Consider the following 54878-nt stretch of genomic DNA (forward strand, 5'->3'; position numbering starts at 1 on the left):
GGTGGCCGCCATCGCCGAGGCCGCGCCGCTGCTGCCGGAGCGCGGGCCGCTCGGCCTCGTCCGGCGGATCCTGCCGCCCGTCGGCCGGGGCGCGAACCTCGTCGCGTTCGTGATGGGCCCACCGCTCGCCACGTACACGGCGGTGCTTCTCGCGCAGACGGCCGTGCCGTCGTGGCACGAGGCGTACCCGTACCTGCCGTTCGTCTTCGCCGGCAGCGCGACGGCCGCCGCCTCCGGGGTGGGGCTGATCGCGGCGCCGCCGGAGGAGACCGGGCCGGTGCGGCGGCTCGCGGTCGCCGGCGCCGCCCTGGAGTTGACCGCGATGCACAAGGTCGAGCACGAGCTGGGCGTGGTGAGCGAGCCCTACCGCGAGGGCCGGGCGGGACAGCAGTTGCGCCTCGCCCGCAGGTTCACCGTGGCCGGGGCGTTCGGCGCGCTGCTGAGCGGTCGCAGCCGCATCCTGTCCGCGCTGTCCGGCGCGGCGCTGGTGGCCGGATCCGTCCTGACCCGGTTTGGCGTCTTCGACGCTGGTAAGGAATCGGCTCGGGACCCGAAGTATGTTGTCGTGCCGCAGCGGCAGCGCCTTGAAGAGCGCGGCCTCGAGCGCGTGGAGAAGGTGACCACGCCGGAGGCCGACTGATGTAAGGACGAACGATGACCGCGCCGACGATGGACCGGAAGGCGGTCCTGACGCGCCGGCGGTGGGGCCTGGTGGTCGCCGCCGTGCTGGTCCAGTTGGCGCTGGGCGCGGTGTACGCGTGGAGCGTGTTCAACACGCCGCTGCAGCAGCAGTTCCACTGGACCAAGGCGCAGGTCGTGCTGCCGTTCGAGGTGGCGATCGGCACGATCTTCATTGGCAGCATGATCGGTGGCCGCATCCAGGATCGGTACGGGCCACGACCGGTGGCGCTGGCCGGCGGGGTGCTGTACGCGCTGGGCATGATGCTGTCGTCCCTGGTGACGTCACGAAACCAGCTGTGGCTGCTGATCCTGGGCTACGGGGTCATGGGTGGCATCGGGATGGGCGCGGCGTACATCACGCCGATCGCCATGCTGGCCAAGTGGTTTCCGGACAAGCGCGGCCTGATCACCGGTGTCGCCGTCGCAGGGTTCGGCTTCGGCGCGGTCATCACCGCCCCCGCCGCGAAGTGGCTGCTGTCTATGGTCCCCCGCAAGACCGAGGTGTTCCTGCCGCTGGGGCTGGCGTACCTGGTGGCGGTGCTGCTCGGCGCATCGTTCTTCCGGGACCCGCCGCCGGGGTACCGGGTGCCGGGGTTCGTGCCGCCCAGCACCGGGCGGGCGGTGGCCGGCAACCGCGCGTACACGCTCGGCGAGGCGCTGCGCACCCCGCAGTGGTACGAACTGACCGCCATCCTCGCCCTGAACGTGACCTGTGGCATCGCCTTCATCTCCCAGGCCGCCGACGCCACGCACGCCATCGCCGGGGTGAGCGGGGCCACCGCGGCGGCGTTCGTCGGCGTGCTCGGCCTGTTCAACTCTGCCGGCCGGGTGGTGTGGGCCTGGCTGTCCGACCGGATCGGTCGGATGGCGGCGTTCATGGGCATGCTCGTGCTCCAGGCGATCTGCTTCCTGGCGCTGCCACGCGCCCACGTGTTCGCGCTGTTCGCGCTGTTCGCCGCGCTCATCGTGCTCGCGTACGGCGGTGGTTTCGGCACCATGCCGGCGACCGCGGCGGACTACTTCGGCACGTCCCACGCGGGCGCGGTCTACGGGGCGATGATCGTGGCGTGGAGCATCGGCGGCGTGGTCGGACCGACGGTCACCGCGCTGCTGTACGAGTGGAGCGGGCACAACTACACCGTGCCGTTCACGGTCCTCGCGGTCCTCGCGCTGGCGGCGGTGTCGCTGCCGGTGGTCACCCGAATGCCGGCGGAGCCGGCTCTGTACCGCGGCGGGGTTGAGCCGATCCCACGGCACTGACGCCTACGCTGCGTTCGTGCGGAGTTTCGAGATTGACGCCCGCGCCCGGCGCGCGATCGACCGGTTCAACGCGGTCATGCAGCCGGAGCTGGACAAGCTGCTCAGGCGGTACGCCGGCGCGCCGGTCGCCGAGGTGCGCGCCGAACTGGCGAAGGTGTGGGGCGCGAACGCGGGGAAGGCGCTGCCCGAGCCGTACCTGACGACCTGGGCGACGTCGATCAGCAACGGCGACCGGGTTCGCCTCTCCTGACCCCCACCTCATGGGAGGTGGGGGTCAGCGGACGATCAGCGTGCAGCCCTCGCGGCGGGGGACCAGTTCGCCGACGACCGGATAGCCCGGCACCTCACCGGCGACGAGCAGGCCGCCCGACGTCTGCGCGTCGGCCAGGAGCAGCAGTTCGTCCTCGGCGACCCCGTCGGCCGAGAGATGCGGGCGTACCCACTCCAGGTTGCGCCGGGTGCCGCCGCTGACGTACCCGGCGGCGAGGGCGTCCCGCGCGCCGTCCAGGTACGGCACCGCCGACGCGTCGACCACGGCTGTCACACCGCTGGCCCGGGCCAGCTTGTGCAGGTGGCCGAGCAGGCCGAAGCCGGTGACGTCGGTGGCGCAGACCGCGCCGGCCTTCACCGCGGCCTCGGCCGCGTCCCGGTTGAGCGTCGTCATCGCGTCCACGGCCTGCGCGAACACCTCGCCGGTCGCCTTGTGTCGGCTGTTGAGCACGCCGACACCGAGCGGTTTGGTCAGCGTCAACGGCACGCCGGGCGTCCCCGCGTCGTTGCGCATGATCCGGTCAGGGTCGGCGACCCCGGTGACGGCCATCCCGTACTTCGGCTCCGGGTCGTCCACGCTGTGCCCGCCGGCGACGTGGCAGCCGGCCTCCCGCGCCACGTCCAGGCCCCCGCGCAGCACCTCGGCGGCCAGTTCGAGCGGGAGCACCTCGCGCGGCCAGGCGAGCAGGTTGACCGCGACGACCGGGACGCCGCCCATCGCGTACACGTCGGACAGTGCGTTGGCGGCCGCGATGCGGCCCCAGTCGTACGCGTCGTCGACCACCGGCGTGAAGAAGTCGGCCGTCGCGACGATCGCGGTGCCGTTCGCGATCCGTACGACCGCGGCGTCGTCGCCGTCGTCGAGGCCGACGATCAGCTCGCCGGGGCCTTCCGGCGGCGCGTCGCCGACCAGCCCCGCGACGACGCTCTCCAGTTCTCCAGGGGGGATCTTGCAGGCACAGCCGCCGCCGTGCGCGTACTGGGTCAGGCGCATTCAGTAACTCTTACTCGTGAGGTTCCGGGTGGACAGAGCCGGGTGGCTGGTGCCCGAATCCCGCGATTTTCAAACGGAACGATCGCCGTACCAACGGGGGACACGCGACGGCGTAGTGGCCCGGGGCGCGCGGGGATGATTCCGCACATGCTGGGCAGCGGGTACGAGATGTGTCCCGGGCCGGCGGGCATACCGCGAACGCACACGATCAGCAAGGAGCGTGACGTGAGCGAGAAGTCCATCCTCTGCTTCGGAGACTCCCTCACGTGGGGCTGGGTGCCGAAGGACCCGCCCGTCCCGAGCGAGCGCTATCCCCGCCAGGTCCGCTGGACCGGGGTGCTCGCCGACCAACTCGGCGCCGGCTACACCCTCGTCGAGGAGGGCCTCAGCAGCCGGACCACCACGGCCGACGATCCCATCGACCCACGGCTCAACGGCGCCAAGTACCTGCCGTCGGCGCTGGCCAGCCACCTGCCGCTCGATCTGGTCATCGTCATGCTCGGCACCAACGACACCAAGGCCTACTTCGGCCGCTCCGCGTTCGACATCGCCATGGGCATGTCGTTACTGCTCAAGCAGATCGCCTCGGCCGCCGGCGGCGTCGACACCACCTACCCCGCGCCGGTGCCGCTCGTGGTCAGCCCGCCGCCGCTTGGCGAGCAGCCCAATCCGTGGTTCCGTGAGCTCTTCACCGGTGGCCAGGCGAAGACGCGTGAGCTGCCGCGGCTGTACAAGGATGTCGCCGACTTCGCCGGGGCGGGGTTCTTCGACGCCGGCTCGGTCATCAGCGCCGACGGGGTCGATGGCATCCACCTCACCGAACAGAACAACCGGGACCTCGGGCAGGCACTCGCGAACCCGGTGCGCCGCCGCTTGGCGGACTGACACCGCCGTTCCGCTGGCTCGGGGAGCCGGCGCCATCAGGAGACGCCTCAGGGCACCTGTCGCGCCGCCGGCGCCGCTGACCTCGGGGCAGAAACCTCCGGGTCGGACTCTTATGCGAGCTTCACGCGGGTTTTATGGAAAACCTACACACCCAGTGGCAGGCTGGTCCTTGGTACGGAGTGCGAGGAACGGATTATTCCTCGGGTTTGACTTCGAGTTCGAGGGAGCTCCTACCGATGAAACCGATTCAGAGAGTGCTCGCGGTCGGTGCGCTTGTGGCCGGGCTGCTGGGATCCGGCGCCACCGCCGCCACGGCACAGACCACCCCGCCGCCGCCGCCGGGTGCCAGCACGAGCGCCTCGCCGTGGTCGGTGGCCCAGATCAAGCACCACGTCGACAGCCACCTGGCCAAGGTGATCGCCCGGGCAACCGCCGCGCGCCAGCGCGTCAACAGCGACTCGACGCTGACGGCGGCGCAGAAGGCCAAACTCAACGCCGACCTCAACAAGCTGATCACCGACGCCACCACGGCCCGGCGGAAAGTGGACGCGGCGAACGACCGTGCCGGTCTTGAGGCCGCCCGGCCCGCGTTGCAGGCGGTCAAGGCAGACCGTCGCCAGCTGTACAAGGACTGGGAGGCCATCCACGGCGCTCACGGGACGGCGACGCCGAGCGCGCCTTCGACCAGCTGAATATCGGATCCAGGAAAGCGGGCCCGGCGGCGCTGCCCCGGGCCCGATGATCTGCGCTCAGGAACAGTGAAGAACCGCGGGATGTGATCCACTCCTTGTTCCGGGACTGCGGTTGCGAATGATCTCGTGCAGTCGGGGAGGTCTGCCGCAGGTACGAGTTCGCACTGTCGCCGGGCTTCTGCCAGTTGCAGGTGGTGGCGGTGAATGCGAGGGGGGCGGGCCCAGCGTCGGCGGCCGATCAGCTGACTGTGCGCTCGCGGCCGGTCCGACACGGCTCTCGGAGCCTGTGGAGAACGGCAAGTACCACGGAGACCCGTGTGGACAACAGCGGAGGAAGATCGCCCCTGCTGTGGGTGTGGCGTAGCTGATCTGTATAGGCTGAAGACCACGACCTTCTGACCTGCGGTAAACCGCAGGTCAGAACCTATGGAGGCGTTCGGGCAGCTGGTGCTCCCCACGGTCTTCAAAACCGATGTGGCCCGGGATCCGGGTCAGGCGGGTTCGATTCCCGTCCGCCTCCGCCACCAGCACGTCGCCCCGGTGACCTGCCGGGACGTAGATCAATGGGGCGTCCTGCAAGACCAGCGCCGGTCTCACCTCGTCTCACGGATATCCGCTGTGGCCCACTGGTTGCGGCAAATGGGCGGCAAACTTCGCTCCAGCGGTCAGGCGCTGTCGTCCTGCTCCGACAGTCCGAGGGCCTCGCCGATGCGGCGGCGCGCCACGTCGTCCTGACCCTCGATGCACTTGGCGTAGACCTTGAGTAACACGTGGACGCTGTGCCCCGCCCACTCAGCCACCTGAGTAGCCGGTACCCCGGCGTTGAGCCACAGTGACACGGCCGCGTGCCGGAGATCGTACGGACGCGCCGCTAGCGGCGATTGCTGTTGCGGCCACCGGTTGCGGCGGGATCCGCTGGTGGCGTTCGTGGTGTCTCCTGGCACCGCCGAAGAGGGGCGGCTTACGCCGGAGGCGGATGGCTGGCTGGCCATTACCGCCGACGGGGTTGGTTGTTCGAGGTGCTCTCAGCCTTGTGGTGAGGCTGGTAAGAGTGGAGGAGCCTGATCACCGGCGGCCGGCGAGTTGCCGCAGGCCCCTCCACCAGTCGGTTCAGCGAATCCAGGCCATCATCGACGGCAAAGGCCGTACTGGGCCGCTCAGTGGAGTCGGGGGAGACCGGCATGTCGGGCCGGTGCGATTGAGATTGGCGGGTGTGGCTCGCATCAGCGGCAGGAAGGCCGCTCGGCGTCTCCGAAGTCGAGGCCAGCGATCCGGCGGGACGGCCGCGCTGGCGTGCTCGACGTGGCCAGAGTAGCACCGGATTCCGACGAGTCAATCCATTGCGATCGCTGGCGATGCCGGGGGTGATCCGGCTGCCTGCCGCGTCTAAAACTGACGATCATCGTTGACACCTGGGTCTCCGGAGACTACGGAGACCATCTATGTCTAAGTCCACCCCTGCGCTGGATCGTGAAGCGAAGCGGCGCCTGGCGATCATCCGCCACGTCGAGGAGGTCACCGGCAACGTCGCGCTGACCTGCCGCTACTACGGCATCAGCCGGCAGGCGTACTACATCTGGTACCGCCGCTACCTGGCCGAGGGGGTCGACGGGCTGCGGACCCGGTCGAAGCGGCCCAAGACCTGCCCCCACGCCACCCGTGCCGAGGTCGTCGAGAAGATCCTCTACCTGCGGCAGAACTACCACTTCGGCCCGGCGAAGATCGCGATGTACCTCAAGCGCTACCACGACATCACGGTCAGCCACTCCGGCGTGTGGCGCATCCTCAAGCGCCTGGACCTCAACCGGCTGCCTGCCTCGCAGCGCTACAAGCGCCACGACAAGCGCTGGAAACGCTACGAGAAACAGCTGCCCGGCCACCGGGTCCAGATCGACGTCAAGTTCATCGAGCCCATCGGCGCGACCAAGACCGGCCGCCGCGGCGGGCGCAACAAGTACTACCAGTTCACCGCGATCGACGACTGCACCCGGCTGCGGGTGCTGCGCATCTACCCGCAGCTCAACCAGAAGACCGCCATCCAGTTCCTCGACTACGTGCTGCAGCGGCTGCCGTTCCAAGTGCAGGTGATCCAGACCGACAACGGCGCGGAGTTCCAGACGGCGTTCCACTGGCACGTGCTCGACAAGGGCATCGCCCACACCTACATCAAGCCGCGCACCCCGCGCCTCAACGGCAAGGTCGAACGGTCCCACCGCATCGACGCCGAGGAGTTCTACCGGATGCTCGACGGTGTCGTCATCGACGACGCCGAGGTCTTCAACGACAAGCTCCGCGAATGGGAGGACTACTACAACTACCATCGCCCGCACGGCGGCCTCGACGGCCAGACCCCCTACGAACGCCTCAAGCAGAAGACCACGACCCAGGCGTAAACGATCACCGTCACTCGCACACGGCTGCCTGCCGCGATCGGGGAGGACTTTCTGTACATCTATCAAGGCGGCCCGAACCGGTCCGCACGCGCCGCCGGCTGGGCGCGTGCCGCCGCTGCCGCTGTCGCTCTGCGGCGTCACGCAGAACGCCCGCCGTCTGGCGCGGAAAGCGAGAAGCCCTCGGGGCCGCCGAAGCACGGACAGCACCAAGGGCACCTGATCGAGGTGAGCCGGCAGCCGGCCGGCGGCGAACTGGGCACGCGGCGTGACAGACACGCCGCGCCGTAGCGCGCGCCGCGGTCCGCAGTGAGTGGTCGGTGTGGGCGTCCCCCGGTGCCCGACTCTCCACGCCACCCGCCCGGCGTCAAGGGCGCTTCGCGTCGGCTACGCCGATGGCCTCCGGCCACCCTTGACCCCGACCGGGCGCCGAGGATCTTGGCACCTGTCCGGGGGACGGGGAAGGTACGGTGAGCCGGAGGGTCTGTCTCCATAGGCGGTCACTGGGCGAGTGCCTAAGGGGCCAGCGCTACGGACACGCGGGTATCGCCGCTGAGCTGGTCGCTTCCCAAGAGCCCGAGGGAACCGGCCTATCAGGACATGCGAAAGTTGGAAATCCCGTCGAGGTCGTCCGCCCACTGTTGTTCGCGCTCGGCGTTGTCCCAGCCCATCACCGCGTTGATGCGGTGCCAGGCGCTCCGGAACGCCAGGATCACGACCTGCACGGCGCTGTCCAGCACATCGAGGTCGACGCCCCAGTGCAGCAGTTCGGTTCCGTCAGGCTGCTGCACTGGCGTCATAAAGTGCATGAGGCCGTAGAGCTCACCGTGTGCCACCGCCGAATATCCCTTGTAGACCGAAACAGGCGGCTCCTTAGTGACCAGGCCAGCGTGCAGCAGATTCGCCGTCTGCTGGGTGGCCGTCAACTGCACCTCGGTCTCAATCTGCGGCGAGAACTTGTTCGGCCACGTGACGGTCAGGTCCAGATCAGTGGCGCGCCTGGTCACACGTGTCTGCTGGTCGAGCGCGTCGTTCTGTTCGGGCCCTGACTCCAGCATCGACTTGGCCTGCTCGCCTGCCTGGCGCGCGCTGGACAGGCTTAGCACCAGTTCCCGGCACACGCGCGATACGTGGACCACAGCCGGGATGCCTTGATCGCGGCCACTGCCCAATTCGAAGGCTGTGCTCTCGTCACCAACGACAAGCGTCTGGCTGGACGGGCTCGGGCTCGAGGTGTCCCTGTGCTATCCAGCGCCGAACTCTTCGCCCGAATCGGATTCGCGTCACCATCAGTGAGCGGCGGCCAGTAGCTTCGCGTGCGGTGTAGCGGTGCCTGTAGCAACGAGCACGGACCGCGATGGATGTCAGCGGCAGGAACAGGCAGCCACACTGAGCCCACGGACGGCTTGGGGCCTGACTCGGACAACTGCCCGGAACTTACAAACGAGGGGTCACCTCAACCAGAAAGGCGACCGGCCTGCCCGGACAGGGGGTCGATCCCGTAGATCCGACCGTCGGCGGAGAAGTGGCCTCGTTCTGGAAGTCGGTCTACTCCCGGTTGCGGCGTCCCGACCGCTCTGCATCTTCGCCGCCTGGTCTGGTCATCTGCTGTCAGCGCGTGACGCGACCATGGTGTGGTGGTCGGCGCATTGCGGTTCCGCCGCCGGGCGCGAAGAATACTCCGCCATGGATTTGCCGAAGAGCAGGACGGCGTACCGGCAGGCTGAACGGGCGTTCGACAAGCTGTCGGCATTGGCTGACGCCGCAGGTGCCGACGAGTTCCGGGACGAGTTCGTGTCCTGCATCGGCATGATCCAGCGCGTCGGCCCGATCCTTTACAACGAAACGAAGGGACACCGGACGGCGACCTTCGGCGCCTGGTGGCAGACGACCGGTCAGGATCCGCTGTTCCGCTTCATGGCCGATGTTCGAAACGCCGAGTTCAAGCGGGCTGAGAACCGTAAGGTCGCCCACCATGACGTCGTTGTCCACGAGGTGGTCACTGTAACGGACGCCGTGCATGTAGCGGTCATCCGCGATGGGAAGGTGGTGGAGGAGCACTCTCACAGCGATCCGTTGCCGCCCCCGCCGGTCGTCCCCGAGCCGACCCACACGGTCACGTGGTACTTCAGTGGCGGCACCTATGACGGACAGGAAGTGCTCGGGCTACTGAGGCAGTACCTGGTCTGGATTCGGGACGTGCTTATTCCAACGGCCGAACGCCTCACCCCGTAGGGATACAGACGGTGCGGCCCCCAGCGAAGGTACCCAGTCGTAATGCACGGGCGAGCGAAGTGGTCGGGTGGCCGGCGGTACAGCACGGAAGTACAGCAACCGGGCCACCCGTACCGAGCCGAACCAGACCGCGCCGCATCGGTTGACCTCGTATCCACCTTCGCCAGATCGCGTTGCCGATCTCTGGGGGTCAAGGGGTCGTCGGTTCAAATCCGGCCGTCCCGACAGCGACAATCGGCCGTTGACGCGGGGAGTTTCACCAGGTCAACGGCCGTTGCCGTGTCTGCCGGTGACCCGCTCCAGTGATCTAGACGGCTCGGAGTTGGGGACCGTTTGGGGACCGGCGCACCGCGAGATGGGCACTGAGCGCCGTTCCGGCTTCATCGATGGAGCGGCGGTCCGGATGTAGGTACCGCTGAGTCGTGGTGATGGCGCCATGCCCCGCGATCTTCCGGAGCACGTGGACCGGCACGCCCACGTCACCCCGGTGTGCCGCAGGTCGTGACGGCGCAGGTGCTCGAACCCCTGGGCCGCCTCGACCTCATCCCAGGTGCGTGGCGTCGCGCGGCACCGTCGAAGCGGCGTGTGGCGGCCATCCTCCCGAGAGCAGGTCCGCCGGGCGGCGGTGCGGTGCGCGGGCCGGGATCAGACCGCTCGTCGGGTCGCGCGCAGCACGACGTCGTTGACGTGGTGGGTACTGGCCGCGCCGGGAGGCCGTGGCCGGGTCTCGTGCGTCTCGACGTGCCAGGTATCGGGGTCGGCGGTGAGCGCGGCGGCGATCTCGTCGACCCCGACGAACGCCCCCGGGTCGTACATCCGGGTCTGGGTCGCCGCGTCCACCGGGTCGCGCAGGGCGGTGAGGTCGTGATGGACGACCAGGAGTGTGCCGCCGGGGGCGACGGCATCGAGCAGGCTGCGCAGGCCGCGCTGGTCGGGCGTGCGCTTGAACGAGCCGTACTGCAGTGAGACCAGGTGGAAGGGCTCGGTGCCGAAGGGGGTGGGATCGTTGGCGTCGCTGCGTACCAGATGGATGCTGAGCCCGCGGCGCTCGGCCTCGGCGCGTACCCGGGCGAGTGCGTTGCCGGAGATGTCGGTGGCGGTCACCTTCCAGCCGTGTTCGGCCAGCCAGAGGGTGTCGGCGCCCTCGCCGGTGCCGACGTCGAGCGCCCGGCCGGGGGGCAGGTCGGTGACCTCGTCGACGAGTGTGCCGTTGGGGTTGACGCTCCAGACACGGTCCGGGCCCCCGTAGCGGTGGTCCCAGTCGATCTCCTCGCCCGAGGACCGAGCGGCGTCGCGCAGGTCCTCCTCGGCGAGGCTGAAGGCGATCATGGCGCCTACCTGGCTGCCCTGGGCCGCCGACGGCAGCACCTGCAGGCTGGGGTCGGTGACGTTGCCGGCTGCGTAGATGCCGGGCACGGCGGTCTGGCCACGCGGATCCACTGAGAGGACATCGCCGGCGCCGGTGGGGTGAGCAGTGGTGGTGAGCCCAACCCCGGCCAGCATGTCGGCACGGGCATGGAACCGTGGATTGACCACGACGGTGTCGGCCTCCAGGACGCGACCGTCGACGAGCTCGACTCCGAAGACCTCGTCGTCGGGCCCCGTAAGGACGCGGTTAACCTCGTTGCGCTCGATGACGAGGCCCGAGGCGGCCAGAGCGTGCAGGACCTCCTCGTTGAGCCCGGTGGGGTCGTGCAGCACGACGGTCAGCCGGTCGGTCAGGTGCCGCCACAGCGGGGTCGGGTGCATACCCAGGGGGTGGGTGATGATCTGCACCAGGCGCTGGTCGCGCACCTCGAAGCCGTGGCAGAACGGGCAGTGCACCACGCCGCGACCCCACTGCGCGGCGACGCCGTCGATCGCGGGCAGTTCGTCGGTCAGGCCTGTCGCGGCGAGGACACGGCGGGCCACCAGCGCATGCCCACCGGTGAGGTCAAGCCGGAACCGACCGTCGTCGCGACGGTGCACCGCCACGACCCGGCCGGTGAGTACCTCTCCGCCGTACGTGCGTACTTCCTCGCGCCCGACCGCCATGAGTTCGCCGGGCGCTGCCCCCTCGTGCCCCAGGTAGCCGTGCATGTGGACGGCCGGGGCGTTGCGCGGGGCTCCGTCGTCGACCACGATCACGCTGCGCCGCTGGCGGGACATTTGCAGGGCGGCAGCGAGCCCGGCGGCCGAGCCGCCGATCACGGCGACATCACAGTGACGCTCCATGGTCGGATGCCGAGCGTGATGGTCGGCGTGGTGGTCGACGCCTTCGGGGTCGACCAGCTGCTGGCTATCGGCGGCGTGCTCGCTCATGGGTGTGACGCTACGGCGTCCCGGCGATCTGAGCAAAGACCCTTGCAGAATTAGCAAGAGAGGGCCAGGATGGGGACATGAGCGAAGTCGCGGACGTCGAGGCCCTGGCCCGCTCGCGTCTGCGCAGCTTGCGCAGCACTCTGGGATATTCCCTCGACGAGTTGGCCGAGCGAACCAACCTCAGCCCGTCCACCATCAGCCGCGTCGAGACGGGCAAGCGCACCCTGAGCATTGACGTGCTCGTGCCGCTGGCCAACGCCCTGCAGGTGAGTCTCGATGTGCTCTTCGAGGTGCCGACCGACGACGACGTCGTCATCCGTCCCGTCGCGCACAGCAGCGGCGCGCGCACGACATGGCTGCTGAGCCGTCCAGACGGGCGCACGGTTGCGATGAAGATGCGCCTCGAGCCGTCCGAAGTGCCGCCCAGCCAACGGGTGCACCCGGGCCACGACTGGTTTCTAGTGCTGGAGGGACGCGTGCGGTTGTGGCTGGGCGAGCGACAGATCGACGTCGACGCGGGCGAGGCGGCGGAGTTCGCGACGATGGTCCCGCATGCGATCACAGCACCGGGCGGTCCAGCCGAGCTGATCATGGTTTTCGACCGCGACGGACAGCGCGCGCACGTACACCAGTGAAACTCGGCAGGCGACGGAGGCCGAGCAGCGGTACAGCACAGAAGTACAGCAACCGCGTCGACCGTAGCTGGCCGCATCGGGCCGCAGGCGCCGCCTGACCTCGTCCCCGGCCGGTAGCGACCTCTCTGCCGATATTTGACACGGAAGCGGTCAGCTGAGCCGCGTGTCGGCGGGGAACACTCACGCCTGCGGCGAGCAGTTGCAGCTTCTCGTAGTCCTCCGTGCGGCGGGGGAGCGGTGAGTGTGAGCAGTGCTTGGGGCTGGTCCTCGGTGAACAGCACCTGGCAGCGGGATTCGATCCGGTGAGTTGGCCGCAAGCTCGTTTCTTAATCGCGTGGTGGCGACGCTAGTGCCGAACCCAGCCAATGAAGCGTGCGTGCAGGTCGCCAGCGGGAATGTCGCCGAGATCGGAGCACGCGTCGATGAGGGCTGAGCCGAGCACCAGAGTGAGGCTGACGGGTGCGTCGGTGTACTGGGCGAGGAGTTGACGCCGCCGTGTCGGACAAGGCCACGGCAGGGAGCAGCCCCCGCAGATCCAGCTACCGCGCACCGGCAGATGGCTGGTCATTGGGTACGCCGTGACTTCGTGGAGGATTCCGCGACGATTGGATGTCCGGTGCTGTTGCTGTGACTTTTTGCGGCAACCTCGACGCTCGGTCCGGTCGCGGCCCAGGGGCACGACAGGCACGCGGCGGTGCCCGGCAGGAGGGGTAGCCTCACCCACCGTCGACTTGGTCGCTCCACGGATGTCTCCCTCTGATGCGGTTGGAGGCGGGGCATCGCCGGCCTGGCGTCGATCGCAGCGGACCGGCGCGCCCCGCCTGGGACTCACGGCGCCAGAGGTTGCCGACCTTCCGGGATCCGCGCCGTCCCGAAGAAGACGTTACTGAAGTAACTGGAGTAACGGAAGGTACTGGGCAAACGTCTTTTAGTGCAGTTGGTGGGGATGGGAGAATGTCGCTGCCGACCTTCTGGAGCTCCTATGCCGATCCCGCCTACCGCCCGACAGATGGCAGACGACATCGCGGAGCGAATCCGCCGTGGCGAGTACTCGCCCGGCACGAAGCTGCCGCCCGCCCGGGAACTCGCCGACCTGTACGCGGTGTCGCTGTCGACCGCCCAGCGTGTCCAACTCATCCTCAAGGAACGCGGCCTGGTCGTGGGGCGCCAGGGCGATGGCGTGTACGTGGCGGAGGGCCGCTAGCCGAGGTCGAGTTGAACGGCCATCGGATCGTGATCGGAAGGCTCCGTGGAACTGGGGACGTCAGGGGAGCGATGAGCCGTCGAGTGAGTGCCGTGGCGCCGGTGGCGGCAAATCGGTGGCATCGAGTGTCTGTCCCTCAGCGTCCGCCCTGCTGACACTGGGTCCACGACTCGGTCTTCAAAACCGATGTGGCCCGGGATCCGGGTCAGGGGGGTTCGATTCCCGTCCGCCTCCGCCACCAGCACCGACAGCCGAGGGCGCCCGGTTGGACCGGCGCTTGAATCGCAGCACGCCGTCGTCGATCCGGCCGTACCGTAGCGCCACCACGTCGTGCGCGTAGCTCATGCCGAGCCGCCACGGCGCCCGGGAGCCGGCTCTCGGGAACTCGTCGATGGAGCGCAGCACGTACCCGGCCGCGAAGTCCAGCAGCGGCTGTTCCGTGACGCCCAGGTCGTCGTTGGTCGGGACGCACTGGTCGTACCCGTGGGCGTCCAGGTGGCGCAGCAACCGGACGACGTACTCGCTGACCAGGTCGGCCTTGAGTGTCCAGGACGCGTTCGTGTACCCGATGGTGAACGCGAAGTTCGGCACGCCGGACAGCATCATGCCCTTGTACGCCATGGTCTCCGGCAGCGAGACGTCGCGGCCGTCGACGCTGAGCTGCATGCCGCCGAACGCCAGCAGGCGCAGCCCGGTGGCGGTCACGACGATGTCCGCCTCGAGTTCGGCGCCGGACTCCAGCCGCAAGCCGGTCTCGGTGAACTCCTTGATGCGGTCGGTAACCACCGAGGCCTTGCCGTGCTTGATCGCCTTGAACAGGTCGCCGTCGGGCACCACGCACAGCCGCTGGTCCCACGGGTTGTAGTACGGGGCGAAGTGGGTGTCGACCTCGTACCCCGCCGGCAGTTGCTTGATCGCGGCCTTGCGGAGCATCGACTTCACCAGTTTCGGCCGGCGCTGGCTGAGCTGGTAGAACAGCGTGCTGAGGGCGACGTTCTTCCACCGGGTGACCGGGTACGCGCGGCGTACGCCGAGCACGCTGCGCAGCCCGTTCGCGATCGGGTCCTCCGCCGGTAGGGCCGTGATGTAGGTGGGGGAGCGCTGCAGCATCGTCACGTGGGCGGCCCGGTCGGTCATGGCCGGCACCAGCGTCACGGCCGTCGCACCGCTGCCGATCACGACGACCTTCTTGCCGGTGTAGTCGAGGTCGGCCGGCCATTGCTGCGGGTGGACGACCGTGCCGCCGAACTGCTCGATGCCCGGGAAGTCCGGCGTGTGGCCGGCGTCGTAGCGGTAGTAGCCGCTGCAGACGTACAGGAAGTGAGCGGTCAGCCGGACCGGTTCGCCGTCGTGGACCGCCTCCACCGTCCAGCGCGCATCATCCGTGGACCACGATGCGTGGGTCACCCGGTGCCCGAAGCGGATGTGCCGGTCGATGCCGGCTTCGGCGGCGGTGTCACGGATGTACCGGAGGATCGACGGTCCGTCCGCGATCGCCTTCGCCTGCGTCCACGGCCGGAACCGGTAGCCGAGGGTGTGCATGTCCGAGTCCGACCGCACGCCGGGGTACCGGAACAGATCCCACGTCCCGCCGATGGCGTCGCGCGCTTCCAGGATCGCGTAGGACCGTCTGGGGAAAGCCGACTGGAGGTGGTGCGCGGCGCCGATGCCGGACAGCCCGGCGCCGACGATCAGCACGTCGACGTGTTCGGTGGTGGTCATCGCACCGACTCCCGCTGCCGGCCCCGGGCTCGCGACATCACGCCGGAGATCACGGAGTAGTAGTGGGTGGGCGTGATCCGGGCGAGCGCGTCGAACAGGTACGCGTCCGGGCCGACGAGGATGCGCGCCTTACCGCGCTCCACCCCGTGGTGGATGATCTGCGCCGCCTTGTCCGGCGAGGTCATCGTCATGGCCTCGAACTGTTCCGCCATCTGTTCCTTGGTTCTTCCCAGCCCCTCGGGATCCTTGCGGATCCGCGCGTTACGGGCGATGTTCGTGGTGATGCCGCCGGGGTGCACGGTGACGGCGCGTACGCCGGTGCCACGCAACTCCTGGCGCAGCGCCTCGGTGAAGCCGCGGACGGCGAACTTCGCCGCGCAGTAGGCGCTCTGGTAGGGCATGCCCAGCAGACCGTACACGCTGGAGGTGTTCACGATGGCGCCGTCGTCCTGGCGGGCGAGGATCGGCAGGAAGGCCCGGGTGCCGTTGACCACGCCGTGGAAGTTGATGTCGTGCAGCCAGTCGTCGTCCTCCGGTACCGCGTCGAGGACGGACGAGGTCACCGCGACCCCGGCGTTGTTGAACACGGCGGCGAGGGGTGCCGGCAGCCACGCGCGTACCTCGTCGGCGAACCGGAGTTGGTCGGCCGCGTCGCGGACGTCGAGGACCCGGGTGAGCGCCGGACCGCGCAGCGACTCCGCGGTCTCCTTGAGCCCGGCTTCATCGAGGTCGGCGATGGCGACGGGCGAGCCGAGCGCCGACAGTCGCCGGGCGAGGCTGCGGCCGATGCCCGACGCCGCGCCGGTGATGACCACCGGGCGGCCGGTGATCCTAGAAACTGGTCGAGGCATCGGTGCTCCTTGCCGGTGCGGGACGCCCGCCACGACGGGCATGATCGTCGATGAGGCCGAGAAGGGTCGGCCACGCGCCCTCCGGTAGATCGTGGCCCATTCCGCGGATGGTTTCCAACCGGGCGCCCGTGATCGCCCGCGCGGTGGCCGCTCCGCCGGTCGGATGGACCATGCGGTCGCGGTCGCCGTGGATCACCAGCGTCGGGGCGGTGACCGCCCGCAGCTGCGCTGTCCGGTCACCGGAGCGGAAGATCGCGCCGAGTTGGCGGCCGGTACCCGCCGACGAGGGATCGCGGTCCCAGCCCACGCCGGCTAGCTCACGTACAAAGGCCTCGTCGAACGGGAAGCCGTGCGAGCCGATGTGCCGGAAGATCTGTACGGACCGGTCCATCGCCGCCTGCCGGCTCTCCGGCGGGCGTCCGGCCATCAACCGCCACGTGGACAGCGCGGGCCGTCCGACGCGGCGCGCTCCGGTCGTCGACATGATCGAAGTGAGCGTGCGCACCCGGTGCGGATGCAGGGCCGCGACGGTCTGCGCGATCATGCCGCCCATCGAGATGCCGACGAGGTGAGCCTGGCCGTACCCGAGCGCGTCGAGCAGGCCCACGGTGTCGATGGCCAGGTCAGTGAGGTCGTACTGCTCTGCCGGCCAGCGCCTGGTCATGATCGCGGGCAGGCTGGGCGGGCGGAACCGGAGGTGGGTCGAGGCGCCGACATCGCGGTTGTCGAAGCGGACGACCCGGTAGCCCCGCGCGGCCAGCTGCTCGCAGAACGCCGCCGGCCAGCTGTGCAACTGCTGGCCCAGTCCGGCGACCAGGACGAGCGGTTCGGCGCCGGGGTCGCCGAACTGCTCGTACGCCAGGGTGATGCCGCGCCCGACGTCGACCATCTGCTCGGTCATGACGCCACCTCGCTGCGCTCGGCGGTCGCGGTCGCGAGCGGCGGCGCCACCCGGCGGTGCACCACCGCCAGGCCTCCCTTTGCCGGGGCATTGGCGATGCCGCGGGAGTGCCGTCGCTCGTCGGGTTCGTCGGTCGGTTCCAGCGTGAAGTCGCGCAGCAGCGTGCGCAGGACGACGTTCATCTCCATGTTCGCGAACGCCGCCCCGATGCAGCGCCGGGTGCCGCCGCCGAAGGGTATCCACTCGTACAGGTCCGGTTTCGTGTGGAGGAAGCGCGACGGGTCGAACCTTCGCGCGTTCGGGAAGACCGCGTCGTCGTCGTGGATCAGGGCGATGCTGACCATCACCGTGTACCCCTTGGGGATCGTCCACCGGCCGAGTGGCAAGCTCTCGGCCTTCACCTTGCGCCCCACGATGTCGATGACCGGCCGGGTGCGCTGCACCTCGACGATCGTTGCCTCGCGCAGCGCCTTGCCGCCCGCGTCCACCTCCGCGACCAGGTCGCGCAGGACCGCCGGGTGGCGGCGGATCCGTTCGATCGCCCAGGCCAGCGTCGTGGCCGTCGTCTCGTGCCCGGCGGACAGCAGGGCGAGCAGCTCGTCGGCGATCTCGCTGTGGCTCATCGGTGAGCCGTCGTCGTAGCGGCTCTGCACCATCATCGCGAGGATGTCGTCGCGCTGGTCGAGCTGAGCGTCCTGCTCCGCCTTGGCGATCAGTCGTTCCACGATGGCGTCGTACTCGCGGCGCATCGCCCAGAACCGGCCCCACGGGCTCCACCGGCCCCAGTCGACCGTGGGGACGGGGAGCACGGCCAGCCGGGAGCCGAGCGTGACCATCGCCGGAAGCAGCTCACGGAGCTGCGTGAACTCCGCGCCCTCGGCGCCGAACACGGCCCGCAGGATGACATTGAGCGTGATGCGCATCATCGACGGCATGGTGGCGAAGGCCCGGCCTTCCGACCAGGAGGCCAGTTCGCGTACCGTCTCCTCCTCGACGATCGTCTCGTACGCGGCGAGCCGGCGGCCGTGGAACGGCGGGACGAGCAGCTTGCGTCGCCTGCGGTGCTCCTCCCCGGTGAGCGCGAACATCGAGCCGGGGCCGAGGACCCGCCCGAGGTTGGGCTCCAGATTTTCGGCGACGTCGGTACGGGTCTGGAACAGTTGCTTGATCTCGGCGGGGTCGCTGATGACCACGGAGCGGCCGAAGACCGGCATGGTGATGGTGAAGGTGTCACCGTAGCGGTCGCGACGCCGGTACATGCCGCGATTCGGCGCGGCCAGCGCGTAGGCGACCTGCATGAAGCGCGGAGTCGACGGGCCTGGAGGAAGCGTCGCAGTTGTCATGGAGCCAGCACCTTCCCGGCGTGGTACGGGGGCGTACCAGTCGCACGGTACGCTGGCGTACCGTTGCATTCAAGGGCTTCACTGGGACGGGGGGTATACCGTGACCACGGTGACGACCGCACGACTCCAGCGCCTCGCGGAGAGGGCGGCGAGCGTGTCCGACGACGGGGGACCCTTCTGCCGGCGCCTGCTCGACGGCCTCGCCGAGTCGATCGCGGAGGTGGGCTACCGCAACACCACGGTCGCCGACATCGTGCGCCGTGCGCGGACCTCGCGGCGGACCTTCTACGAGCACTTCTCCGACAAGGAGGCCTGCTTCGTCGCGCTGCTCACCGGCGCGAACACCGAGATGATCCGCCAGATCTCCGCCGCGGTCGACCCGAGCGTCCCCTGGGCGAGCCAGGTACGACAGGCGATCGAAGCCTGGATCGCGTCCGCCGAATCCGCGCCCGCGATCACGCTGAGCTGGATCCGTGACGTGCCCGCGCTCGGCGCGGGGGCACGCCGGCTGCAGCGCGACACGATGGAGGACTTCATCGTCATGATCGAGACACTGTGCGACACCGACGAGTGGCGCTCCGCCGGCGCCGGCCCGGTGTCCCGGCAGCTCACGATCATGCTGCTCGGCGGGCTGCGCGAGTTGATCGCCGCCACCGTCGAGGACGGCGGACGCATCGGCGACGTCACCGAGGTCGCGGTGCAGGCGTCGATGGCCCTGCTCGGTCCGCGCAGTCAGGGCGGCTAGCTGGCCCGGACGTTGTTGCGGTACCAGCGGCGCCCGTGCAGTCGCTGGAAGTTCCAGGCGAACGCCGCGACCGGGCCGCGGCGGTGCAGCCAGAACGTGGGCGGGGGAGTGAGTGAGGGCTGCTGACGGCCCAGGGTGATGTCGGCGAGCACGATTCCCTCGCCGTCATGGCGGCTGCGCTCCGCGAGCACCGTGCCGTCGGCGTCCGTGATGAGCGCCGAGCCTTCGAAGTGACCCCGGTAGCGCATCGGCATCCACGGCATCGCGCACTCCAGGGTGCCGGCGTGGGCGGCGTGGATCACCGGCGCGCCGACGAAGCGCGCGAACGTCGCCGCGGCGGTCCGGGCGGTGGCCTCGTTGTCGCGCTCCCACCGGCGGTACCCCGGCATCCACGGCGGGACCGACCACCAGCCCGACCCGGCCATCACCAGGTCGACCCGCTCGCGCAGGCGGCGTACGGTCTGCGTGCGCATGAGCTCCCAGCACACCGCCGCGCCGATCGTGTGCGTACCGGCGTCGATCACACCGTCGTCGTGGCCGCCGACGTAGAACGCGTTCTCCCACATCGTCGGCAGGTCCTTGTCGTGGACACCGATCACGCCGTCCGGTCCGGCGAGCACGTACTTGTTGCGGACGTGCCCGTCGGTGTCCGCGCACATGAACGAGCCGCCGACCATGGCCTCGAACCGCGCGGCGAGGGAGGTCAGCAGCTTGGTCGCCGGGCCGTCGATCGGCAGCGCGGTGTAGGCGAGGCGCTCGTCGAAGCCGATGCCGGTGGTGAAGAACTCGGGCAGCGCGATGATTTTCGCGCCGGCTTCGCCCGCCTGGGTCGCGAGGCGCTCACATGCGGCCAGGTTGGCGTCCACATCGGCCAGGACGGCTTCGAGTTGTACTGCGGCGACTTTGACCATGGCCCACATGGTTGACAAGGTCGCCGGATTTGTAAAGAGCTGGCTCGACCCTACTGCTCGTCCTCGGGCGGCTCGGGTATCCCGGTGGCGGCGCCCCGGCTGGCTTCGCTGATGCCGCTGACGACCGGTCCGCCGGTACCGGTGCCCGGGTGACCGGCACCCGCGGTCGCCTGGCCGGGCTCCTCCTTGTACACCTTGCGCTTCGTCTGATCGCCGGGGGTGACGTTCATGCCGCCCTCGGCGCTCGAGGGAACTTTGTCGGGGCGTTCTTCGGTACTCACGGTTGGCTCCCCACGATGTCCTCGATGAAGACCGTGCCCGGTGGGTCCGTGGCCAAACCCTCCGTATCGATCTCACCCCTGGACCGACGCCGAGCGCGCACACTGAATGCCCGGGACCGACGGGTTGGCCGCCGGCCCCGGGCGGTCCGGTCTCAAAGATCAGTTGTCGGTACCGGTCTCTTCAGGTTCGATGACCCGTACCGGCGTGTTCTTGTCGGTGGTGGTGCCGTCACCCAGCTGACCTTGCGAGTTGAGCCCCCAGGCACGGGCGGTGCCGTCGGAGCGCAGGGCCAGGCTGTGCAGAGCGCCGCCGGCGGCGGCGACCACATCGGTGAGAGCAGGGCTGCTCGGCAGCGCGCTACCGAGTCCATCGTCGGGCTCACCGCCCCGGTCGCTGTGCCACCCCGGTGTCGTTCCCGGGTCGACCGGGCCGCTGCTCGCGTACCCGCTCTGGCCGCCGGCCATGAGTAGCACCGTGGCCAGCACCGACATGACGGCAACCACGGCGGATCGCCGGTATTTGCCGATCAGCACAAGAGGCGTCTTGTCTATTCCTTCTTCCGTGGGCATCTGCCCATTTCTCCCTCCTTGAATGAGGACGCGGTAGCGCGATCGCCGCACGGCCCGGCATTCGGCAATTGAGTCAGGTGTATTAGTGGTCCACCTGCGACTCTGGTACGCGCGGCTTGACGTAACTCCGGCCGGCGTCGGCGGATTCATTCACGCGCCGTTGCCTTCCGGCGGCTGAGCGCCGCCCGTACTGTCATCGACAGAAGGTAATTTCTTCGTTACGTTGGAGGTTTCCATGCGGCGCGTCGGACCGATTCTCGCCCTGGCCTCGGCACTCCTGCTCATCGCCTCACCAGCGTCGGCGTTCGCGCATAACGCCGTGCACAACGCGTACCTGCACGCCGTACTCGACGGGCTGACGTTCGCTGTCGTCGCCGCCCCCGTGGCGACGGCCCTGTTGTGGGGCGAGCGCCGCCGCGGGCTGCTGCTGGCTCTCGTCACCCTGGTTCAGCTACCGGTTGCGGTCATCGCCTTCGTTCCGATCGCCAATCCGCTACTGCACCTGATCCTGCTGCCGGCGGCGCTGGCGCTGACGGCCTTCTCGCTCTGGGCGGTACGCCGCCTGGGCCGTCAACCGGAAGGCGGCCGTCAGCCGGAGGGCGCCGGCGCGCTACGCCCGGCCGGGGACTGAGCGGGCAGGCTGGCTGGCTCGGTGGATAGGGGATCACCGAGCCAGCCGCCACGACCGTCGCCGACGGCGAAGGCCACGACCCGTTCCCCGTCCCGGACCACCCGGACATCCGGGCAGCCGGGCCGGGGCTCCTGCCACCCGCCGTCGACGCGCACGCTGTGCCAGCGGCAGTGGTCCTCGTCCACGAAGCCCCAGGCCAGCAACAAATCCTGGCCCCGGTAGCGGTAGCAACCCACCGACTCCACTCGGCCGGCGCAGGCCCGGCGCAGGAACCGGGCCGACAGGCCGGGCACCGCCACGCCTTCGAACTCCGCGGCGTCGACCACCCGGTGGACTCGGAAGCCGGTCAGGTCGGGAATGTCCACGCGGCCCATTCTCGGCCGAAACCGCCCGCCTCATGGTGAAAACCGGCAACTCAGAGCCTGCGCCAGGTCGGCTGTCAGGTCGTTGACGTCCTCCAGACCGATGGACAGCCGGACGAGGTCGGCGTCCGGGCGCGCCTCGGCCGGTACCGGGCGGTGCGTCAGGGACGCGGAGTGCTGGTTGCTCCCCGGTAGAGGTGTGCTGCCCGCAGCCGCCGACCGCCGACGGGCGTCCCGACAGTTGTAGTGTCTGGTTGTGTCAACGGCATCCCAGTCTCAGCCGCCGCCGGGGGATACACGGAGGCGCGTTCCGCGTACCGATGCCGTCCTCGCCGACCCGCGCCTCGCCGCCGCCACGGCGATGCTGGGCCGGCCTGCAGTCAAGGCGGTGGTGAACGCCGCGCAGGAGCGGGCCCGGCGCGGCGAGATCGCGCCTGAGGAGGTCGCCAACGCCGCGGCCGCCGCCCTGCCGCAGGGGCCGTCGAGCCTGCGCGGCGTCGTCAACGCCACCGGCGTGGTCCTGCACACCAACCTGGGCCGCGCTCCACTGTCACCCGTGGCGATCGCCGCGGTCGTCAAAGCCGCCGGCCACACCGACGTCGAACTGGACCTCACCACCGGCCGGCGGGCCCGCCGCGGTCGCGGCGCCCTCGACGCGCTGCGCGTCGCCGTCCCCGCCGCCGCTGGCGTGCACGTCGTCAACAACGGCGCCGCCGCGCTGGTGCTCGCCGCGACGGCCCTGGCAGCCGGCCGCGAGATCATCGTCAGCCGCGGTGAGCTGGTGGAGATCGGCGATGGGTTCCGCCTGCCCGCCCTGCTCGAATCAACCGGGGCGCGACTGCGGGAGGTCGGCACGACCAACCGGACCGCCCTCGCCGACTATGCGGCGGCGGTCGGGCCGGACACCGGCTTCATCCTCAAGGTGCACCCGTCCAACTTCGTCGTCTCGGGGTTCACCTCCGCCGTGGACGTAGCCGACCTGGCGACCCTCGGGGTCCCCGTCGTCGCCGACATCGGCTCCGGCCTGCTCGCCCCCGACCCGCTGCTGCCCGACGAGCCCGACGCCGCGACGACCCTGAATGCCGGCGCGGCGCTGGTGACGGCCAGCGGCGACAAGCTCCTCGGCGGCCCGCAGGCCGGCCTGCTGCTGGGCGACGCCGACCTGGTGGAGCGGCTGCGCCGCCACCCCCTCGCCCGGGCGCTGCGCGTGGACAAGCTCACCCTCGCCGCCCTCGAAGCGACGCTGCGCGGGCCTGAGCCGCCGACCTGGGTGGCGCTGCGTGCGGCGCCAGCTCAATTGCGGGTACGCGCGGAGCGGCTGGCCGACGCGCTGGACGACGTCGACGCAGAGGTCACCCGTACGGCGGCGGTCGTCGGCGGCGGTGGAGCGCCCGGACTGGAACTCGAGTCGTGGGCGGTGTCGCTGCCGGAGCGGCTCGCGCTGCCGCTGCGCACCGGTGAGCCGCCGGTGCTCGGCCGGGTCGAGCGTGGCCGGCTGCTGCTCGACCTGCGGTGCGTGCCACCAGACCTCGACGACGCCGTGGCCGCGGCGGTCAGGAAAGCGGCATGCACGTCATAGCCACCGCCGGACACGTCGACCACGGCAAGTCCACGCTGGTACGCGCGCTGACCGGGATGGAGCCCGACCGGTGGGCCGAGGAGCGCCGCCGCGGCATGACCATCGACCTCGGCTTCGCCTGGACCGCGCTGGACTCCGGTGACGTGGTCGCGTTCGTCGACGTGCCCGGCCACGAGCGGTTCGTGCCGAACATGCTGGCCGGCGTCGGGCCGGTCCCGGCGGCGCTCGTCGTGGTCGCCGCCGATGAGGGGTGGATGCCGCAGTCCGCCGAGCACCTCGCCGCGCTCGACGCCCTCGGGGTACGCCACGGCCTGCTCGTCATCACCCGCAGCGACCTGCTCGACCCGTCCCTCGCCGCCGCCGACGCGCAGGAACGCATCGCGGCGACGTCTCTCGGTCAGGTCGAGACCGTCGCGGTCAGCGCTGTCACCGGCGCGGGCCTCGACGACCTGCGCGCCGCGCTGGGCCGGCTCGTCGCGCGGCTGCCCGAGCCCGACCTCGACGCGCCCGTACGGCTGTGGGTCGACCGGTCCTTCACCATCAAAGGCGCCGGCACGGTCGTGACCGGCACGCTCGGCGCGGGACGGTTGCGCTCCGGCGACGAGTTGGAGTTGGCCAGCGGTCGCCGGGTACGGGTCCGCGGCCTGCAGTCGTTGGGCGCCGCCGCGGCGGACGTGGCCGCCGTGGCGCGGGTCGCGGTGAACCTCCGCGGCGTGGAGCGCGACGAGGTGGGGCGGGGGGACGCCCTCGTCACGCCGGGGCGCTTCCAGCTCACCGACGTCATCGACGTCCGGCTGGCCGGCGACCCGGTCGCCGACCTGCCGGCCACCCTGACCCTGCACGTCGGCTCGGCCGCCGCCGCGGTACGGGTACGGCCGTTGGGGGAGGACAGCGCCCGCCTGCGGTTGGCCACCGCGCTGCCCCTGCGCATCGGTGACCGGGCGCTGCTGCGTGACCCGGGCCGCCACCACGTCGCCGGCGGGGTGACCGTCCTCGACGTGTCGCCGCCGCCGCTGCGCCGCCGGGGAGCCGCCGCGCTCCGCGCCCGCGAGCTGTCCACGATGGACGGCAGCCCGTCGGAGGCGGGCGAGCTGCGCCGCCGGGCCCTGGTGCGGCGCTCTTCGCTGGAGCGGATGGGTGTACGGGTGACGGCGGCGCCGGTCGCCGGTGACTGGCTCGCCGACCCCGACCACTGGTCGGCGCTGCGCCAGCGGCTCAACGCGGAGGTGACCCGCTACGTCTGCGCACATCCCCTGGAGGTCGGCGCGCCGGTAGAGGCGCTGCGGCACGCCCTCGACCTGCCCGACCGGGTCCTCGTCGACGCGCTCGTCGCCCCGCCGCTGGTGGCCCGCGACGGCCGGATCGGCGTGGCGGGGCAGGGGGACGCGCTGCCGGAGCGGGTGGCCCGGGCCGTCGACCGGGTCCGGCTCGACCTGGCCGGCCAGCCGTTCCACGCCCCGGAGGCGGCCCGCCTCGCCGAGCTGGGCCTGGGGCCACGCGAACTGGCGGCGGCGGTACGCGCCGGAGCCCTGCTGCGCGTCGCCGACGGCGTCGTCCTGCTGCCCGGCGCGGTCGAGGAGGCGGTGGCCGTCCTGGCCGGCGTGCCGCAGCCGTTCACGCTCAGCGACGCCCGGCAGGCGCTCGGCACGACCCGGCGGGTGGCGGTGCCGCTGCTGGAGCTACTGGACCGGCGGGGCGCCACCCGGCGGCTGCCCGACGACCGCCGGGTCATCGCACCGTAGCCGCCGCGGCGCCGGCGCGGGTGGAGTTGACATTGCCACCGGAAGGTACGAGATTGCACACCACCAGCTGACCTGTCCGAGGCACGGAGGTTGCGTCACAGTGCGCCTGACCCGGTCGACCACTCACACCGTGTGGGATCGCGCCATCCCGCCCGCCGCGCGCGTCGTCCCGGGCGACGAGGTGACGGTCGAGGTCGCGAACTCCTCCGGGGGCCAGCTGGCCAAGGACTCCACCGTCGCGGACGTGGCGACGCTGGACTTCAGCAACGTCAACCCGGTGACCGGGCCGCTGGCGGTCGACGGGGTGGAGCCCGGCGACGTACTCGTCGTGGACATCCTCGACATCGACGTGGACAGCTGGGGGTGGACGGCGAACATCCCCGGTTTCGGCCTGCTCGCCGACGACTTCCCAGACGCTCACCTGCGCATCTCATCGATCTCGGCCGGGTCAGTCGAGCTGCTGCCTGGGCTCGTCCTCCCCAGCGTCCCGATGATCGGCACCATCGGCGTCGCGCCGCCGGCTGCTGAGCCCGCGTCGGTCGTCGTGCCCACCCGATTCGGCGGCAACATGGACATCCGCCACGTGACAGCCGGCGCGCGGCTGCTGCTGCCTGTCGGCGTGCCCGACGCCCTGCTGTCCCTTGGCGACACCCACGCCGCCCAGGGAGACGGCGAGATCTGCGGCACCGGCATCGAGACAAGTTCGGTCGTGCGGTTCCGCGTGGACGTCATCCGCGGCCGAGCACTGGCGTTCCCGATCGTCGAGACCGACCCGCGCACCGCCCGGGCGGGGCGGGCAATCGCCGTCACCGCGATCGGCCCGGATCTCATGCAGGCCACCCGGGACGCGGCACGCGGGCTGGTGGACGAGATCGTGCTGCGCACCGGCCTGGCCCCGCTGGACGCCTACCTGTTCGCCAGCGTCGCCGCCGACCTGAAGATCTCCGAGGTCGTCGATGCCCCGAACTGGGTGGTCTCGATGCACGTCGAGCGTGACCTGCTCACGTGACCGACGCGGCCGAGCCGCAGACCTGATTGGGTTTTGCCGCTCGCGGGTATGGATGCATCGACCGTTGGATATTCCCTCTCGAAGGAGAGTACTGCCATGGGTATCGGTGGAAGCATCCTGCTGATTGTTATCGGCGCGATCCTGACGTTTGCCCTGAATGTTCAGCTCGGCGCCGTCAACCTCGACCTGGTCGGCTGGATCATGATGGCCGCCGGTCTGCTCGGTCTGATCATCACCACCTACATCTGGAGCAGCCGGCGCCGTACGGTCGTCTCCGAGGGCCCCGCCGGCTACCGTCGGGTCGAGGAGCGCACCGACCCGTACGAGCCGATGTAACGGCCCTCAGCGGCCGGCGACACTGCGGGCCGTCTCGGCGATCGCGATCGCGTCGATGCCGGCGGCCTTCAGCAGTTCGTCCGGGTTGCCGGACGCGGGCAGCGTACGTACGGCGAGGTGGGTGACCGGCACCGCCTGCTCGGACAGGGCCGACAGGACCGCCTCGCCCAGACCCCCTTCCGGGTAGTGGTCCTCGACCACGATCACCCGGCCGCCGGTGGCGCGCGCCGCCTCCCGGACCGCCTCGCGGTCGATCGGCTTCACCGAGTACAGGTCGAGCACCCGGGCCCGGATGCCGGCATCGGCCAGCAGGTCGGCGGCGGCGAGGCAGTTGTGCAGGGTGACCCCGGCGCCGAGCAGCGCGACGTCGTCGCTGTCGCTGCCGCGCACCTGCTTGCTGCCGCCGACCGGGAAGCTCTCGCCGTTGTCGTACAGCACCGGGTAGGAGCCCCGGGTGGTACGGATGTAGTTGACGCCTTCCCGGTCGACCATCTGCGTCACGAGCGCGGCGCAGGACACGGCGTCACTGGGGTAGAGCACCGTCGAGCCGAGGATGGCGCGCATCATCGAGATGTCCTCCAGGCCCATCTGGGACGGACCGTCCGGGCCGATCTCCACCCCGACGTGCGAGCCGGCCAGGTAGATGTCGGCCTGCGAGACCGCTGCCATCCGGATGAAGTCGTGGGCGCGGGTGAAGAACGCCGCGAACGTCGCCGCCCACGGCCGGTACCCGCGCACCTGCAGCCCGACCGCCGCGGCCACCATCTGCTGCTCGGCGATGAACATCTGGAAGAACCGGTCCGGGTACTTTTCCGCGAAGTCCAAGGTGTGCGTGGAGTTGCCGACCTCGGCGTCCAGCACGACCACATCGGTACGGGCGCCGAGCGCGACCAGCGCGTCGCCGAACGCCTTCCGCGTGGCGACCTTGTCGCCCTTCTTGTAGGTCGGCAGCGTCACCTGGCCGCCCGCGGTTGCCGCGCCGGCGGGCGTACCGGGCTCGGGCAGCGGCCCCCGCACCCGGAGGTTGCGGACGCCGCCGAGCTCGGCGACGGCCTTCTCGGCGAGGTCCGGCGGCAGCGCCTTGCCGTGCCAGCTCGCCTCGTTCTCGACCTGTGGCAGGCCCTTGCCCTTGATGGTGCGCGCGAGGATCGCCGTCGGCCGGTCGATGCCCCGGACCTGCCGGTACGCCTCGTCGATGGCGTGCAGGTCGTGGCCGTCGATGACGACGGCGTGCCAGTCGAACGCCTCGAACCGCCGCCGGTACGCGTCCATGTCCCACTCCAGCTCGGTCGGCCCGCGCTGGCCCAGCCGGTTCACGTCCACGATCGCGGTCAGGTTGCGCAGCCGGTAGTAGCCGGCCTTGTCGATCGCCTCCCACATCGAGCCCTCGGCCATCTCGCTGTCGCCGCACAGCACCCAGAGGTGCAGCGGCAACTGGTCGAGGCACTGGGCTGCGAGGGCCACGCCGACCGCGATGGGCAGGCCCTGGCCCAGGGAGCCGGTCGCCACGTCGACCCAGGGCAGCGCGGGAGTCGGGTGGCCCTGCAGCCAGTTGCCGAATCGCCGGTACCCGTTCATCAGCTCCTCGTCGGAGATGACGCCGGCCGCTTTGAACATCGAGTACAGCAGCGGCGACGCGTGCCCCTTCGAGAAGATCAGATGGTCGTTCAGCGGGCTGTCGGGGTTGTCCCAGTCGTAGCGCAGGTGCCGGGCCATCAGCACCGCCATCAGGTCGGCGGCGGACAGGCTCGACGACGGGTGCCCGGAGCCGGCGGCCGTGCTGGCGCGGACCGAGTCCACCCGCAGCTGCGCGGCGAGCTCCCGCAGCCGCTGCATCTCCTCGTCGGCGAGGGTGGTCGTCTCACATCGGACCGTCGTCGTCATGATTGCCTCCCCGGACCCGTCGCCGCGCGGCGGCTTGCGACCGTGCTGCCTACCCGGCATGGGGAGCGTCAACCGTCTCCGGTCACGTCGAGGACGGCCTTCCCGCTCACCTGGCGGCCGCGCAGCGCCTCCGCCGCGTCGCCGGCCCGGTCCCACGGGCCGCGCCAGCCGACCTCGACCTTCAGCAGGCCGTCGGCGATCCAGTCGAGCAGCGTGGCCAGGTCCTCGCCGATGTCCGGGCCCAGCGTGAACGACTGCAGCGTCTTCGCCGGTCCGACCGTCGAGTACGGGGTGAAAATGGCGGGCTCACCGGAGGTCCAGCCGACGCTCTGCAGGTTGCCGCCGGGCGCGAGCATCTTGAACGCGTCGACGAGGTGCTCGCCGCCAACGTTCTCGATGACCACGTCCACCGGGTCCTCGAGCCCGGCCAGGCCGACGATCACGTCGTCGGCACCCAGTTCCAGCAGGCCGATACCGCGGTCGGACGAGCCGACCGACGCGATCACGTAGGCGCCGCCGAGCGAGGCGAGCTGGACGGCGAACCGGCCGACCCCGCCGGCCGCGCTCGTGACGAGGACCCGCCGGCCCAGGATCGGACCGGCGGCGCGCAGCGCCCGCAGCGCGGTCACGCCGGCGACCGGCAGCGCGGCCGCCTCGGCCAGGTCGACGCCGTCGGGCACGGTGGCGAGCTCGGACACGTCGGCGACACGCCGCTGCGCCCACCCGCCGTCCGGGCCGCGGGTCACCACGCGGCTGCCCGCCGCCGGCCCGGTGCCGTCGGCGGCGGCCTGCGTGACCACGCCGGCGGCGTCCCAGCCGAGGACGGTGCCGGGCGGCGCGTCACCACTGCGGGCCCGGTTGAGCTCGCCCCAGTTCAGCGACGTGTGGTGAACCTCGATCAGGACCTGCCCCGGGCCGGGGACGGGCTCGTCAGCCTCGCCGAGGCGCAGCGACGACGGGGCGTCAGGGTCGACCACCAGGGCACGCATCGCCATGCCGGTCCACTACCCGGGCTACGCCGTCCAGTCCCGTGATCATCAAGAGTTTGCGGGCCTATGACGCCGCCAACTCTCGGTGATCATGAAGACTCGGGCGGGAACCCACCCGTCGCGACCGGGCCCCAACTGTCGACCGTCACCCGGATCAGGCACTTGCCCTGCTCGGCCATTGCTTCCCGGTACTCGTCCCAGTCCGGGTGCTCGCCCGCGATCGACCGGTAGTAGTCGACGAGCGGTTCGAGCGCGTCGGGCAGGTCGAGGACTTCGGCGGTGCCGTCGACGTGTACCCAGGGCCCGTCGAAGTCCTCGGACATCACACACATCGACACCCGCGGGTCCTGGCGGAGGTTGGCGACCTTCGCCCGCTGCGGGTAGGTGGAGATGACGATCCGGCCTTCGGCGTCGACGCCGCAGGTCACCGGGGAGGACTGGGGGCGACCGTCGCGGCGCTGCGTGATGAGCACGCCGCGGTGGCGGGAGGCGAGAAACTCGGTGAGGCGGGCGCGGTCGACGGTCGTGTTCGTCGCGTACTTTCGGGCCATCCGCCCAGCCTACGTGGCCACCTGATCGACCTCGGCGAGCATCAACCGCAGGCTCTGTGAGCGCTTGTCGATGGGCAACCGGTTGAGCGCGGCCCGCGCGTACGCCTTGCCGACGTTGAGGTCGCCCGCCTTGGCCAGCATCAGTCCGCGGTGGAGTTCGATGTGGGTCGCGAACCGGATGAGCTCGGGTGGGCGGGTCCGGTCGGCCGCGTCCTGCTCCGCGACGGCGGTCGGGTCACCAAGGCGGCTCAGCAGCATCGACGCGAACGTGTGGAAGCGCCATTCAGGGACGGTGAAGTCGGAGATGCGGTCGTGCGAGCCGGCGACGTCGAACACGCGTCTGGCGTCGTCGAGCAGGCGCAGCGCGTTCGTCCGGTCGCCGTGCACGGCCGCGGCCTGCGCCCGGGCGACGAGCGCCGTCAGCCTGCCCACCGATGGCTTGTCGTCGATCGCGAGCGCCTGGTCCGCCAGTTCCGTGGCGGTCGCCAGGCGGGCGCCCTCGTACGCCAGTGCCAGCGCCGCCCGGCCTCGTACCCACGCCCGGACGCCGACCATCTCCGATCGGTCGGCCGCCAGCGCCGCCAGCCGGTACCAGGACACTGCCTCGTCGGTGTCGCCGGTGGTCTTGCCGAACGTGGTCAGCAGGCGCGCGGCGCACTCCCACAGTTCCGGCGCGTCCAGATGCTGCTGCAGCACGACCAGGTCCGCGGCGAGTTGCTGCTGGAGCATGTCGGCGCCGCACGTCATGTACTGCTGGCCGTAGTCCTCGACCCGATTCTGCCAGTAGTCGACCGAGCCGCCACCGCGCAGCGCAGCCGTGAACCCCTTTTTGATCAGTTCGGTCACGGACGTCGACGCGACAACGGTCGCGGCCATGCCGGTCAGTAGTCCCCTGCGATCCACCGCATCCCCAAGCGCGCGCTCGTACGCCAACACCACGTCCGGGGTCACCGTCCGGCGACCAGCCTCGATGTTGGACAGGTGCCCCTTGCTGAAGTTCGTCCGGGCGGCCATCGCCCGAAGGCTCACCCCCGCCGCGTTCCGGGCTACCCGTAACTGTGCGCCAGTCTTGGTCATTGGCGTCCGTCCACACGTGTGTTGAAGACGATTGAAGACCGTTGAGACATTCAAGTTGCGCTCTGTAAACGTCACGCTACATCCGGGGGCGCGGCCGCACGTTGTTTCTTCGGAAAGTCCAAGCGCCGCGCAGGTAGCCAAAGGGGTGGCGGTGATGGAAGACAGCGACATCGCGCGTATCAAGGCCACGCATCGGCCCCGATTCTGGTGGTTGGGGCGGGCGGCTCGGCTCGGCTGCCGCTGTGGCAGCCGGGACTATCCGTGCAGTGCGCTGGCGACGGCGCTCGAGGCGGAGCGGAGAGCGGCGCAGCCGATCCTGGAGCAGCAGGTGACTGATCTGCTCCGGCGTCAGTACGACGGGTCGACCACGCACGGCGCGGGCGGGTGGGCAGGACGTGAGGAGGGCGCCTCTCTCACGGAATAGACCGTAAGAGAGGCGCCCTCCTCACGTACAAGGGAAAGTCGCCGCAGATATCAGAGGGCGAGCTGCTGACCCGGCAGGATCAGGTCCGGGTTGCCACCCACGACCTGGCGGTTGAGCTCGTAAACCGCCTGCCATCCACCCGCGATGCCCTGGCTCTGGGCGATCGACGACAGGCTCTCGCCGGCCTGGACCACATAGGTGCGGCCGGTGGCCTGCGCCGGTGCGGCCGGAGTGGCGGGCGCGGCCGGCTGGGCCGGCGTGGAGCTGCTCTGCGTCGAGTTGCTCTGCGACTGGCTGCTCGACTGGCTCCGGTTGGTGGTCTTCTTCGGGGTGTAGCTCTGCGAGGAGCCGCCCCGCGAGCCGCACACCGGCCAGGCGCCCATGCCCTGGCTCTGCCGGACCTGCTCAGCGATCGCGATCTGCTGCTCCCGGGTCGCCAGGTCGGCGCGCTCGGCGTACTGCTTGCCGCCGTGGCCGGCCCAGGTGCTCTGCTTGAACTGCAGCCCGCCGTAGAAGCCGTTGCCGGTGTTGATGTGCCAGTTGCCGCCGGACTCGCACTGGGCGACGGCGTCCCAGTTCACGTTCGAGGCGGCGTTGGCGGCCTGTGCCGGACCCAGCAGGGTCGCCGCGCCGGCCGCGCCGGCGGCGACGGCCCCGAGCGCGAGGCGGCCAGTGACTCGCCGAGCGGTCGACGGCTGCAGGTGGCGTGCGTGGTATCGGTTCTTTGCCATGAAAACCTCCACGCCTACGAGGTGAGCTGTCGGGTTCGGGCCGAGGAGCCCGGCCGCGCTGCGCGGCTTCACCCCGAGGTACGCAACGATTCGGGTGCGTACCGGGAAACGGTGGGTCCCCCGCTCCTGCCTGGTTGACGACGTTCCAGCGGCCGGCGGCAGGACTCGGCGTTACCGACCGTGGTGCCCGCGGTCGCGGACGCAGCCGACCGTAAGCACGACCGGTGTCTGTGGACAAAGATCTTGGGAAGATCGTGACTCTCTTCACGATCTTCGTCTCAGATGATGAAAGATATATACGGAGTGTAATGAAGTACTCCCCTCTCCGTATGGGGCGGTTCGCTGGGTGGGGGAGCTATTTATCCACTCTGGCCCCTTTTTGCACCGTCTACGCGGGATCGGGCTGCCTCTTCTGGCGACCGGGGCGGTTACAAATCGCCGCCCCCATCGTTGTGTCTAAGTGCATGGATGCAATGAGGAGGGGCCGTGGGTCGTCACTGGTTACTCGTGGTGCTCGTTGTCCTGGTTGTCGGCGGTAGCGTCGCGACGGCCGCCGGGCTGTCGACGGCGAAGCTCCGGCGACCGGCGCGCCATCGGGCCCGGGCGGGACGCGCCGCCCTTCCCGCGCTGCGATCGGCCGCCGTCCCCGCGCCGCGCTCGGCGGTGGAGGACCACCGTCCCCGCATGACGAACCGTCCCCGCATGACGAGCCGCCCCCGCATGACGAACCGCCCCCGTGGCGAGGCGGCGGAGTGCGCCCGTCGGCTCGACCACAACCGGAGTACCCGCAGATACAACGCGCTGGCCGATCGGGGGCACGGGTACGTCCTGTGACCGCGGTCGTTTTGCAGGCATCGGTGCCGACGATGCCGTTTAGGTGACCAGAGCGGCGGGAACAACACTCGGCGTGACGGGTTCTGTGGTGATCTTCGACCCGGCGCCGCGGCTGACCGTGACGATTGAGATGCGCGCCGACGAGCCGGACCTTACGGCCAGCCTCGCCCGGGACGAGAGCATCCACGATGCGATCCGCACCGGCGCGGCCGCCGGTGCGGTGAACGTGACCCGGCGCGGGCTGGGTAGCGGGCAGCGCGACGCGATCATGGCGCTGCGCGAGCGGGTCCGCCTGCAGCCCCTGCGTGCGTCCGGCGCGTCGACCGGGACCTGGGAAGGGTCCCACGTGCAGACAAGCCCCGAACAACTTGCGGAACGGATCCGGCCCACATGACACGGGTACTGGTTACCAATGACGACGGCATCGACTCGCCCGGCATCGTGCGGCTGGCCGCCGCCGCCCACGACGCCGGGCTGACCGTGGTCGTCGCCGCGCCGTGCGCGGAGGCGTCCGGCAGTTCGGCGTCGATCACGGCGCACGAAGAGGACGGGCGGGTGTACGTGGCGGAGCGCAAGCTCCCGGACCTGCCCGGCGTCGAGGCGTACGCCGTCGCGGCGCCGCCGGCACTGATCACGCTCATCGCGACCCGCGGCGCGTTCGGAGACGCGCCGGACCTCGTCCTGTCCGGCATCAACCGGGGCGCCAACACCGGGCACGCGATCCTGCACTCCGGTACGGTCGGCGCCGCGCTCACCGCCGCCGCCAACGGGAGGTCGGCCCTCGCGGTCTCGCTGGACGTGGGCCTGTCCCCGGCCGGGCCCCCGCACTGGGAGTCGCCGGCGCGGTTCGTCGCCGACCTGATCCCCGTGCTCTGCCGGGCGGACTCGCCGGTCGTGCTCAACCTCAACGCGCCCGACGTCTCCGCCGACGAGGTACGCGGACTGCGGCGCGCCAAGCTGGCCTCGTTCGGTATGGTGCAGACCCAGATCGAGGTCGATGGCGGCTACGTACGCACGACCGTCGTCGACGAGCCGTCCCTCCACGAGCCGGGCACCGACGCCGCCCTGCTGGCCGAGGGGTACGCCACGGTCAGCGCCGTCTGCCCCATCTTCGAGGTCCCCGAGGTCGACCTCGACGGGGTCGTCGAGGCGGTCGGTCAGTCCAGGCGGTGACGGGAGCGCGGTGCGGTCGCGCTCACCCCTGGCTCGGCGTTAGCACCGCTGAACGTACCGACACGCCACCGCCCGGGGCTGTTCGGTCACCCGTCCCGCGTCGAGGTCCTGCGCGAGGCGCACGTACTGGGCGTGGGTCCAGATCAGCGGGGTCGCCGACATCGTGCCGGTGCCCGGGGTGAAGCCCGGGGCGCCCGAGGGCGGGTTGTCGTCCCAGACCTGCTCGGGCAGCATGGCGCCGGTGCTGGCGGTACGCGCCATCGTGGCGAGCTGGGTCCGCGCGCCGGCCAGGTCGCCGGCGGCGATGGCGTACTCGCCCCGCTCGCCGTTGAAGATCGGCCAGCCCCGGCCGCGGGTGGCCCGCGAGTCGGGCGGGAAGTTGTAGTTCCACGGCTCGCCGGTGAGGGTCTCGCCGTACCCGTCGAACGAGAAGCGGTGCCAGAACCGGCCGCGCGGTGTGTCGAACGAGATCTGCCGGTCGACGACGGCGAGGCTGTTGCGGACGGTAGCGTCGGCCGCCGGCTTCACGCCCAGCCGGACCAGCTCCAGGAAGCTCGGGTCGACGACGGCGCGCTGGTCGACGGCGGACGGGCCACTGTCGCCGATGGAGTACGTGGTGCCGGCGTTCGGGTTGCCGTCCTTGGTCAGGCGCAGGTAGTACGGCTTCGGCGAGTACGGCCCGGTGCTGGTGACCGTCCACGCCTCGACCTGGCGCTGCCAGGAGTCGGCGGTCTGCAGGTACCGCTGCTCGGCGGCGGCGTCGCCGTTGGCGTGCGCGATCCGCGCCGCGCAGACCAGCCCGGCGATCTCGCTCGCGATCGTCGCGGGCGAGTAGCCACTCTGGTTCTCCCACCGCTCCTGCGGCGTCCACGGCGCGGCGTGCCCGTCGCCAGCGAAGCCGACCAGGAAGTCGGCCGCGGCCTTCACGTGGGTCCAGGTCGCCGGGTCGGTGCGGCCCAGCTGGTCGGCCAGCACGATCGGGTACGCGACCTCGTCGAGCTGGAGGCTGCCCCAGACCGGCCGGCCGTCGACCGTGGTGTTCTGCGGGAACGACCCGTCGGGCTTCTGCTGCACGGTGAACAGGTAGTCCAGGGCCCGGTTGGTGCCGGCCCGGTCACCGGCGGCGATCAGCCCGGTCGCGATCTCGTACAGGTCGCGCGACCACACCAGGTGGTAGGAGTCGGAGACGGTCTGCTGGCCCCACACCCACGGCATCGACGGGGAGGCGATGAAGGCGCCGGGGTGCGTCTTGTCCTCGCTGGCGGCCAGGACCATCGTGGACACCCGGTAGACCTGGCGCTCCTCGCGGGTACGCAGGCTGCCGGGCGCGTCGCGCAGGGACCGGGCGTACCGCTGCCAGCCTCGCGCGTACGCCGCGGCGACGCGGGCGAACCCGGCGCGCAGCGACTCCGTACCCGCCCGCAGTGCCGAGCCGGTGTCGGGTCCGAAGCCGAGCGCCAGGTCGAGGTGGCGCCGGCCGGGCAGGCCGGTGAGGGCGGTCTTTCCGGTCTGCACGACGTTGCCCGGGGTGCTCGCCCGGTCGTACGTCGCGTCCAGGCGGCCGTCGGCGACGAGGTCGGTCCAGCCGTCGCTCGACCCGAGGTACCCGCTGGAGGTGGCCACGAAGTCCGGGGCGGCGACCAGCGCGCTCGCCGTCTTCGCGTCGCTGGCGACCAGCGCCCGGCCCGATGTCGCGCCGGTGTCGTCGGAGCCGTCGTTCGACAGCGCCGGGTCGTGGAGGACGTACAGCTGGCGGGCCTTGCGGTCGGTCGACGTGAAGTCCACGCTGGCCGCGACGGTGGCCCGCGCCGGGTCGGTGACGTACGTGGTGGTCAGCCGCCAGTGCCCGGCGCGGTCGGTGTCGGTCTGCCGGTAGGTCAGGCCGCGGGTGTCGTCGACCGTGGTGGCGTGGTCGGCGGCGTCGGCGACCTTCACCGCCCGGCCGTCCGGCTCGACGACGACGAACTCGAGGCGCCGGGCGCTGGGTGTGTTGAGGTCGGGGTAGTAGACCTCGCTCAGGCCGCCGGCGCCCGACAGGGTGAACCAGACCTTGCTGGCGCGCGCGCCGTACGCCGTGCCGAAGCCGACCTTGTTCGCCGGGGTCCAGGTGGCGGCCGCGCCCGGCGCGCCGGGCGCGGGTCCGTCGGCAGGCGCCGCCCCTGCCGCGGAGGCCGGGGCGAGGGCGAGGGCCAGTACTGCGGCGGCGGACGTGGGCAAGCGCTTCAGTCTCATCCGAACGCTCCCGATCTATAGCCGTATAGACATCGGTCGGTACACCTCACGGCCAGCCGCCCCGCGTGATCCAGCTCAGTTGGAGGGTTGCGGCGCCCCCACCGGGCTGCGGTGCCCGACCCGGTCGACGGCCCGTACGCCGAACAGCACGTTGTCCTTGGACAGGTCGAGCGTCGCGGACGTGACATCGCCGACTCCGACGACGTGGGTCCAGACCGGCGCCGTGGTTTCCCGCCACAGCACCTCGTACCCGGCCAGGTCGGGCTCTGGCCCGCGCTGCCAGCGCAGCGTGGTGTCGTTGGTGAGTCCGGACGTGTCGATCGTGACGCCGTGGGGGGTGCCCGGGCCCTGGGCGAGGGACCACAGCGTCGCGGCGGTCACCTTCGCCACCCGGGTGATGTACCCGAAGTCGCAGAACTCCGGCAGGTCGCCGTACTGGACGCCGTTCTCCACCCGGGTGTTCTGGTGTTCGTGGGCGAAGTTCTCCCGCGGTTCGGTGAAGCGGCCGGCCGGGTAGCCCTGCTGCAGGAACGGGATGTGGTCGCTGCCGCGCAGGTACCGGTCGCGCCGCCAGATCACGCGTACGGTCATCCCGGTCTGGTCGTTGCACGCCACGTCCTGCACGAAGCGGGCCAACTGGCGGGACGGGCCGTCGTTCTCCCCGCCGACCGACTGCCGGATCGCGGTCTGGGCGGCGGTCTCCGAGGTCGGCACACCCTCGACGAAGAGCCGGATGGTGCGGGGATCGGGCGGGCTGCCGTCGTGCGCGTCCGGAGTTCCCACGATGTCGAGGCTGAACATGCCCTGCACGTCCACGCCGGCCGTCTTGAGTTGCCGCGCCAGGTGGGCCGACCCGTACAGCCCCTGCTCCTCGCCGGCCACCGCGACGAACATGATGGTCGCCCCGGTGCGGCGGGTCGCCATCACCCGCGCCAACTCCAGGACCGCGGCCACCCCGGACGCGTCGTCGTCCGCGCCGGGCGCGTCGCTGGTGGCGTCCGTGACGTCGGTGACCCGTGAGTCGTAGTGGCCGGACACGACGTAGACCCGGTTCGGTGCGGTGTCGCCGCGCAGGGTCGCGATCACGTTGGTGATCCGGGTCGGCGCCGGAATCCTGGGTGCCGGTTGCTGGATGAACGACTGTAGCTCCACCGTCATCCGGCCGCCGGACGCGGCCGCGTACCCGCGCAACTGCGCGTGGATCCAGTCGCGCGCGGCGCCGATACCCCGCCTCGGGTCGTCCTGACTGGACAGTGTGTGCCTGGTGCCGAACGCGACGAGCCGGCGGACTCCTGCCTCGATGCGATGCTGATCGAGCTCGCGTAGCAGGGCCCGCAGTTCCCGGTCGGGCGGCTGCGGGGTGGTCGGTCGTCCGGGGCCGGGACCCGATGTGGTGCGGTCGGGGGTGGTGCGGGCGGTGGCCGAGGCCGGTTCGCCGACAAGCGGTGTCGCCACTGCCGCCGCGGTCCCGGCGGACGCGGCCAGGAACGCCCGTCGTGTCGGGGTTGCGCGCCGCACCTGGGGGGATGGGAGGTTGTCCATGGCTGGCATCGTCGCCGTGGCCTCGGGTCAAGTCCATGCGCCGGGAGATTGACATCCGCATTTATGGATGGGTGACCGCATCGGGAGCGAAGGAGTCATAGATGGCTGCGCACCTGTGCAATTGACGGGGTGACGAACGGAGAGACGCCGTCGTTGCATGCGCGTAAAGTCAGATGCGTCTTCCGGTTGGCGCCCCAGGGCACCGGCAGGCTGCCGCCCGAAGGCGAGCGCAAGGAGCCACCGCCGCAGATGCGGGCCGTGATCGACGATGAGTTGGCGCTGTAGTTCAGGGCGCCCGACGCTCCGCCCTGTTACAGCCTTGGCTGCAGTCGCCGAGGCGACCCATAGTTGCCCAGGGGGTTCGGTATGGACCTTGTCGATGTCTACCGACAGAGCCTCGCCGAGTTCATCGACCGGGTGCACGATGTGCAGCCCGAGCAGTGGCCGGACGCCACCCCGTGCCCGGGTTGGGATGTCCGCGCGCTCGTCAACCACGTCGTCAGTCAGGACCGGTGGACCGTCGAACTGCTGGCCGGCGCCACGATCGCCCAGGTGGGGGACCGCTTCGCCGGCGACCTGCTCGGCGCCGACCCGGTCGGCACCGTCATCGAGGCGGCCAAGCGGGCCGAAGAGGCGGTCACCGAGCCCGGCGCGCTCGACCGCATCGTCCACCTGTCGAGCGGCTCGACACCGGCCGAGGAGTACGTCCGCCAGTTGCTCGCCGACCATCTCATCCACTCCTGGGACCTCGCCGCGGCGATCGGGGCCGACCGCCGCCTGGACCCCGAGTTGGTGCGGATCTGCGGCGAGTGGTTCGGTGGATACGCCGAGATGTACCGGCACGCGGGTATGATCGGCCCGGCGGTGGCCCTGCCCGAGCCGGTGGGGGAGCAGGATCAACTGCTCGCCGCCTTCGGCCGGGACCCGGCCTGGTCGTCGACGCCCATCTAGCGAGGGGCGGCAGACCCCAAGGTCGGCAGCAGGGTTGACACCTGCCCTCCAGTGCGCGCCTGGTCGGGGTGTGTTCATCGGATTGTCACCGCACGGTTACTGTCCCGGTGTTCGGTACCGGGACAGTGGATCGTCCGACGCCCGACTTTCCGACCTCCCGGCCTCCGGACATCGGCGTCGCAACATCGTCCCATCGCACGTCAAAGGCAGGCCGCCGTGTCCGAGTCCGTCACCGACCCCGTCGCCGGCCCGCTCGCCGAGGTCGTCGCCGACGTCCTGCCCGCCGACGTTCCCGAGGCCGTCATCGGCGAGGTCATCGCCGAACTGCTGCCCGCCGAGGGCGCGCAGGTGCTCACCGACGACCCGGTGGACACCGTGGCGGCCGTCACCGAGCTGGTGGAGGCCGCGACCCGGCAGGTGTTCGCCCCCGACCCGCTGGCCAACCCGGCCGGGGTGCTGACCGAGCCGACACCCGCACCGGAGCCGGCCGACCCGGCGGCAGCGGCCGCCGTCCGTGCCGGCGTCGACATCCGCCTGATCGACACCCACGTCGACGTCGCCGCCGCCGTCAGCGTCCTCGACGCGGTCTTCGCGCCGGGCGCGGGACACCACTTCTACCCGCCGAGCCTGCTGCGCAACCTGCTCGCCGCCGGAGCGCCGGTACTGGTGGCCTGGAGCGGCGAGGCGCCCGTCGGCGTCGTCCTCGCGTTGCCGGGGTGGACCGTCGACGGGCGGCCGTTGGTGCAGTCCGGGCCGATGGCGGTGCTGCCCACCTCGCGGGGCCGCGGCGTGTCGGTCGCGTTGAAGCTCGCCCAGCGGGCCTGGGCGCTCGAGCGGGGTGTCACCGAGATCCGCTGGACGTTCGACGCGATGGCCGCGGTCAACGCCAACCTCAATCTGCGCCAGCTCGGCGCGACCGTCGAGGCGTTCCTGCCCGGCTACGAGGGCCTTCGCGACGCGTGCAGCCCCACCCCGCTGCCGTACGACCGGCTGCTCGTCGCCTGGCACCTCACCAGCGAGCCCGCCGGCGGCGACGCGGTGCCCGCCGGCGGCGACGCCGAGCCGGTATGGGCGGTCGTTGCCGGCGGCGACGGGCTGCCGGTGCTCGACCCGGCCTGGACCGCCGCGCCCGCCGCGCTGGTCGCGGTGCCGGCCGACATCTCCACGCTCCGCCGGGACGACCCGGCCACCGCCACCGCCTGGCAGCACGCGGTCGGCGGGGTGCTGCAGGAGGCGCTCACGGCCGGCTGGCGGGCCGGCTGGGATCCGCGCGGCGGTTACCGGCTCACCGCGCCCACCTGCTGACGGGCCGCCGGGGTGCGCGCACCCCGGCGGCCCTTGGCGTAGCTGTCGGCGCTATCTCCGGTACTCGGCCCGCTGCTGACACTTCATGCACAGCGGCGCCTGTGGAATCGCGAGCAGCCGCTCGAGTGGGATCGGCGCGTCGCACCGGGCGCAGCTGCCGTACCGGCCGGCGCCTATGCGGTCGAGCGCAGCGTCGATGTCGTCGAGGGCCTGCCGCGCGCCGGCCTCGACGGCGGCCGACACCTCGACCCGGGCGATGTCGGCGCCCACGTCGAGCGAGTCGCCCCGGCTGTCGCCGACCGTCTGCTGCGAGGTGAGCTGGGCGAGCTGGTCGATCCGGAAGCGCCGCTGCTCTTCGAGCATGGCCCGAAGCTCGGGCAGGCGGTTGACGACCTCGGCGTACTGGCCGGTCTTAGGCATGGTGGTGCTGGACATGGCCGCCTCCGTGACGGACAACTGGTGCTGGGGAACCACCCGGCCTGTCCAGCCGGGCGTGATGTCAGTGGTTGCGCGTGCGCGCGGAGTGAAGGTGCCCGCGAGGCGACGGTGGCGCCCGACCCCGGTGCGGCGACCGTGCCGTCGCCGGCACGGCGCGCCGCTGCGGCCGCGCGGCCATGCAGGCCAGTACGAGCATGAAGAGCACGCCGCCCACGGCCACCAGCGCTGGCGCGGACTGCGCCGTCGGCAGCGCTGTGGGGGCGAACACGTGCGTGGCGGTGGCCGTGGTGGCTGCGGACTGTGCGTGGCGCATCGCCCGCAGTTGAACCGTCCGAAGCTGCGCGGCCAGCGACCGCTCGGCGGGCAGCGGCGCGTGCGGCACCACCCAGAGGGCGGCGGTCGCGGCCACCGCCACGACGAGTACGCCCGCCGCTGCGAGCCGCTTACCAACCATGACCATCATGATGAGGGCGGCGGCTGGGAGATTGCTGAAACGTTCGCTGTGAACTTGCTGAGCGTTTCGCGCCGCGTCGTCCGATCAGTTGACAGTGGTGAGCGCTGCCGGCCCGAGTACGAACTCCGGGTCGATCTGGTCGGCGAGGTCCTCGCCGACCCGGTCGTTGGCCCAGGCCTTCGCGTTGCGCAGGTGGAACTCGGCGGCCTGCGCGGTGTAGCGGGACCAGTCCTTGGCGCACGAGTCGACGGCCCCGCGCATCGTGGCGAGCGCGTCGGCGTTGGCGGGTTCGAGCTCATTGATCGGCAGGAACCGGCCGCGCTCGGCGGCCTTGACGTAGGCCGACCGTCCGATCCAGGTCAGCAGGTCCGCCCCGACGTGCTCGCGCAGGAACGCGACGTCGGAGTCGTCGTCGACCTTGTTGCCGACCACGGACACGCGCACCCCGAAGTCGCGCGCGTACCCGACGTACTGCCGGTAGACCCCGACGCTGCGAACGGTCGGTTCGCACACCAGGAACGTCTGGTCGAAGCGGGTGAACAGGCCGGACGCGAACGAGTCCGCTCCGGCGGTCATGTCGACGACCACGTACTCACCGGGCCCGTCGATCAAATGGTTGAGGACCAGTTCCACCGCCCCGACCTTGGAGTGGTAACAGGCGACGCCGAGGTCTTCGGCCGCGAACGCGCCGGTGACCGCCAGGCGCACCCAGCCGACCGGGCGTACCAGCCGGTCGTACAGCGGATTCGGGGTGTCGACGTGGAGCAGGCGCGAGCCGCGCCCCGGCGGTGTCGTCTTCACCATCGTGGCCGCGGACGAGATGCGGGGGTTGCTGCCCCGCAGGTACTCCTTGATCTCGTCCAGGTGGTCGCCGAGGGCGGGTGGCCGAATCCCCTCGGGCGCGCCCAGCGCGGCGGCGAGGTGCTGGTTGATGTCGGCGTCGATGCCGAGCACCGGCGGAGTCGTGCCGCCGGTACCGGTGAGGTGGCGAAGGAACAGGGCGGCCAGAGTGGTCTTGCCGCTCCCGCCTTTTCCGACGAAGGCAATCTTCACAACCGGTAGTGATATCCGTTTTCAACACCGGGGGCAAGTCGAGCGCGCCGACAGCCGGCGGCGGGGCTCAGGCCTGCCGGGCCACCAGGTTCCAGTACTCGTTCGGCAACTGGACGGTGACGTCGAAGAACTCGGTCCGCACGGTCTCGCGCAGCGTGTTGAACACGGCCCTGGCGTACTCGCGCGCCGAGGGCGGCGGCAGCAGCGAGGAGCGGTCGGTGGGGATCCGGGAGCGCTCGGCGATCCGGAAGAGGAACTCCTCCACCGGCATGCGGCTCGTCGAGTCGTCCCACCGGGCTGCGCCGCGCTTGAGCGGCGGGTGCAGCGCGACGGGCAGGTGGGTCAGCAGGTCCTCGATCTCGCCCGGCCCGATGCGCTCGCCGAGCGTCTCCAGGACGGCCTCGGTCGCCCGCCGGGCGATGTCCTCGCTGACCCGGGCCCGCCGGGCGACGCCGGCCAGGAACGTGTCCAGCGAGGCGCCGCCACCGGCCGTCGGACCCCGGGGCAGCAGCGGCACGTAGTCGTTGGACAGCCGGCTGACCACGTCGTCGTACTCGTCCGGGGTCAGCGCCCGGCCGAGCGCCATGAAGACCGCCCGGACGTGCCGCTCGGCCGTGGCCGGGTCCGTGAGCTCGCGCTCGGCGACCCGGCGGAGGAACTCGATGACGTCGAACGACTGCGCGGCGCCCGCCGAGAAGAGCCAGCCGCCGAGCTCCGGTGGCAACTGCGGCACCACCTGCCGGCACTCGTCGCGGCCCAGGTGCTCGCCCAGGGTCGCGAGGGTCGCGTGCGCGGCGCGTTCGGCGTGTTCCCGGTCCGTGCCGATGGCCTGCTCGACGAGGGAGATGAACTGCTCGTAGTCCACTGTGCAGCCATCCGCTAGCTCTGGGGGACGTCCACATGGACCAGGGGCGTGTCGACCAGGTGCTCGGCCAGGAACCACGCCTGCAGCTCCCCGGTCCGGATGACGCCCGACACCAGCAGGTCGTTGGTCCCGTCGTCGCCGAGTTCGGCGGCCCGCGCCGCGATGTCGTGCGCCTCTTTCAGGATGATCTCGTGGGCCTCCAGCAGGCGGGACAACATCGCCGGCACCTCCTCGGCACCGTCGGGCGCCCGCGGTATCCGGGTGATCTCCGCGGCCTTGCGCGGATCGCCGACGGCGATCCCGCCCAGCGTCTGTACGCGCTCGGCCAGCAAGTCGACCAGTTCGCGTTGTTCGTCGGCGTGCTTGTCCAGCAGGAGGTGCAGTTGGTAGAACGTCACGCCGCGCACCAGCCAGTGGTGCTTCTTGTACAGCGAATAAAGGATCTCGGTGTCCGCCAGGATCTGATTGAGCCACTCGCAGGACCGCCTGCGGGTCTCGGTGGGCAGCGCGATGGGAAACTCCCGTACGGTGCCGAACGCTTGGATCTCCCGGCCTTCCCGGTGCAGCCAGGTCTGGCTTCGGATCTCGGTGGCGGTCATAGCCGCTCCACTGCCCCGATCCCCGCGGTCGTAACCTGGGCCGATCCGGGTGAGAAAGGGGGTAGGCCCGGCTTCGCGGGGGTAGGCCCGGCTTCGCGGAGGTAGGGCCGGCTTCGCGGGGGTAGGGCCAGGTGATGCCGACCCGGCCCAAGGTGCGAATCTCGCGGGCGATGGGCATCCCGCTCACCCCGAAAGCCACCCGGTACTTCGAGCGCCGGCCGTACCCTCCGGGGGTACACGGACGCCGGCGGCGCAACCCGAGCGACTACCGGCTCCGCCTGCTGGAGAAGCAGCGCCTGCGCCACCAGTACGACGTGCGGGAGCGGCAACTGCGCCGGGTCGTCGACGAGGCGTTCAGCAGCCCCCGCCGGACCGGTGAGGTCCTGATCGAGCTGCTGGAGCGGCGACTCGACGCCGTGGTGTTGCGGGCCGGCTTCGCCCGGACCATCTACCAGGCGCGCCAGATGGTCTCGCACGGCCACTTCGAGGTGGACGGGCAGCGGGTCGACATCCCGTCGTACCGGCTGCGTCCGGGCCAGACCGTCCGGGTCCGCGAGGCCGCCCGGGACAAGCCGCCGTTCGTGCTCGCGGCGGCGGGGGCGAACGCGCCCGCCGGCCCGATCCCGCCCTACCTCGACGTACGGATGCCGGAGCTCGCCGTCACCCTCGCCCGGGAGCCGAGGCGCGAGGAAGTGCCCGTAGTCTGCGACGAGACGATGGTGGTGGAGTTCTACTCGCGCTGAGGGTGGCGCGGCTACCGCTGCATGTGCGGTACCCGCTCCGCGGCGGTGTGGACCGGGTTGAACAGGTCGTCGGGCTGCGGGGTGCCGGCGGGCTGGAAGACGTAGCGTACGAACTCCCAGTCAGGCTCGTTCTCCGCGCGGCCCGGCCACTGGCCGAACGCGTCGACGCCGACGACCTCCCTGACCCCGGTCGTGTCGTCCTCCACGATCGCCCAGACGGTCACCGGAGATGTGCGGGTCTGCTCGGGCCGCAGCCCCCAGCGCGCGTACCAACCCGCGGGCGCCGGTTCGATCTCAACGATCTTTCTCACGGTGGCGTCCTCCCTACGGCTGTCCTCAGGCTGTCGTTGCCCCGGCTGGCGGCCGCTAATCATGCGATCACCGTCCGCACGCCTGATCACGGCGCGAGCCGGCGCGAGCCGGCGCGAGGCATGAAGCTCACGGCGACGGGTAGTGCCGCGACGTGCGTATCTGCACCTGGAGCGGTCGCCGGCGGCGATCAGGACGGTGACGGTCGTGGCGGTCACGTTGAACGAGCGCTCGTACGAGTTCGCGAAAAAGCTGATCGCAGCCGGGCACTTCGTCCTGGACGACCGGGATGCCTGGAGCGAACATCAACCGTCGGCCCGGCAGGAGAACGAGTTCATCGCCGAGCACGGGTTCGGCGCGTACCAGAAGTGGTTCCTCGGGGTGGACGACGAGGAGCCCGAGGACAGGAAGGACCGATACAAGTTTCCGTACGGCGACTTCACGCTGGTCCACCGATGCGGCGTTCTCTCCGCGGAGGTCCGTGCCGGCCAGTACAAGTACAGCGACATCGAGGTGGCGGCGGCCCACCTGCACGGGATGCTCGACGCCCCGCGGTAGGGCAACCGTCGCCCGCACAGTAAAGCCCAGCACAGAAAGGAACGAGTCGAGATGGCCGGTACTACTGGGTATCACTCGTTCGACACGACGGTCGACAAGACCAACCGCCTTCTGAAGGAGATCGAGCAGCAGTACGGGTGGCCGAAAGAGCGTCGCAACCAGTCGTACGCCGCGCTGCGCGGGACCCTGCACGCGCTTCGCGACCGGATGACGGTCGAGGAGTCGGCTCAGTTCTCGGCGCAGCTACCGATGCTGGTCCGCGGCCTGTACTACGAGGGGTGGGACCCGACCAACGTGCCCGTGAAGATGGGCCGGGAGGACTTTCTCAACCGGGTGCGGCAGGAGTTCCCCTACGAGGTGCAGGGCGGGACGAACGAACTGGTCACGACCGTTATTCAGGCGCTCAAGCTCTACGGCACCGAGGGGGAGTGGGACCACATCAGGGCCAGCATGCCGAAGGAGCTCGCCGCGGTCGTGCCGTAGCGTCCGGCCACGGCGGCGGGGCCCGCGATCGGGTTTCGTAGGCTGTCGCCGTGATCGGAACATGCTGACCGACGGCCGGACCGAGGTGGAGTCGGGCGTCGAGGGGCTGCGCCTGGCCGTCGGCGACGACGGCGTCGCCGTCTTACTGATCGACCGGCCGGCGAAGCGCAACGCCGTGACCCTCGCGATGTGGCAGGCCCTGCCCGGTCTGCTCGCCGCCCTGGCCGCCGACCAGAGGGTACGGGTGCTGCTGCTGGCCGGTGCGGGCGAGGCGTTCTCGGCCGGGGCGGACATCGCCGAACTGCTCCACGTGTACGGCGACCCGGAGCGCGCCGACGCGTACCACGCGACGAACGTCGCGGCCGAGGAGGCGCTCGCCGCGTTCCCCCGGCCGACGATCGCGGTCATCGCCGGTCCGTGCGTCGGCGGCGGATGCCAGCTCGCGATCGCCTGCGACCTGCGCCTGGCGGAATCCGGGGCCCGGCTCGGGATCACGCCGGCGAAGCTGGGCGTCGTGTATCCGGCGGTACCGACCGCCCGGCTGGTGCGCCTGGTCGGGCCGGCACGGGCCAAGTACCTGCTGTTCTCGGCCGACCTGGTCGAGGCCGAGCGCGCCGCGGCCCTCGGGCTCGTCGACGAGGTGGTGCCGAGCGGCGGGTTGGCCGACCGGGCGCTCGCCCTGGCGCGGACCATCGCCGGTCGCTCGCCGCAGACGCTCGGTGCGGTCAAGGACGTCGTCAACGCGGTGCTGGCCGGCAATGATCCGCAAATCGCCGTCGAGCCGTGGGAGCGCAAATCCCGGTACGCTCCGGACGTACCGGAGGGCCTGGCCGCCTTCGTGGAGCGGCGCCCGCCGAGGTTCTGACGCGCCGGCTCAGACGGCTGGTGCGTTCGCGACCTGGAACATGCCCTTGCCGCCGAGTTTGGCCGTGTACATCGCCTCGTCGGCCCGCTGCAGCAGGCTGCTGGCGTCGTCCGCGTCGGCTCGAACCACCGCCACGCCCACGCTCGCCCCCACCCGGACATCGTTGCCGGCCACCCGGAACGGCGCGCTGATCGCCTGGACGATGCGTTCGGCCGTCGTCGTGTACCCGTCCGGTGGCGCCTGCTCGAGCAGGACCGCGAACTCGTCACCGCCGAGCCGGGCCACCACGTCGGTCGACCGTACGCAGCCGCGTAGCCGGGCCGCGACCTCGATCAGGATGGCGTCGCCGGCCGCGTGCCCGAAGCGGTCGTTGACCGGCTTGAAGTCGTCGAGGTCCACGAGCAGGACGGAGACCCTGCTGCCGTCCTGGCGGGATCGCAGGACCGCCTCGCCCAGCCGGTCGAGGAACAAGGCCCGGTTGGCCAGCCCGGTCAGGCTGTCGGTGAACGCCATCTCGTGTAGTCGCGTCGCCAGGGCATCGCGCTCCTTCAACAGTTGCGCGTTGTCGGCGAACGCGGCGAGCTGGCGGGCCACCACGAGGCCGGTGCTGGCGAGCGCGCCGACCAGGACGACCCAGGCCCGCAGGTCGAGGCCGTTGACGGCGAGGGTGACGGTCAGCAGCCCGTACGTGGCGGCGATGGCCACGTACGGCAGGAGGCTGTAGGGGCGCTCCCGTGCGGCGCGCCGCATGCCGGGCCCGGACACGTACCGCTTGTTGTACTGAGCGAACGCCACCATCAGGAGCAGCACATGGACGATGAGCGTCGACGCGAGGATCCAGGAGGCCCGGTCGGTGCGGGCCAGCACGGGCCCGAGCGCCCGTGAGGCGCCCTCCACGGCCGCCGCGATCGGGCTCACCACCCCGACGTGCCAGTTGAACGGCGAAGCGCCGCTCATGAAGAGCCGGCCGAGCGCGAACGCGATCAACATGGCGGCCAGCGGGCCGGCGGCTACCACGCTGAGTTCCCGGACGAGGTCGCCTTGGTCGAGTTGGATGCCCGACACGGTCCCGAAGAGGCCGATGGCGGCGGCCGCCATGATCAGGGTCGCGAGGTCCAGCCAGTAGCAGAGACGTTCGCGGGCCGACCGGTGCGGGATCGGGTACGTGAGCACCACCGCGCTCAGGACCAGGCAGCCGACGCCGAGCGCGATGGTTCGGACGATTCCGGTCCCGGTCTGCGAGGCGATCGAGTGGGGGTCGATCACGGAGCCGTACAGCTGGGCCCACTCGCCGATCGCCCACACCACGCCGCAGATAGCGAACGTGATCCAGAACCGCCGCTGGGGGTCGGCGCGGTCCATGATCCGGCTCGCCCGGTAGGCGTAGAAGGCCATCGTGGAGGCGCACAGCGCGATGGACAGCCAGGCGCTGATGACCTGGAACGTCAGGCCGCCGAGGTCGAGCAGGTACATGCCGACCAGGGCGGTCGCCGCCACGGCGACGCACGCCAGGAAGGGGTCGCGTACCCCGAGCCTGTTCATGCAGCCTCCAGTGACACAGTGCGCCGAGTGCAAATACGAACAGTTACACCATCGCCATGCCATCGACTCGTGGAGCACTGGGCTGAGGTTTTTCCGCCGGAATGCTGCGCACGGTGCAAGGCGACCATGTCGGCGCTCCAGGCGGCTGTCAGGCTGACTCGCGGACGACCAGTTCGGTCGGCAGCACCGTGGCGGGCTCGATGGTCTCGCCGGCCGCGAGGCGCAGCAACTGGCGGGCCATCGTCCGCCCGAGGTCGACGATGGGCTGGCGGACCGTGGTCAGGGGTGGCTCGGTGTAGCGGGCGAACTCGTTGTCGTCGAAGCCGACCACGGCGACGTCATCCGGTACCCGCCGGCCGGCCTGGCGCAGGGCCCGCATGGCCCCGTCAGCCATCAGGTCGGAGGCGGCGAAGACCGCGTCCAGCCCGGGGTCGTCGGCGAGTAGCTGGCGCATGGCGGCGATGCCCGACTGCCGGGTGAAGTCGCCGATGGCGATGATCGAGCGACGGTCGGAGTCGCGTAGCTCGGCGCGGTAGCCGTTGAGCCGGTCGATCCCGGCGGTCATGTCCTGCGGCCCGGCGATCGTGGCGATCCGCCGCCGGCCGGTGTCGAGCAGGTGGCGTACCGCGAGTCGGGCGCCGTTCTCGTTGTCGGCGTCCACGTAGGGCACTGACGTGTGCCCCATCGGGCGGCCATTGACCACGACCGGGATGCCCATCCGGGCGAGGGTGCCGGGCAACGGATCGACGCCGTGCATCGAGGCGACCATGACGCCGTCGACGTGCCCGCTGATCGTGTACTGCTCGACCCGCTCGTGGCTGGCGCCGGAGTTGACCATCATCAGGACAAGCTGTTTACCGGCGGCGTCGAGTTCCTGGCTGGCGCCCTGGACGATGCTCGGGAAGAACGGGTCGTCGGAGAAGACCCGCCCGGCGGACTCGGTCAGCACCAGGGCGATCGAGTTGGTGCGCTGGGTGACCAGGCTGCGCGCCGCCTGGTTGGGCACGTACCCGAGGTCGGCGACCGCGCGCAGGACCGCCTCCCGGATGTGCGGTGCGACGGTCGGAGAGCCGTTGACGACCCGGGAGGCGGTTGCGCGTGACACCCCGGCCCGGGTGGCGACGCTCTCCAGGGTCGGCCGTTCGCGACCGGGCGCCCCAAGGCTCATGCTGTCCTCCCGTCGGTCCGGGCTCGTGGCCCGAGAAGTCCCTACCCTCCATCGTGCCGTGCCAGTCCGCGAAGGTGGGCGGGCGGCCGTCGGCATGATCAGTGTACCGGCGACCGAAAGCGCTCTCTGACATGTGGGCGATCTTCGCTTTTCAGGATGCCTCGTCGCGTGGATGCGCTCGATCAGAACACGTCGTCGGTAGAGGTATTGACATGGGTCACTCATCCATGCACGCTCTACACCACCTGTGAGAGCGCTCTCACCTCGGTGTCACCCCTGCCGCCGGGATGTGTGAGCCGGCCCGCCGCGCGGCGGAGCGCAACCCCCACGGTGCACAGACACGAGGAGTCTTCATGCGCGTCGCGACAACCCGGCGCTCGGCCCTGGTCTTCGGGGTCGGCGCCATGCTGGTGGGCTCGATGCTCACCGGCTGTGGCAGCAGTTCGGACAGGCCGGCCGACAGCAACGGGCCGGTCACGCTGACGGTCAACCTGTTCGGAAACTTCGGCTACAAGGACCTGTACGCCGAGTACAAGAAGAGCCACCCGAACATCACCATCAAGGAGAACATCACCGACTTCAACGGCCACCACAAGAACCTGCAGGCCCACCTGCTCGCCGGCGCGGGCACCGCCGACATCGAGGCCATCGAGGTCAACCAGGTCGTCGGGTTCCGGCCGCAGGCCGCGAAGTTCGTCGACTTCCTGTCCTACGGGGTCAACAGGGACCAGTGGGTCGAGGCGACGTGGCGGCGCGCCACCGGCCAGGACGGGACGGGGCTGTTCGGCCTCGGCACCGACATCGGGGGCCTGGCCCTGTGCTACCGCGCCGACGTGTTCAAGGCCGCCGGATTGCCGGCCGAGCGGGACGCCGTGTCCAAGCTGTTCACCGACTGGAACTCCTACATCGAGGTCGGCAAGCAGTTCCAGGCCAAGACGCCGGACAAGAATGTCAATTGGTTCGACGCCGGAAGCAACGTCTTCAACGCCATCGTCAACCAGTCGCAGAAGAACGCCTACGACGAGTCGGGCAAGGTGATCGTCGAGGCGAACCCTGTGGTCAAGCAGGCGTGGGACACCACCGTGGCCGGGATCCAGGCCGGCGAGTCGGCCGGGCTCGCGGCGTTCAGCCCGCAGTGGAACACCGGGTTCCAGAAGGGACAGTTCGCGACCGTGACCTGCCCGTCCTGGATGATGGCCTACATCAAGGACAACGCCCCGGAGACGGCGGGCAAGTGGGACATCGCCAAGATTCCCGGTACCGGTGGCGGCAACTGGGGCGGCTCCTACCTGACGGTGCCCAAGGCGAGCCGGCACCAGCAGGAAGCCGTTGAGCTGGCGAAGTGGCTGACCGCCCCCCAGCAGGAGAAGTGGCTGTTCACCAACAAGGGCAACTTCCCGTCCGACCAGGCGCTGTGGAGTGAACCGGAGGTCGCCGGGTTCACCGACCCGTTCTTCAGCAGCGCGCCCGCCGGCAAGATCTTCTCGGAGTCGGTGAAGAGCCTGAAGCCGCAGATCACCGGCCCGCACCAGGGCGAGATCGGCAACGCGATCGGCAACGCGCTCCAGTCGGTCGAGCAGGGCAAGGCCACTCCGGACGACGCCTGGAAGAGGGCCCTCGCGGACGTCAAGAACCTCGCCGGCTGAGGCCGCGACCTTCCCCTCTGTGTCAGGAAGGTGCCCCGCTCGCCGCCCAGACGGGTAGCGGGGCACCCTCCTGCGGCGAATCGAGGAGCCCGCCATGGCCGTGTTAACCAAACCCCGCGTGCGCGCCACGCACGTCGCCCCGAGAGCCCGGCACGGCCTGCGGTACCGGCTCGACGTCAAGGGCGCGCCCTACCTGTACATCGCTCCGTTCTTCCTGGTCTTCGGGGTGTTCGGGCTGTTCCCGCTCGTCTACACCGGCTATGTGTCGCTCACCGGCTGGCGGGCCGACACCCCGGGCAGTGAAGACACGTTCGTGGGTTGGCGCAACTACGCGGATCTCGTACACGATCCGTTCTTCTGGAACGCCGTCAAGAACACCATCGGCATCGGCCTGATCTCCACGGTCCCGCAGTTGCTGATGGCGCTCGGCATCGCGCACCTGCTGAACTACAAGCTCCGCGGCCGTACGTTCTTCCGGATGGGCGTGCTGCTGCCCAACGTCACGTCGGTGGCCGCCGTCACGATCATCTTCGTGCAGCTGTTCGGCCGGGATTACGGCATGATCAACTGGTTCCTGGGGTTGTTTGGGATCGGCCACACCGACTGGCAGGCCGGCACGCTCTCGTCCTGGATCGCGATCTCCGTGATCGTCACCTGGCGCTGGACCGGCTACAATGCGCTCATCTACCTCGCCGGCATGCAGGCGATCCCCTTCGAGCTGTACGAGTCGGCGGCGCTCGACGGGGCGAGCCGGTGGAAGCAGTTCTGGATGATCACCGTGCCCATGCTGCGGCCGACGATCCTGTTCACGGTGATCGTGTCGACCATCGGTTCACTCCAACTGTTCGGGGAGCCGCTGCTGTTCAACACGAGCCAGACGCCGACGACCGGTGGGTCACAGCACCAGTTCCAGACGCTCGCCCTCTACACCTACGACCAGTTCTGGCAGAAGTTCAAGTACGGGTACGGCGCCGCGATCTCGTGGGCGATGTTCCTCCTCATCGCGCTGTTCGTCGTCGTCAACCTGGTCGCCGCCCGCCGGATGCGAGGAGCTGACGCATCGTGACCGCCGCACCCCTGACTCTTGGTCGACGCCGACGTGCGCGACACCAGCTCTCCGCCGACCGGGGCACCTACCTCGTCCTCGGCCTGGTCCTGCTGCTGTCGATCTTCCCGATGTACTGGACCCTGGTCGCCGCCTCGCACGACAACAGCGCCATCAGCAAGACCCCACCCGCGCTGCTGCCCGGCCCGCACTTGCTGGACAACGTCCAGAAGGTGTTCGAGCAGACCGACATGCGGCTGGCGTTGAACAACTCGCTCATCGTGTCCGCCGTGGTGACCGTCTCGGTCGTGTTCACCTCGACCCTGGCCGGGTTCGCCTTCGCCAAGCTGCCGTTCCGCGGCAAGGGGGCGCTGCTCGGGATCGTGGTCGCGACCATGATGGTGCCGCCGCAACTGGGCATCATCCCGCTGTACATCATGATGGCCAACTGGCTGCACTGGGCCAACCACCTGCAGGCCCTGATCGTGCCGGCGGCGGCCAGCGCGTTCGGGGTGTTCTTCATGCGGCAGTACCTGATCACCGCACTGCCGACCGAACTACTGGAGGCCGGCCGGCTCGACGGCTGCTCCACCTGGCGGCTGTACTGGCATGTCGTACTGCCGATCGCCCGGCCGGCCGCGGCGGTGCTGGGCCTGCTGACGTTCATGGCCACCTGGAACGACTTCTTCTGGCCGCTGGTCGTGATGACCCAGCAGAATCCCACCGTGCAGGTGTCGCTGTCGGCGCTGCAGGGCGGGTACGTTCAGGATTATTCGCTCGTACTCAGCGGTGCCCTCATCTCGACGCTGCCGATGCTGGTGGTCTTCGCGTTGATGGGTCGCCAGATCCTGGGAGGCATCATGCAGGGAGCGGTGAAAGGATGACCTCGACGGTGAGGCCGGAGGCGTCCGTTGACGGCCGGCTGCGGTTCCCGGCAGCCTTCATGTGGGGTGCGGCGACGGCCGCGTACCAGATCGAGGGCGCGGCCACCGAGGACGGGCGTACGCCATCCATCTGGGACACCTTTTCCGCCACGCCGGGCAAGGTCCTCCACGGCGACACCGGCGCGGTGGCCGCCGACCACTACCACCGGCTCGGCGAGGACGTCGCCATCATGCGCGAGCTGGGGTTGAACACCTACCGGTTCTCGGTGAGCTGGCCGCGGGTACGGCCGAACGGGAGCGGTCCGATCAACCCCGCCGGCATCGCGTTCTACGACCGGCTCGTCGACGAGCTGCTCAACTCGCGAATCCGGCCGGTCCTCACGCTGTACCACTGGGACCTGCCGCAGGAGTTGGAGGACGCCGGAGGCTGGACCAACCGGGAGACCGCGTACCGGTTCGCCGAGTACGCCGCGCTGGTCGCCGAGCGCCTCGGTGACCGGGTCGGCGTGTGGACCACGCTGAACGAGCCGTGGTGCTCGGCGATGCTGGGGTACGGCTCCGGCGAGCATGCGCCCGGCCGTACCGACCCGGTGGCCGCCCTGACCGCGGCGCACCACCTGCTGCTCGCGCACGGTCTGGGCGTACAGGCGCTGCGCGCCTCCCGGATCGGCGCCGACGCCCAGGTGGGCCTGGTCATCAACCCCACCTCGGTACGGCCGGTCAGCGCCTCGGCCGATGACGTCGACGCCGCCCGGCGCATCGACGGCCTGATGAACCGGATCTGGATGGATCCGGTGCTGCGCGGGCAGTACCCGGCCGACGTGCAGGCCGACACCGAGCACCTGACCGAGTGGGACTTCGTGCACGACGGTGACCTGGACACCATCGCCGCGCGGATCGACCTGCTGGGCGTCAACTACTACCAGCCGATGCTCGTCGGCGCAGGGGAGCCGCCCGGGCCGGTCCCCGTCGGCTCGAAGGACGCGGTCCCGGCGCCGTCGCCCTGGCCGGGCAGCGAGCACGTCCGGTTCCTCCAGCCGCCCGGCCCGCTCACCGACATGGGCTGGACGGTCGACCCCACCGGGCTGCGGGAACTGCTCGGCCGGATCCGCAGCGACTACGGCGACATCCCGATCGTCATCACCGAGAACGGGGCGGCGTACCCCGATGAGCCGGACCCCTCCGGCCAGGTGCACGATCCGGAGCGGGTGGAGTACCTGCGCGGGCACCTGACCGCCGCGCACGAGGCGCTGCGCGCCGGCGTGGATCTACGGGGGTACTTCGTCTGGTCGCTGCTGGACAACTTCGAGTGGGCGTGGGGCTACTCGAAGCGGTTCGGCATCGTGTACGTCGACTACACCACCCAGCGGCGCATCCTCAAAGACAGCGCGCGTTGGTACCGGGACGTGATCGCCAACGGTGGGGTGCCCGTTTAACCTGTCGCAATGACGAAGGTCGCCGGGATCGATTCCTCCACCCAGTCGACGAAGATCGTGGTCTGCGACGCCGACACCGGCAAGGTGATCGGTTCGGCGCAGGCGCCGCATCCGGAGGGGACGTCGGTGCCCCCGTCTGAGTGGTGGTCCGCGCTTTCGGTCGCCGGCGCTGGCCTGCTCGACGACGTGGCGGCGATCGGCGTCGGCGCGCAGCAGCACGGTCTCGTCGCGCTCGACGAGGCCGGCGAGGTGGTCCGGCCCGCCCTGCTGTGGAACGACACCCGGTCGGCTTCTGCTGCCGAAGATCTTGTCCGCGAGCTCGGCGGCCCTTCGGCGTGGGCTGAAGCGGTCGGTTCGGTGCCGGTCGCGAGTTTCACCGTGACCAAGCTGCGCTGGCTGGCGTCGCATGAGCCAGACGTGGCGGCGCGGGTCACCGACGTCATGCTGCCGCACGACTGGCTGACCTGGCGGCTGCTCGGTGGCTCGGTTGCTCCGGTGACCGATCGCGGCGACGCCTCGGGTACCGGGTACTGGTCGCCGGCGACGGGCTCGTACCGGGAAGACATT

At 70.5% G+C, this 54878-nt stretch carries 59 protein-coding genes, 1 tRNA gene, 2 pseudogenes and 1 riboswitch (2 of these 63 cut by a window edge); of the genes and pseudogenes, 33 read left to right on the forward strand and 29 right to left on the reverse strand.

Annotated features, from left to right (window positions below; all coding sequences use genetic code 11):
• The 3 genes in view from nrfD to HC028_RS11295 are tightly spaced (at most 16 nt apart) and all read left to right on the forward strand, a layout consistent with a single transcriptional unit that may run on beyond the window.
• Positions 1-640: the 3' portion of an NrfD/PsrC family molybdoenzyme membrane anchor subunit gene (gene nrfD, locus HC028_RS11285; protein WP_168076555.1), read on the forward strand. Its footprint begins 329 nt before the window's first position; 640 of the gene's 969 nt are visible here — the last part of the coding sequence; its start codon lies off the left edge, out of view; its stop codon occupies positions 638-640.
• Positions 641-654: 14 nt separating this feature from the next.
• Positions 655-1941, forward strand: coding sequence for an L-lactate MFS transporter (locus tag HC028_RS11290; RefSeq protein WP_168076220.1), 1287 nt, complete (start codon positions 655-657; stop codon positions 1939-1941).
• Positions 1942-1957: 16 nt separating this feature from the next.
• Entirely contained in the window at positions 1958-2191 is a 234-nt protein-coding gene (locus tag HC028_RS11295; RefSeq protein ID WP_168076222.1) for a hypothetical protein, read from the forward strand.
• A gap of 24 nt (positions 2192-2215) precedes the next feature.
• Here HC028_RS11295 and selD read toward each other — a convergent pair whose 3' ends face one another.
• Positions 2216-3205 carry a selenide, water dikinase SelD gene (selD, locus tag HC028_RS11300; RefSeq protein WP_168076224.1) on the reverse strand — a complete coding sequence of 330 codons (990 nt, stop codon included), beginning with the start codon at positions 3203-3205 and terminating at the stop codon, positions 2216-2218.
• Between the two features lie 225 nt (positions 3206-3430).
• Here selD and HC028_RS11305 point away from each other — a divergent pair, with 225 nt between their 5' ends.
• The 3 genes from HC028_RS11305 to HC028_RS11315 all read left to right on the forward strand — a co-directional run bounded on the left by HC028_RS11305 (position 3431) and on the right by HC028_RS11315 (position 5306).
• Complete coding sequence (locus HC028_RS11305; RefSeq protein WP_168076226.1) at positions 3431-4090, forward strand: SGNH/GDSL hydrolase family protein; 660 nt, start codon at positions 3431-3433, stop codon at positions 4088-4090.
• A 236-nt stretch (positions 4091-4326) separates the two neighbouring features.
• Positions 4327-4782: a hypothetical protein gene (locus tag HC028_RS11310; RefSeq protein WP_168076228.1), complete on the forward strand. Its 456-nt coding sequence runs from the start codon at positions 4327-4329 to the stop codon at positions 4780-4782.
• Positions 4783-5210: 428 nt separating this feature from the next.
• A tRNA-Sec gene (locus HC028_RS11315) sits at positions 5211-5306 on the forward strand.
• A gap of 141 nt (positions 5307-5447) precedes the next feature.
• On the opposite strand, the gene HC028_RS28690 is transcribed toward HC028_RS11315, so the two are convergent.
• Positions 5448-5582 (reverse strand): hypothetical protein, encoded by a 135-nt coding sequence (locus HC028_RS28690; RefSeq protein WP_373313779.1) that lies wholly within the window; start codon positions 5580-5582, stop codon positions 5448-5450.
• Positions 5583-6224: 642 nt separating this feature from the next.
• Here HC028_RS28690 and HC028_RS11325 point away from each other — a divergent pair.
• Positions 6225-7175 carry an IS481 family transposase gene (locus tag HC028_RS11325; protein WP_168076230.1) on the forward strand — a complete coding sequence of 317 codons (951 nt, stop codon included), beginning with the start codon at positions 6225-6227 and terminating at the stop codon, positions 7173-7175.
• Positions 7176-7765: 590 nt separating this feature from the next.
• Here the strand turns inward: HC028_RS11325 and HC028_RS11330 are convergent.
• Positions 7766-8344 (reverse strand): hypothetical protein, encoded by a 579-nt coding sequence (locus HC028_RS11330; protein ID WP_168076232.1) that lies wholly within the window; start codon positions 8342-8344, stop codon positions 7766-7768.
• Here HC028_RS11330 and HC028_RS28445 point away from each other — a divergent pair.
• Positions 8303-8482, forward strand: coding sequence for a PIN domain-containing protein (locus HC028_RS28445; protein WP_338091276.1), 180 nt, complete (start codon positions 8303-8305; stop codon positions 8480-8482). The two genes, HC028_RS11330 and HC028_RS28445, sit on opposite strands and share 42 nt — an antisense overlap.
• A gap of 376 nt (positions 8483-8858) precedes the next feature.
• A complete protein-coding gene (locus tag HC028_RS11335) occupies positions 8859-9407 on the forward strand; it encodes a hypothetical protein (RefSeq protein WP_168076234.1) in 549 nt (182 codons plus the stop codon).
• A gap of 307 nt (positions 9408-9714) precedes the next feature.
• Here the strand turns inward: HC028_RS11335 and HC028_RS28450 are convergent.
• A pseudogene (locus HC028_RS28450) lies at positions 9715-9978 on the reverse strand (site-specific integrase); the annotation flags it as partial.
• A 74-nt stretch (positions 9979-10052) separates the two neighbouring features.
• Positions 10053-11708: a bifunctional NAD(P)/FAD-dependent oxidoreductase/class I SAM-dependent methyltransferase gene (locus tag HC028_RS11345; RefSeq protein WP_168076236.1), complete on the reverse strand. Its 1656-nt coding sequence runs from the start codon at positions 11706-11708 to the stop codon at positions 10053-10055.
• Between the two features lie 77 nt (positions 11709-11785).
• On the opposite strand from HC028_RS11345, the gene HC028_RS11350 reads away from it, so the two are divergent.
• Positions 11786-12343, forward strand: coding sequence for a helix-turn-helix domain-containing protein (locus HC028_RS11350; RefSeq protein WP_168076238.1), 558 nt, complete (start codon positions 11786-11788; stop codon positions 12341-12343).
• A gap of 1009 nt (positions 12344-13352) precedes the next feature.
• Complete coding sequence (locus tag HC028_RS11355) at positions 13353-13547, forward strand: GntR family transcriptional regulator (RefSeq protein ID WP_239075220.1); 195 nt, start codon at positions 13353-13355, stop codon at positions 13545-13547.
• A 177-nt stretch (positions 13548-13724) separates the two neighbouring features.
• Here the strand turns inward: HC028_RS11355 and HC028_RS11360 are convergent, their stop codons facing one another.
• From HC028_RS11360 to HC028_RS11375, 4 genes are read right to left on the reverse strand one after another with little or no spacing between them, the layout of a single operon-like run.
• On the reverse strand, positions 13725-15269 hold the full coding sequence (locus tag HC028_RS11360) for a flavin-containing monooxygenase (protein WP_168076242.1): 1545 nt from the start codon (positions 15267-15269) through the stop codon (positions 13725-13727).
• Positions 15266-16120 (reverse strand): SDR family NAD(P)-dependent oxidoreductase, encoded by an 855-nt coding sequence (locus HC028_RS11365; protein WP_168076245.1) that lies wholly within the window; start codon positions 16118-16120, stop codon positions 15266-15268. The genes HC028_RS11360 and HC028_RS11365 overlap by 4 nt, the downstream gene beginning before the upstream one ends.
• Complete coding sequence (locus tag HC028_RS11370) at positions 16101-17021, reverse strand: alpha/beta fold hydrolase (RefSeq protein WP_168076247.1); 921 nt, start codon at positions 17019-17021, stop codon at positions 16101-16103. Before HC028_RS11370 ends, HC028_RS11365 begins: the two co-directional genes overlap by 20 nt.
• Positions 17018-18364: a cytochrome P450 gene (locus HC028_RS11375; protein WP_168076249.1), complete on the reverse strand. Its 1347-nt coding sequence runs from the start codon at positions 18362-18364 to the stop codon at positions 17018-17020. Before HC028_RS11375 ends, HC028_RS11370 begins: the two co-directional genes overlap by 4 nt.
• A 109-nt stretch (positions 18365-18473) precedes the next feature.
• Between HC028_RS11375 and HC028_RS11380 the strand changes: the two genes are divergently transcribed.
• A complete protein-coding gene (locus HC028_RS11380; protein ID WP_239075221.1) occupies positions 18474-19109 on the forward strand; it encodes a TetR/AcrR family transcriptional regulator in 636 nt (211 codons plus the stop codon).
• Here HC028_RS11380 and HC028_RS11385 read toward each other — a convergent pair.
• The 3 genes from HC028_RS11385 to HC028_RS11395 form a co-directional block, all read right to left on the reverse strand.
• On the reverse strand, positions 19106-20020 hold the full coding sequence (locus tag HC028_RS11385) for a carbon-nitrogen hydrolase family protein (protein WP_168076253.1): 915 nt from the start codon (positions 20018-20020) through the stop codon (positions 19106-19108). The two genes, HC028_RS11380 and HC028_RS11385, sit on opposite strands and share 4 nt — an antisense overlap.
• A 50-nt stretch (positions 20021-20070) precedes the next feature.
• Entirely contained in the window at positions 20071-20301 is a 231-nt protein-coding gene (locus tag HC028_RS11390; RefSeq protein ID WP_168076255.1) for a hypothetical protein, read from the reverse strand.
• Between the two features lie 159 nt (positions 20302-20460).
• Complete coding sequence (locus HC028_RS11395; protein WP_239075222.1) at positions 20461-20871, reverse strand: RCC1 domain-containing protein; 411 nt, start codon at positions 20869-20871, stop codon at positions 20461-20463.
• A gap of 235 nt (positions 20872-21106) precedes the next feature.
• Between HC028_RS11395 and HC028_RS11400 the strand changes: the two genes are divergently transcribed.
• On the forward strand, positions 21107-21502 hold the full coding sequence (locus HC028_RS11400; protein WP_203981109.1) for a hypothetical protein: 396 nt from the start codon (positions 21107-21109) through the stop codon (positions 21500-21502).
• On the opposite strand, the gene HC028_RS11405 is transcribed toward HC028_RS11400, so the two are convergent.
• Together HC028_RS11405 and HC028_RS11410 are read right to left on the reverse strand one after the other, a co-directional pair.
• A complete protein-coding gene (locus tag HC028_RS11405) occupies positions 21460-21867 on the reverse strand; it encodes a hypothetical protein (RefSeq protein ID WP_168076259.1) in 408 nt (135 codons plus the stop codon). The two genes, HC028_RS11400 and HC028_RS11405, sit on opposite strands and share 43 nt — an antisense overlap.
• A 30-nt stretch (positions 21868-21897) precedes the next feature.
• A pseudogene (locus HC028_RS11410) lies at positions 21898-22032 on the reverse strand (PLP-dependent transferase); the annotation flags it as partial.
• 88 nt (positions 22033-22120) lie between these two features.
• Between HC028_RS11410 and selA the strand changes: the two are divergent.
• The 4 genes from selA to HC028_RS11430 all read left to right on the forward strand — a co-directional run bounded on the left by selA (position 22121) and on the right by HC028_RS11430 (position 26530).
• A complete protein-coding gene (gene selA / locus HC028_RS11415; protein WP_203981110.1) occupies positions 22121-23443 on the forward strand; it encodes an L-seryl-tRNA(Sec) selenium transferase in 1323 nt (440 codons plus the stop codon).
• On the forward strand, positions 23431-25185 hold the full coding sequence (gene selB, locus HC028_RS11420; protein ID WP_168076261.1) for a selenocysteine-specific translation elongation factor: 1755 nt from the start codon (positions 23431-23433) through the stop codon (positions 25183-25185). Before selA ends, selB begins: the two co-directional genes overlap by 13 nt.
• Before the next feature lie 100 nt (positions 25186-25285).
• Positions 25286-26194: an acetamidase/formamidase family protein gene (locus tag HC028_RS11425; RefSeq protein ID WP_168076263.1), complete on the forward strand. Its 909-nt coding sequence runs from the start codon at positions 25286-25288 to the stop codon at positions 26192-26194.
• A gap of 96 nt (positions 26195-26290) precedes the next feature.
• Positions 26291-26530, forward strand: coding sequence for a DUF6458 family protein (locus HC028_RS11430; protein WP_168076265.1), 240 nt, complete (start codon positions 26291-26293; stop codon positions 26528-26530).
• A 6-nt stretch (positions 26531-26536) separates the two neighbouring features.
• Here HC028_RS11430 and HC028_RS11435 read toward each other — a convergent pair whose 3' ends face one another.
• The 4 genes from HC028_RS11435 to HC028_RS11450 all read right to left on the reverse strand — a co-directional run bounded on the left by HC028_RS11435 (position 26537) and on the right by HC028_RS11450 (position 31031).
• Positions 26537-28414, reverse strand: a complete 1878-nt coding sequence (locus tag HC028_RS11435) for a transketolase (RefSeq protein WP_168076267.1) — start codon at positions 28412-28414, stop codon at positions 26537-26539.
• 68 nt (positions 28415-28482) lie between these two features.
• Complete coding sequence (locus HC028_RS11440) at positions 28483-29409, reverse strand: zinc-binding dehydrogenase (protein WP_239075223.1); 927 nt, start codon at positions 29407-29409, stop codon at positions 28483-28485.
• 83 nt (positions 29410-29492) lie between these two features.
• Positions 29493-29954: a PPOX class F420-dependent oxidoreductase gene (locus HC028_RS11445; RefSeq protein WP_168076269.1), complete on the reverse strand. Its 462-nt coding sequence runs from the start codon at positions 29952-29954 to the stop codon at positions 29493-29495.
• A 9-nt stretch (positions 29955-29963) separates the two neighbouring features.
• Entirely contained in the window at positions 29964-31031 is a 1068-nt protein-coding gene (locus HC028_RS11450) for a helix-turn-helix domain-containing protein (RefSeq protein WP_168076271.1), read from the reverse strand.
• A gap of 154 nt (positions 31032-31185) precedes the next feature.
• Here HC028_RS11450 and HC028_RS11455 point away from each other — a divergent pair, with 154 nt between their 5' ends.
• Positions 31186-31455 carry a hypothetical protein gene (locus HC028_RS11455; RefSeq protein ID WP_168076272.1) on the forward strand — a complete coding sequence of 90 codons (270 nt, stop codon included), beginning with the start codon at positions 31186-31188 and terminating at the stop codon, positions 31453-31455.
• A 50-nt stretch (positions 31456-31505) separates the two neighbouring features.
• Here HC028_RS11455 and HC028_RS11460 read toward each other — a convergent pair whose 3' ends face one another.
• Positions 31506-32186, reverse strand: a complete 681-nt coding sequence (locus tag HC028_RS11460) for a LysM peptidoglycan-binding domain-containing protein (RefSeq protein ID WP_168076274.1) — start codon at positions 32184-32186, stop codon at positions 31506-31508.
• Positions 32183-32367, reverse strand: a riboswitch (cyclic di-AMP (ydaO/yuaA leader). (Overlaps the previous gene by 4 nt.)
• A gap of 305 nt (positions 32368-32672) precedes the next feature.
• Between HC028_RS11460 and HC028_RS11465 the strand changes: the two genes are divergently transcribed.
• From HC028_RS11465 to surE, 3 genes are all read left to right on the forward strand, one after another.
• Positions 32673-33020 (forward strand): hypothetical protein, encoded by a 348-nt coding sequence (locus tag HC028_RS11465; RefSeq protein ID WP_168075982.1) that lies wholly within the window; start codon positions 32673-32675, stop codon positions 33018-33020.
• A gap of 73 nt (positions 33021-33093) precedes the next feature.
• Positions 33094-33414 carry a hypothetical protein gene (locus tag HC028_RS27040; protein WP_203981111.1) on the forward strand — a complete coding sequence of 107 codons (321 nt, stop codon included), beginning with the start codon at positions 33094-33096 and terminating at the stop codon, positions 33412-33414.
• The gene (gene surE, locus HC028_RS11475) at positions 33411-34193 is read left to right on the forward strand and encodes a 5'/3'-nucleotidase SurE (RefSeq protein ID WP_168076276.1); all 783 of its coding nucleotides are present in this window, start codon (positions 33411-33413) and stop codon (positions 34191-34193) included. Before HC028_RS27040 ends, surE begins: the two co-directional genes overlap by 4 nt.
• 39 nt (positions 34194-34232) lie before the next feature.
• Here the strand turns inward: surE and HC028_RS11480 are convergent, their stop codons facing one another.
• Positions 34233-36425 (reverse strand): glycoside hydrolase family 15 protein, encoded by a 2193-nt coding sequence (locus tag HC028_RS11480; RefSeq protein ID WP_168076278.1) that lies wholly within the window; start codon positions 36423-36425, stop codon positions 34233-34235.
• 75 nt (positions 36426-36500) lie between these two features.
• The gene (locus tag HC028_RS11485; RefSeq protein WP_168076280.1) at positions 36501-37967 is read right to left on the reverse strand and encodes a M28 family metallopeptidase; all 1467 of its coding nucleotides are present in this window, start codon (positions 37965-37967) and stop codon (positions 36501-36503) included.
• Between the two features lie 129 nt (positions 37968-38096).
• Between HC028_RS11485 and HC028_RS11490 the strand changes: the two genes are divergently transcribed.
• The 3 genes from HC028_RS11490 (at position 38097) to HC028_RS11500 (ending at position 40223) form a co-directional block, all read left to right on the forward strand.
• The gene (locus HC028_RS11490) at positions 38097-38252 is read left to right on the forward strand and encodes a hypothetical protein (protein ID WP_168076282.1); all 156 of its coding nucleotides are present in this window, start codon (positions 38097-38099) and stop codon (positions 38250-38252) included.
• A gap of 81 nt (positions 38253-38333) precedes the next feature.
• The gene (locus tag HC028_RS11495) at positions 38334-38918 is read left to right on the forward strand and encodes a TIGR03086 family metal-binding protein (protein ID WP_168076284.1); all 585 of its coding nucleotides are present in this window, start codon (positions 38334-38336) and stop codon (positions 38916-38918) included.
• Positions 38919-39134: 216 nt separating this feature from the next.
• Positions 39135-40223: a hypothetical protein gene (locus HC028_RS11500; protein ID WP_168076286.1), complete on the forward strand. Its 1089-nt coding sequence runs from the start codon at positions 39135-39137 to the stop codon at positions 40221-40223.
• Between the two features lie 51 nt (positions 40224-40274).
• On the opposite strand, the gene HC028_RS11505 is transcribed toward HC028_RS11500, so the two are convergent.
• From HC028_RS11505 to HC028_RS11525, 5 genes are all read right to left on the reverse strand, one after another.
• A complete protein-coding gene (locus HC028_RS11505) occupies positions 40275-40658 on the reverse strand; it encodes a TraR/DksA family transcriptional regulator (RefSeq protein ID WP_168076288.1) in 384 nt (127 codons plus the stop codon).
• Between the two features lie 64 nt (positions 40659-40722).
• The gene (locus tag HC028_RS11510; RefSeq protein WP_168076290.1) at positions 40723-41115 is read right to left on the reverse strand and encodes a hypothetical protein; all 393 of its coding nucleotides are present in this window, start codon (positions 41113-41115) and stop codon (positions 40723-40725) included.
• Between the two features lie 84 nt (positions 41116-41199).
• Positions 41200-42168, reverse strand: a complete 969-nt coding sequence (locus HC028_RS11515) for an ATP-binding protein (RefSeq protein WP_168076292.1) — start codon at positions 42166-42168, stop codon at positions 41200-41202.
• Between the two features lie 67 nt (positions 42169-42235).
• The gene (locus tag HC028_RS28455; RefSeq protein WP_168076294.1) at positions 42236-43033 is read right to left on the reverse strand and encodes a DUF2267 domain-containing protein; all 798 of its coding nucleotides are present in this window, start codon (positions 43031-43033) and stop codon (positions 42236-42238) included.
• Positions 43034-43047: 14 nt separating this feature from the next.
• Entirely contained in the window at positions 43048-43632 is a 585-nt protein-coding gene (locus HC028_RS11525) for a Dps family protein (protein WP_168076303.1), read from the reverse strand.
• Between the two features lie 131 nt (positions 43633-43763).
• Here HC028_RS11525 and rpsD point away from each other — a divergent pair, with 131 nt between their 5' ends.
• Positions 43764-44375: a 30S ribosomal protein S4 gene (gene rpsD, locus HC028_RS11530; protein WP_239075224.1), complete on the forward strand. Its 612-nt coding sequence runs from the start codon at positions 43764-43766 to the stop codon at positions 44373-44375.
• 11 nt (positions 44376-44386) lie between these two features.
• Here the strand turns inward: rpsD and HC028_RS11535 are convergent, their stop codons facing one another.
• Positions 44387-44686 (reverse strand): hypothetical protein, encoded by a 300-nt coding sequence (locus HC028_RS11535; protein WP_168076316.1) that lies wholly within the window; start codon positions 44684-44686, stop codon positions 44387-44389.
• Positions 44687-44828: 142 nt separating this feature from the next.
• Between HC028_RS11535 and HC028_RS11540 the strand changes: the two genes are divergently transcribed.
• The 3 genes from HC028_RS11540 to HC028_RS11550 all read left to right on the forward strand — a co-directional run bounded on the left by HC028_RS11540 (position 44829) and on the right by HC028_RS11550 (position 46590).
• Positions 44829-45242 (forward strand): hypothetical protein, encoded by a 414-nt coding sequence (locus HC028_RS11540; protein WP_203981112.1) that lies wholly within the window; start codon positions 44829-44831, stop codon positions 45240-45242.
• Positions 45243-45293: 51 nt separating this feature from the next.
• Entirely contained in the window at positions 45294-45725 is a 432-nt protein-coding gene (locus tag HC028_RS11545) for a DUF2267 domain-containing protein (RefSeq protein ID WP_168076318.1), read from the forward strand.
• Between the two features lie 61 nt (positions 45726-45786).
• Positions 45787-46590 (forward strand): enoyl-CoA hydratase/isomerase family protein, encoded by an 804-nt coding sequence (locus HC028_RS11550; RefSeq protein ID WP_168076320.1) that lies wholly within the window; start codon positions 45787-45789, stop codon positions 46588-46590.
• Between the two features lie 9 nt (positions 46591-46599).
• Here HC028_RS11550 and HC028_RS11555 read toward each other — a convergent pair whose 3' ends face one another.
• On the reverse strand, positions 46600-48132 hold the full coding sequence (locus HC028_RS11555) for a GGDEF domain-containing protein (protein ID WP_168076332.1): 1533 nt from the start codon (positions 48130-48132) through the stop codon (positions 46600-46602).
• A gap of 148 nt (positions 48133-48280) precedes the next feature.
• A complete protein-coding gene (locus tag HC028_RS11560; protein WP_168076334.1) occupies positions 48281-49300 on the reverse strand; it encodes a LacI family DNA-binding transcriptional regulator in 1020 nt (339 codons plus the stop codon).
• Between the two features lie 353 nt (positions 49301-49653).
• On the opposite strand from HC028_RS11560, the gene HC028_RS11565 reads away from it, so the two are divergent.
• The 5 genes from HC028_RS11565 to xylB form a co-directional block, all read left to right on the forward strand.
• Positions 49654-50946, forward strand: coding sequence for an ABC transporter substrate-binding protein (locus HC028_RS11565; RefSeq protein ID WP_168076336.1), 1293 nt, complete (start codon positions 49654-49656; stop codon positions 50944-50946).
• A 94-nt stretch (positions 50947-51040) separates the two neighbouring features.
• Positions 51041-52012: a carbohydrate ABC transporter permease gene (locus tag HC028_RS11570; RefSeq protein ID WP_168076337.1), complete on the forward strand. Its 972-nt coding sequence runs from the start codon at positions 51041-51043 to the stop codon at positions 52010-52012.
• Positions 52009-52875: a carbohydrate ABC transporter permease gene (locus tag HC028_RS11575; RefSeq protein ID WP_373313788.1), complete on the forward strand. Its 867-nt coding sequence runs from the start codon at positions 52009-52011 to the stop codon at positions 52873-52875. Before HC028_RS11570 ends, HC028_RS11575 begins: the two co-directional genes overlap by 4 nt.
• On the forward strand, positions 52872-54311 hold the full coding sequence (locus HC028_RS11580; protein WP_168076338.1) for a GH1 family beta-glucosidase: 1440 nt from the start codon (positions 52872-52874) through the stop codon (positions 54309-54311). Before HC028_RS11575 ends, HC028_RS11580 begins: the two co-directional genes overlap by 4 nt.
• 9 nt (positions 54312-54320) lie before the next feature.
• Positions 54321-54878: the beginning of a xylulokinase gene (xylB, locus tag HC028_RS11585; protein ID WP_168076339.1), read on the forward strand. 840 nt of this gene lie beyond the right edge of the window; the window shows 558 of its 1398 coding nt (coding positions 1-558); it begins with the start codon at positions 54321-54323; the stop codon falls past the right edge of the window.

It is taken from the genome of Planosporangium flavigriseum (genome assembly GCF_011947225.1).
Classification (GTDB): domain Bacteria; phylum Actinomycetota; class Actinomycetes; order Mycobacteriales; family Micromonosporaceae; genus Planosporangium; species Planosporangium flavigriseum.

Bases quoted from the DNA above. Each gene is read 5' to 3' on its own strand.
- HC028_RS11480 (WP_168076278.1), bottom strand. From the start codon at position 36,425: ATGAGACTGAAGCGCTTGCCCACGTCCGCCGCCGCAGTACTGGCCCTC.
- HC028_RS11345 (WP_168076236.1), bottom strand. From the start codon at position 11,708: ATGAGCGAGCACGCCGCCGATAGCCAGCAGCTGGTCGACCCCGAAGGC.
- HC028_RS11310 (WP_168076228.1), top strand. From the start codon at position 4,327: ATGAAACCGATTCAGAGAGTGCTCGCGGTCGGTGCGCTTGTGGCCGGG.
- HC028_RS11510 (WP_168076290.1), bottom strand. From the start codon at position 41,115: ATGGTTGGTAAGCGGCTCGCAGCGGCGGGCGTACTCGTCGTGGCGGTG.
- HC028_RS11570 (WP_168076337.1), top strand. From the start codon at position 51,041: ATGGCCGTGTTAACCAAACCCCGCGTGCGCGCCACGCACGTCGCCCCG.
- HC028_RS11395 (WP_239075222.1), bottom strand. From the start codon at position 20,871: ATGCCCACGGAAGAAGGAATAGACAAGACGCCTCTTGTGCTGATCGGC.
- HC028_RS11555 (WP_168076332.1), bottom strand. From the start codon at position 48,132: ATGAACAGGCTCGGGGTACGCGACCCCTTCCTGGCGTGCGTCGCCGTG.
- HC028_RS11365 (WP_168076245.1), bottom strand. From the start codon at position 16,120: ATGCCTCGACCAGTTTCTAGGATCACCGGCCGCCCGGTGGTCATCACC.
- HC028_RS11450 (WP_168076271.1), bottom strand. From the start codon at position 31,031: ATGACCAAGACTGGCGCACAGTTACGGGTAGCCCGGAACGCGGCGGGG.
- HC028_RS11460 (WP_168076274.1), bottom strand. From the start codon at position 32,186: ATGGCAAAGAACCGATACCACGCACGCCACCTGCAGCCGTCGACCGCT.
- selB (WP_168076261.1), top strand. From the start codon at position 23,431: ATGCACGTCATAGCCACCGCCGGACACGTCGACCACGGCAAGTCCACG.
- HC028_RS11375 (WP_168076249.1), bottom strand. From the start codon at position 18,364: ATGACAACTGCGACGCTTCCTCCAGGCCCGTCGACTCCGCGCTTCATG.
- HC028_RS11325 (WP_168076230.1), top strand. From the start codon at position 6,225: ATGTCTAAGTCCACCCCTGCGCTGGATCGTGAAGCGAAGCGGCGCCTG.
- HC028_RS11445 (WP_168076269.1), bottom strand. From the start codon at position 29,954: ATGGCCCGAAAGTACGCGACGAACACGACCGTCGACCGCGCCCGCCTC.
- HC028_RS11505 (WP_168076288.1), bottom strand. From the start codon at position 40,658: ATGTCCAGCACCACCATGCCTAAGACCGGCCAGTACGCCGAGGTCGTC.
- HC028_RS11350 (WP_168076238.1), top strand. From the start codon at position 11,786: ATGAGCGAAGTCGCGGACGTCGAGGCCCTGGCCCGCTCGCGTCTGCGC.
- HC028_RS11400 (WP_203981109.1), top strand. From the start codon at position 21,107: ATGCGGCGCGTCGGACCGATTCTCGCCCTGGCCTCGGCACTCCTGCTC.
- HC028_RS11525 (WP_168076303.1), bottom strand. From the start codon at position 43,632: ATGACCGCCACCGAGATCCGAAGCCAGACCTGGCTGCACCGGGAAGGC.
- HC028_RS11385 (WP_168076253.1), bottom strand. From the start codon at position 20,020: ATGGTCAAAGTCGCCGCAGTACAACTCGAAGCCGTCCTGGCCGATGTG.
- HC028_RS11290 (WP_168076220.1), top strand. From the start codon at position 655: ATGACCGCGCCGACGATGGACCGGAAGGCGGTCCTGACGCGCCGGCGG.
- HC028_RS11370 (WP_168076247.1), bottom strand. From the start codon at position 17,021: ATGACCGAGCAGATGGTCGACGTCGGGCGCGGCATCACCCTGGCGTAC.
- HC028_RS11440 (WP_239075223.1), bottom strand. From the start codon at position 29,409: ATGGCGATGCGTGCCCTGGTGGTCGACCCTGACGCCCCGTCGTCGCTG.
- HC028_RS11360 (WP_168076242.1), bottom strand. From the start codon at position 15,269: ATGACCACCACCGAACACGTCGACGTGCTGATCGTCGGCGCCGGGCTG.
- HC028_RS11550 (WP_168076320.1), top strand. From the start codon at position 45,787: ATGCTGACCGACGGCCGGACCGAGGTGGAGTCGGGCGTCGAGGGGCTG.
- HC028_RS11485 (WP_168076280.1), bottom strand. From the start codon at position 37,967: ATGGACAACCTCCCATCCCCCCAGGTGCGGCGCGCAACCCCGACACGA.
- HC028_RS11565 (WP_168076336.1), top strand. From the start codon at position 49,654: ATGCGCGTCGCGACAACCCGGCGCTCGGCCCTGGTCTTCGGGGTCGGC.
- selD (WP_168076224.1), bottom strand. From the start codon at position 3,205: ATGCGCCTGACCCAGTACGCGCACGGCGGCGGCTGTGCCTGCAAGATC.
- HC028_RS11545 (WP_168076318.1), top strand. From the start codon at position 45,294: ATGGCCGGTACTACTGGGTATCACTCGTTCGACACGACGGTCGACAAG.
- HC028_RS11495 (WP_168076284.1), top strand. From the start codon at position 38,334: ATGGACCTTGTCGATGTCTACCGACAGAGCCTCGCCGAGTTCATCGAC.
- HC028_RS11455 (WP_168076272.1), top strand. From the start codon at position 31,186: ATGGAAGACAGCGACATCGCGCGTATCAAGGCCACGCATCGGCCCCGA.
- HC028_RS11580 (WP_168076338.1), top strand. From the start codon at position 52,872: ATGACCTCGACGGTGAGGCCGGAGGCGTCCGTTGACGGCCGGCTGCGG.
- HC028_RS11355 (WP_239075220.1), top strand. From the start codon at position 13,353: ATGGCAGACGACATCGCGGAGCGAATCCGCCGTGGCGAGTACTCGCCC.
- HC028_RS11430 (WP_168076265.1), top strand. From the start codon at position 26,291: ATGGGTATCGGTGGAAGCATCCTGCTGATTGTTATCGGCGCGATCCTG.
- surE (WP_168076276.1), top strand. From the start codon at position 33,411: ATGACACGGGTACTGGTTACCAATGACGACGGCATCGACTCGCCCGGC.
- HC028_RS11560 (WP_168076334.1), bottom strand. From the start codon at position 49,300: ATGAGCCTTGGGGCGCCCGGTCGCGAACGGCCGACCCTGGAGAGCGTC.
- HC028_RS11335 (WP_168076234.1), top strand. From the start codon at position 8,859: ATGGATTTGCCGAAGAGCAGGACGGCGTACCGGCAGGCTGAACGGGCG.
- HC028_RS11435 (WP_168076267.1), bottom strand. From the start codon at position 28,414: ATGACGACGACGGTCCGATGTGAGACGACCACCCTCGCCGACGAGGAG.